Here is a 56,606-nt window from a genome sequence, read left to right on the forward strand (position 1 = left end):
ACCCGCACGCCCTCGGCCGTGATCTTCTTGTAGGGCGTCTCGTCCTTGCCCAGCGGAAACAGCGGCGTGTGCTTGTAGGGCGGAACGGGCTTTGCGGGGTCGGGGAAGGCGGTGGGAGCGTTCATGGGCTGGAATCTCGGGGTTTTGGAGCCCTCGCATGGGCCCCTTTCATAGAAGCGTTCTAAGCTTTTTTGCCGCAAAGGGAAGGCGCTCTGGTGCGGTCGGGGCATCCGGATTCGGCGGCTGGCCGCGGACACCAGGCCCTCATGATGCCAGTGAAGACCCTGGGTGCACCCCTTGCGCTACGCGCGGGACGACGATTGAATGCGCCCGCTAAGGGGCTTTTCATCATGACATTGAACTTGCACGTCCGCGGCGCGATCCTGGTTGCCGCCGCCATCACCGGCCTTGTGACCCTCGTCTCGCCCGCTCGCGCGGACCGCTGCGATGACAGCGCCAAGGAGCTGGCGAACCAGGTCGATCGCCTCAAGGTGAATTTCCGCGCCGCGAATGTCGTCTATCTGACACATCCCGCGGCCAAGGAATTGTCCGTGGCTTGCCGTGGCGACAAATACTCGATCGAGCTCTATGCCAAGGGCGATCGCAAGCCGAAACCGGAGTTCTTTGCGCTGGTAGGGTCGATGGCGGCGATCGTCTTCACCGTGACCAAGGACGATACGACGACGGGCGCGACACGCTGCCTGAAGCGGATGGGGCTCTTGCGCGGCGACAAGATCAGCATGCGTTACCGGCGTCTCAACATGGAATGCACCCGCACCAAGACGGATGCGTCCATCGCGATCACGCGCGGCAAGGACGAATAGGCGGTCCCCCGCGCGGTGTGCGTCTGACAGCACACCGCCCACTACAGACTCCGTCATTCCGAGCGAAGCCAAGCAATCCAGAATCCCTCCGCGGAGACAGACTGGATTGCTTCGCTGCGCTCGCAATGACGAGGAGAGGTCCGAGAGCACATCCCACCGCACCAGATCCCTCGCATTTTAACGATTGGCTTGAAGGAAATTTCGCGTCTCGCGGCGCAGGATCAATTGTTTCCATATGTGAGGATTTGTGGATGAGCGTTTCTACCGTTTCGCCGCCGCCGATCGCGATCGTGGTGCCGAGCTACGACACGAACAAGCAGCAGGACGACCAGATCAAGACCAAGGACAACGACCCGACCTATAAGCCGCCGCCGCCCGCGCCGCTGCCGCCGGGTCAGGGTACGCGGATCGATCAGCTCGCCTGATCAGCCGCGTCGAAGATGAAATGCCCGATCCGATCGATCGGGCTTTTCGCGTGTCCGGCCGTATCTTCGCCGGATAGCGGGACCAATATCGTGCGCGGCTACCCTGAGACCTGCGCATGATCGCAAGACTCCTGTTGCAGAGCACGATCACCACCGCCGCCATGGGCGCGCTGCTGTTCGCGTGCGCCGGAACCCTGCACTGGCCGTCGGCTTGGGTGTTCCTCGCGATCTCCGCCCTGCTCGGCCCGCTCTGCGGCTGGTGGCTTTACCGGGTCGACCCCGCACTGCTCGCCGAACGCCTGCGGCCGGTCCTGCAAAAGGACCAGCCCGCTGCCGACAAGGCGTTCATGGCCGTCTTCGTCGTCGCGATGCTGGTCTGGCTGGCGGCGATGGGGCTCGACCGGCGTACGCTAGCCTCCGATATGCCGATGGCGGCGCAGATACTCGGCCTCGCCCTGTTCCTGCTCTCGACACTGTTCATCCTCTGGGTCTTCCGCGAGAACTCGTTCGCGGCGCCCGTGGTGAAACTGCAAGCCGAGCGCGCGCAGCGCGTGATCTCGACGGGGCCTTATGCCCATGTGCGCCATCCCATGTATAGCGGCATGATCCTGTTCTTCGCCGGCGTGCCGCTGCTTTTGGGCTCATGGTGGGGACTTATGATGGTGCCGCTGTTCCTCCTGTTGTTTGCCATCCGCACTCGCATCGAGGAGCGCACGCTGCGCGAGGGCCTGCCGGGCTATGCCGAATATGTGACGCGCGTGCGCTATCGCCTGTTTCCTGGCGTATGGTGAGCGCGCAACACCCCCTCGGCACCTCCGGACCGGCTAACCATCCAATTCGCGGTAGCGGCGGAAGATGCCCTGCTCGTTGAAGGCAATGCGGCGGCGGCTTTCGAGATAGGCCTTGATGTTCGGCCGCGCCGCGACGCGGTCGTGCAGGCCGACGAGGCCTGGGATATCTGTCTCGAACGCCTTCATCCGCTTCGGAAACGCATAGCGCAGCCCCGCGACGATCTGGAACAGCGAGAGATCGACATAGGACAGCTTGCGGCCGGTGACATAGGCGCCGCCATTGTTTTGAAGCAGCTGCTCGAAATAGCCCAGATATTTCGGCACGCGCTCGCCCCAGAAGTCGGCCGTGCGCTTCTTCGCCGGCGGCTTCTGATCTTCGTAATAGAGCGAAGGCCCGAGCGGATGATGGGTATCGTGAATCTCAACCACGAAATCGGTGATCGTGAGCTGGAGCTGATGCACCCAGAGTTGGCCCGCCTCCGATTTCGGGGCGAGGGCGTGGCGGGCGCCGAGATAGAGCAGGATGTTCGCGGTCTGGCCGATGACGAGCTTGCCGGCTTTGAGGAACGGCGGCGCAAAGGGCGGCGTGCCCTTGTGCGCGTCCATCATCTTCATCATCGCAGCTGTGCCGCGTGGGCCGCGCGCCACGTCGACGTAAGCCGCGCCGGCCTCCTCCAGCGCCAGCCGCACATATTCACCGCGGCCCTGGATCTCGGGCCAATAATAGAGCTCGTATTTCATGGAAACTGTCCGTGATTGCGTTGCGGCAAGTCTAGCACGCAACCACGAACTCCATGCCGGTGGCGAGAGTTCCGCGTCTCAATTCGACGCGAAGCAATACAGCAGGCCGTCGCCGCCGGTGCTCTTCAGATCGGCCTGCGAGCAGCCGCCGTCGGGACCGCGCGAGGGATGCGAGCTGTTCCACGATTTCGACGGCTCGTCATCGCGCAGGCCTTGACGATCGGCATGGCCGACGACCGCCGCGCCTTGCGTGCTCGACGTCCAGTTCTTGCAGGTCTTGTCGTCACCCGCGGGAAATGCGCTGCCGTCGGCTTGCGAACCCGTGAGGATGTCGTGCCGGTTCGGCGTGTCGCCGCGGCCGTTGATGACCTCGCCCTTCTCGCTCAGCGCGGTCTGCTTGGTGAGGTTGTTGGCCGCCCCGTGCAGGTCGGCAACGTCCTTGGCGATCACAGCGCCCTTGGCGTTCTGCCACGGTCCCTTGCCGATGCGGTCGCGCGCGTTGACGGCCGGCTTGCCGTCGGCGGCCTGCGTGGAGAGATAAGCGCGCCAGGTCTTGCTGCCGGCGCCGCCGGCCTGGGCCAACTTCTGGCACTGCGCATCGGCCCCCTCCAGGCCGCCGAGATCGGCGCCCTTGCCAGGACCGTTGGAGGTCACGAAGAACGTCATGTCGGCGGACTGCGCCTGCGCCGATGGCGCCGCTAGCAAGGCCGCGGCGAGCGCGAGGCCTGAAATCGTCACGGATCTCTCAATGCGGATCATCCTGTCCTCCCTTTGTGTTGTCGTTGGCCGCCAGATTTCAACCCGACGCAGGCCCGCTTATTCCGATGCCGCGATGCGAGAGGCCCGAAAGAAAAAGGCGCCATGCAAGAAGCACGACGCCTTTGTTATTCATGTCGCCTGCGATCAGTTGGTCTGCTGGATCGCCGACAATTCCCAGGCGCCGCCCGGACGTCGGGCAAAGGTCCAGACTTCGGTGGCCTCGCCCGGCTGCTCGCTGCCGGCGACAATTGCGCCGGTATTGCGGTCGAGCGTCTTGTCGGTGAGCGCGAAGCGCAGCGCCACGGTCGCGTAATCGGTCTCGCCTTCGCGCCAGGATTCCGCGAGGTCGCCCTGCAACAGCTTCACATCGCTGACCTTGTTGACGACATTGCGCGCGCGGTTCTGGCCGAGGTCCTGCTCGAAATAGGAGACCATTTCCGGCGTCGCGAGCGTGTGCAGCTTGGCCACATCCTCGTTCGACCAGGCGGACTGGACGTCGCCGAGCAGACGCTCGAACGCCTCATAGTCGTCCGGCTTGATCTCGAGCGGCGCATTGTTGGCGCCGAAGCCGAAGCCGCCACCAAGGCCACCACGGTTGTTCGCCTGCGGTCCCGGACCGGCACCGGCGTCAGCGTTGGCATAGGCCGCCTGCGGGGTGTGGCGGCGCTGCCACCAGGACATCGCCAGCCGAACCACGAGCACCACGAGCACGATCTGGATGATCAGACCGATGATCGACGATAGGCCGCCGAGCCCGCCGAACAGGCCACCGCCGAACAGCATGCCGAGCAGGCCTGCGCCGAGGAAGCCGGCCGCAAGGCCGCCCATGAAGCCGCCGGCCCGGCCGAACAGGCCGCCGCGCGCGGGTGCGGCGGCAGCCGAATTCATGCCTGCGCCCGGCTGGGTGTAGGTCCGATTGAACTGCGAGGTCGAACCCGGCGCGGTCGTGGTCGATGGCGGGGCCGAATAGGTGCGCGAACCGCGCGAGCCCGACGACATGCCGCCACCGACGCGCGCGTCGGCGGACGAGATCGCCAGCGCAGTCGGCAGCGCAAGCGCCAGCACGACGGCAATCGTCTTGAAGAGACTGCGGGAGCGTTGCGAGAAATTCATGTTGGTTTCCCAGATCCCCGGCATGGGGACGTGCCCCTAAGATGGGCAGCCTTCCGTAAAAAGGAAGCCACTATCGGAACTTATGGCTGCGGCCCTCAGTCGCGGGGATGTGGCAAAAGCCCATGTTTGGCGGCAGCTTGGCTGCGTGTGCGAAGGGGCCCCGGTCGCGGGTTACCGGTGGCTTTGGTGCCGGCAATTCCGCTTTTCCGTCGTCATTGCGTTGAGGCCCTCACCCCGCCTTCGCCATCGTCTCCTTCACGGCCGCCACGAGCTGGCTCAGCGTGAACGGCTTGGGCAGGAAGTCGAACTGCTGGCCTTCGGGCAGGCTCTTCTCGAATGCGTCTTCCGCGTAGCCGGAGACGAAGATGAACTTGATGTCGGGGTTCTTCTCGCGCATCGCCTTGAGCAGCGTCGGGCCGTCCATCTCCGGCATCACGACGTCGGACACGACGAGATCGATTCCGCCGCTCTGCTCCTCCAGCACCTCCAGCGCCTCGACGCCGTTCTCGGCCTCGACCACGGTGTAGCCGCGCGAGCGCAGACCGCGTGCGTTGAGCGCGCGCAGGCCCTCTTCGTCCTCGACCAGGAGGATGGTGCCCTGTCCGGTGAGATCGGTGCGGGGCTTGGCGTCCGCCGTGGACCCGGCTTCCTTCGCGGCACCATTGCCGGCGCCAACGACCGGCGCCGGCTGCTCGACCTGCACCTCCGGCTCGGCATGATGGCGCGGCAGGAAGATCTGGAATGAGGTGCCCTGCCCCGGCTCGGAGTCCACGTAAATGAAGCCACCGGTCTGCTTGACGATGCCGTAGACGGTGGAGAGCCCGAGGCCGGTGCCCTTGCCGACTTCCTTGGTCGAGAAGAACGGCTCGAAGATCTTGTCGCGGATATCGGCGGGGATGCCGGTACCGGTGTCGGCGACCTCGATCCGCACGTAGTCCGCCGCCGGCATGCCCTTGTAGGCCAACCTAGCCGCCTCCTCGGCGGTGACGTTGGCGGTGCGGATGATCAGCTTGCCGCCGTCGGGCATCGCGTCGCGCGCGTTGACCGCGAGATTGACGATGACCTGCTCGAACTGGGAGACGTCGACCTTGACCGGCCAGAGATCGCGGCCGTGGATGGTCTCATGCTTGACCTTCTCGCCGATCAGGCGGCGCAGCAGCATGGCGAGGTCGGAGAGCGCATCGCCGAGGTCGAGCACCTGCGGCCGCAGCGTCTGCCGCCGCGAGAACGCCAGCAACTGCCGCACCAGCGTGGCGGCCCGCGTCGCGTTCTGCTTGATCTGCATGATGTCCTGGAACGACGGATCAGTCGGCTTGTGCGCGTTCAGCAGGAAGTCGTTCGCCATCATGATGGCGGAGAGCACGTTGTTGAAGTCGTGGGCGATGCCGCCGGCGAGCTGGCCGACAGTCTCCATCTTCTGCGACTGGTTGATCTGGTTCTCCAGCGCGCGCCGCTCGGTGGTCTCGAGCATGTGCACGATGGCGGCTTCCGCGTCGTTCTCACCCCCGTCGACCGGCGTGACGAAGAACTGGCCCCAGCGCTCCTTGGTTCCTTCCAGCGCGACCTCGACCGGCGCGATGTCGGCCTGATTCTCGGCGGCCTGGTTGATGGCCGCGATCAGCAAATGACGGTCGCGCGAATTGACCGCGCGGAAGATCGACTTGCTGGCGCTGTCGAGCCCCAGCGCCTGCCCGAGCTTGGCGTAGCGCGCATTGGCGCGCACGACGTTGCCGCCGCGGTCGACGGTGGCGATCGCCATCGGCGTATGGTCGAAGAAGCGCATGAAGCGCACTTCGGCGGCGCGGTCCGGATCGCTGCGCTCGTCGCGGGCGCGGCTGATCACCAGCGTGCGCGACGGGCCTGGCGCACCGTCGGCGCCGAAGGCGAGCTTGTGATAGAGCCGTACCGGCATGGTCTTGCCGGTACGCATGCGCAGGTCGATGTCGAAGACTTCCGTCTTGACCTCGCCCGGGACCGCCACGATCGCAGTCAGAAGCGAAGCGCCGTCGCCGGAGACGATGTCGGTGAGCTTCAGCCCGCCCGAGCCGATCTCGGCAAGGTCGTAGTCGAGCCAGTTCGCCAGCGTCGCGTTGACATAAGCGAGCTCGCCGGCCGGATTGACCGAGAAGAAACCGCAAGGCGCGTGATCGAGATATTCGATCGCGTGCTGGAGTTCCTGGAACACGTCCTCCTGGCGCTCGCGGTCGCGGGTGATGTCGGCGATCGACCACACCGCGTATCTCGTCTCGCGCTTGCCGGTGCCGAGGGGCCGCACCCGCATACGCAGCCAGCGGCCCTGGCTGCCGTCATGGCCGGAGATGCGCACCTCTTCCTGCTGCCGCTTGCCTTCGCGCGCGGCTTTCAACAGGCGGAACACCGCTTCGGAGACGTCGGGGTTGCCGATGAAGACGCGCTCCACGGGACGCACGTCCTGTGGGCCGGCAGCGCCGGTCAGCGTCAGATAGGCCGCATTGGAATAGACCACATGGCCGCGCGGGTCGGTCACGGCGAGGCCGTCGAAGGCGTGATCGGCGATGCGGCCCATCACGGGATCGTCGAGATTGCGATCGACGAAGCGGATGATGCCGGCGGCGAAGGCGAACAGGTTGAACAGGCCGACCATCGCCAGCACGGCGAGGATGCCGAGAATATAGGGCTGCGCCTGCGCGCGCCCGAGCGTCATCAGCCCGACGGCAACGGCGACGAGGCCGGCGGCCACCAGCAGCACCAGGGCAATGCTGCCCGAGCGCGGCGACGGCTCGTGCGCCGCAACGGGCTCGCGTGTGAGGTCGTGGTCGGTCTCAGCAGTCATCTCAAGCTGGCACAGCCTGTCGGCAGAGAATCAACGCGCTACGGGGCGCGCAGGGTCCTCCCTGCCTGAATCGGACCCGCAGGCGCAAGGGCAGCAGGGGCGAAAGGTACGCTGATTCCCAGATTACGGCCATTTCCAGTACTTTTCAGGGGTTTTATTGCCGGCTGGCACCGAATCCGCTCTTCAGACGCATGACGTAGCCGATGACTTCGGCGACCGCATGGTAGTGCTCGGTCGGGATTTCCTCGTCGATCTCGACGGTGGCGTAGAGCGCGCGGGCGAGCGGCACGTTCTCGACGATCGGGATGTCGTGCTCGCGCGCGATCTCCCGGATCTTGAAAGCGAGGTTGTCGACGCCCTTGGCCACGCAGATCGGCGCCGACATGCCGCGCTCGTAGGACAGCGCGATCGAATAGTGGGTCGGGTTGGTGATGATCACGGAGGCCTTGGGAACCGCCGCCATCATGCGCTTCTTGGAGCGCTGCTGACGCAGCTGCCTCAGCTTGCCCTTGATGTGTGGGTCGCCTTCGGACTGCTTGTACTCTTCCTTGATCTCCTGGAGCGACATCTTCTGCCGCTGGAACCAGCTGCGATACTGGAAGAAATAGTCGCCGATGGCGATGATGGCGAGCGCCGCGACCACCGCGCCGAGCAGGTGAATGGTCAGGCTGGTGGAGGCACCGAGCAGGGCGGCCGGATCGAGCCTGACCATCGCCTCCATGCGATGCCGCTCCGGCCACAGGATCACGGTCATGACCGCGCCGAGCACGATCAGCTTGCCGAGACCCTTGAGGAAGTTCGCCGCCGCTTGCTTGCCGAAGATGCGCTTGAGGCCTTCGGCAGGCGACAGCTTGCTGAACTTGGGCTTGAGGGATTCGGCCGACCAGACCAGGCGGTGCTGCAGCACGTTGCCGGCAATTGCCGCGAGTACCAGCATCAGCAGCGGCACGCCCACCGCCGCGAGCACCGCGACTTCGATCTGCTGCATCAGGGCGAGCAGAGCCCTGCCGTCGGTCTTGATCATCCAGGAATTGGCGAGCAGGTTGCGCATCGGCGCCAACAGCCCGCTGCCGACCGATCCCGAGAAGCTCGAGACCACGAGCGTGGCGCCCGCGATCATGAACCAGGTGTTGATCTCCTGGCTCTTGGCGACGTCACCGCGTTCGAGCGCCTCTTCGAGACGTTTTTGCGTCGGGTCTTCTGTTTGACTCTCTGGATCGTTGTCTTCCGCCATCGATCACCCGATCACTTGAGTGGCATCATCTGGTGCATGACACCGATGAAATAGTCGAGATAGGTGCCCATCATCGCCGTGAGCACGACGGCGAGCACCAGGAAGCCGGCGAAGATCGAGAGCGGCACGCCGACGAAATAGACCTGCATCTGCGGCATCAGCCGCGCCAGCACGCCGAGCCCGATATTGAAGACGAGGCCGAACACCAGGAACGGGCCGGAGAGTTGCAAGCCCAGGCGGAACGCGGCGGCGAAGGCGCGCGTCGCCAGCGCGGCGACATCGCCGCTCGACACGGTCTCGCCCGGCGCGAAGATCGTGTAGCTGTCGTTCAGTGCCGCGATCACCAGATGATGACTGTCGGTGGCGAACAGCAGCGTCACCCCCAGTATCGTCAGGAAGTTGCCGACGAGCACGCCCTGCTGTCCCTGCGTCGGATCGACCGACGTGACGAAGCCGAGCCCCATCTGCTGTGCGATCACGGCGCCGGCAACCTGCAGCGCCGACAACGTCACCCGCGCGGTCGCCCCCAGCACGATGCCGATAACGATCTCATGCAGCATCAGGACCAGCAGCGGCGCGATCGAGCCCATGTCGACCTGATAGGCGTTGCGATGCAGCGGCAGGATGATCAGCGTGAGCAGCAGCGCGATCGACAGTTTGATCCGTGTCGGGATATTGGTCTCGCCGAGGCCCGGCAACAGCATCACCATCGCGCCGACCCGGGCAAAGGCGAGCATGAAGGAGGCGGCAAGCGCCGGCAGCAGCGAGACGTCGATGCGCATGACGGGCGCATAGTGCCTCAGCCGCCGATGATTCGCGACGATATCCGCAGCATGTGGGAATGCAGCGCGTCGGCCATGAACGGCAAGGCCAACAGCATTGTGGCAAAGATGGCCAGGATCTTCGGCACGTAGATCAGCGTCTGCTCCTGGATCTGCGTCAGCGCCTGGAACAGCGACACGACGACGCCGACCACGAGGCCGACCACCATCAGGGGCGACGACACGATCACGATGGTCCAGATCGCATCGCGCGCGACGTCGAGGGTTTCCGGTCCGGTCATTTCGCAGTTCCTTTGCCTTATTCCTCGCCTCCCACCGCTCTTGTGAGCGATGCGAAGACCTATCCCCGTCATTGCGAGCGTAGCGAAGCAATCCAGACTGCCGCTTCGGAAAACTCTGGATTGCTTCGCTGCGCTCGCAATGACGATTGGGGCGGGCGCGAGCGCCAAAATCAGATCGGCATCTTCATGATGTCTTCATAGGCCGCGATCACGCGGTCGCGGACCGAGACCAGCGTGGACACGGCGACGTCGGTGTCTGCGACCGCCGTCACCACGTCCATCACATTGGCCTTGCCGGCGGCCATCGCCACCGTCTGCGCATCGGATTTGCGGCCGGACTCCAGGACGCTGCCGACGGTGTCTTTTAGAAGAGAGGCGAAGGACTGCCCGCTCGGCTCGCTGCCCTTGCCGGCACCGCTGTTCTCCAGCACGCGGGCAAGGTTTGCATAGGCGTTGGCGGCAATTGTCGGTGTTGCCATGGTTCAAATGTCCTGTTCAGCTCTTGAGGATGTCGAGGGTGCGCTGGATCATCCGGCGCGTCGCACTGATGATGTTGAGATTGGCTTCGTACGACCGCTGCGCGTCGCGCATGTCGGTCATCTCGACCACCGAGTTCACGTTGGGATATTTGACGTTGCCGGTCGCATCCGCCGCCGGATTGTTCGGCTCGTATTTGGTGCGGAAATTGGACTGGTCGGGCTTGATCCTGCCGAGAGTGACGACCTGCGCGTCGAGTGTGCGGTCGAGCGCGGAGGAGAAGGTCGGCACCTTGCGCCGGTAAGGATCGCCGCCGGCGCTCTGCGAGGTCGAATCCGCATTTGCGATGTTCTCCGAGATCACCCGCATGCGCCCGGCCTGCGCCCGCAGACCGGAGGTCGCGATCGCCATCGAGCGGGCAAATTCGCTGCTGTCATTCGCCATGATGCGCTTCCTCTAGCTCTAGCCTTTGCCGATCGCGGTCTTGAGCAGGTGCAGGCTCTTCGAATAGAGCGAGGTTGCCGCCGCATAATCCATCTGGTTGCTGGCGGCCTTCATCATCTCCTCTTCGAGATTGACGGCGTTGCCCGCGGGGCGGGTCTCAAAACCGGCATTCTTGTTCTGGTCGAATCCGGAGGCCGCGCCTGACGGCGCCATGTGGGAACCGCTGGTGCGGGTAAGCGCCAAGGGGCCCATCGAACCCGTGACGGCGCCAGCCTTGTCCAGCTTCGGCTCGACCAAGTCGCGCGGCCGGAATTTGGGCGTGTCTGAATTGGAGACGTTCTCGGACAGGACGCGCTGGCGCTCCTGGTGCCATTGCATCTTGGTGCGAAGCGCCGATAGCACCGGAAGATCGTTGATGGACATCGTTGCGGCTCCTTCCGCCTCGCAGGACCCGTGGTCCGAAGCTAGGCAGAATTTGCCGCCTGTATGGTTAACAGCTGGTTAAGGAGGTCGCAGGCAGTTGTCCCCCGCCGGGACACGAATGCGCATGCCCCGTGATTCTACGCCTCCGAAAGCGGCATTAACCCAACCGCTTGGCGGCGCGTGCACAGGCCAAGAAGTCGTTTTGGATCGAGCGATTCATGGGTTATTAAGAGTTGGGGACGGCAAAACTTGCCGTGGGACGTTAAGAAATCGCAGTTTGGGGCAACGTAAGCCGGTGGTTGGCGCATCTGACCACGGGCCCGAGACAAGCGCCATTTGTCGGGGACAAGTATGCAAGGCAGCCCTATCACCTTCATCGTCGCGTTCATCGTCGTTCTGGCGTTGATCGGCGTCGCTGCATGGCTGGTTCGCCGATTCGCCACCAGCCGGCTCGGCGCCAACACCCAGCGCGGCCGGATGCCCCGGCTCGCCGTGATCGATGCCGCCGCGGTCGACGGCCGCCGCCGCCTGGTGCTGGTCCGGCGTGACAATGTCGAGCATCTTCTGATGATCGGCGGCCCCACCGACATCGTCGTCGAACCCAACATCGTGCGCGCGGCGCCCGGCCGCGACCAGCTCCCGCAGCGCCCCAACGCGGCCGAGCCGCCGCGTCTTGCGCCGATGCATGATAGCAGCAGCTGGGCCGACGAAGCACCGCGGCCCGAACTGCTCGATCATCCCGAGCCGCACATGCCCGAGCCGCCACCGCGACCCACGCGCCCCTCCTTCGCCGACGAAGTGCGCCGGCCGGCTCCCGCGATGGCCGAACGCCGCAACGAGCCGCCATTGGGCGGCTTCACCTCCGAGCCGATCGCGCCGCGCCCTGAGCGCGAGCTGCGTCCCGAACCTGTTCCGCCGCGCGTTGCGCGCAACGAACCCCCTCTGATGCCGCGTCCGCCGCGCCAGAGCGAGCCGGTGAAGGCGCCTCCGGTGCGCGCCGAGCGCGTCGCCGCGCCACCTCCGCCTGTGCCGCAGGCTCCGCCCGTTCCGCCGCCGGCGCCCGCTCCCGCAGCGCCATCGAGCGCCGAGCAGAATCTCGCCGAGATGGCGCAGCGGCTCGAAGCTGCGCTGCGCCGCCCCGCCGGCGAGGCGCTTGCCCCTCCGGTCGCGCCGGAGCCCCCGACCGCTCCCCCGCGTGTGGCCCGCAGCGAGCCGCCGGCACCGCCGGCCCCTCCCGCAAAGCCGGCCCCGGAAAAGACCAGCTTTGAAAATCTCGAAGACGAGATGGCCTCGTTGCTCGGCCGTCCGAAGCCGTCTTCGTGAGGCTGCCGGCCCTCCCGCGTAGAGTTTTTTTTCTTTCTGTCCTGATCGGCGCGGCTTCGCTCGCGATGCCGGCGCATGCGCAGGACATCAGCATCAATCTCGGCGGCGGAGGCGCTGGCGGTGGCGGCGTCACCGAGCGCGCGATCCAGCTGATCGCGCTGCTCACGGTGCTGTCGATCGCCCCGTCGATCCTGATCATGATGACCTCGTTCACGCGCATCGTGGTCGTGCTGTCGCTGCTGCGCACCGCGATGGGCACCGCGACCGCCCCGCCGAACTCGGTGATCATCGCGCTGGCGATGTTTCTCACCTTCTTCGTGATGGGACCCGTCCTGCAGAAATCCTACGACGAAGGCATCCGTCCGCTGGTCGCCAATCAGCTCGGCGTCGAGGACGCGCTTCAGCGCGCCTCCGTCCCCCTGCGCGGCTTCATGCAGAAGAACGTGCGCGAGAAGGACCTCAAGCTGTTCCTGGATCTCTCCGGCGAGCCGCCGCCCGCCACTCCCGACGACCTCGGATTACGCATCCTCGTCCCCGCCTTCATGATCTCGGAGCTGAAGCGCGCCTTCGAGATCGGTTTTCTGCTGTTCCTTCCGTTCCTGATCATCGATCTCGTCGTCGCCTCCGTGCTGATGTCGATGGGCATGATGATGCTGCCGCCGGCAACCATCTCGCTGCCGTTCAAGCTGATCTTCTTCGTGCTCGTCGACGGCTGGTCGCTGGTGGCAGGGAGCCTGGTGCAGAGTTACGGGGGGTAGCGGGGCCCGGGGAGCGGTCACCGCCCCTATCCTCCGGCCCAAGGCTTGTAGGCGTACACTTGAGCTTACCAGCGCAAAGGGGGAAGCCTGCCACCGTGAGCGCGTTCGGCGGCTCGTGACATACCGGACTATGCTCAGGTTGCGCATTCAATGGGTGGTTGATATGATGATTATCATCCATTGATCCGAAGCGGCTTATGACCAGCAACGTCGAAGACCGTCCGCTCGCTCGAGCCGTGCCGCTTGGTCTTCAGGTCGCCGTTCTTGCTGCGTTGTCTGCGAGTGGCACGTTGGCCACCAACATTCTGTTGCCTTCGCTACCGAGCATCGCCGTCGCGGTAGGCGTCTCCAGCGCTCAGGTAACCTCAGCTATCACCATATTCCTCGCCATGTTCGCGGTCGGACAACTTGTTGTCGGTCCGTTGTCGGATCGTTTCGGCCGGCGCATACCCGTGATGATCGGGTTTGCTGTATTTTTCGCAGGTAGCATATGGTGCGCGTTAGCCAATGATTTGGCGGCACTATTGATTGGTCGCGTTGTGCAGGCCGGTGGCGCATGTGCCACGTCTGTCCTTTCGCGAGCTATCGCAAGAGATCTTTTTCAGGGCGAAAAGCTAGCGCGCGTGCTCACGTTTGTTATGGTTGCGATGGCAGCGGCGCCCGGATTCTCGCCCCTGGTCGGTGGCGCGCTGGATCATTTTTTTGGCTGGCGTTCAGCATTTGTGTTCGTCGGAATCTTCGCCGTCGTCGCCGCTTCAGCATTTCTTGCGGCTTTCGGAGAAACGCACCACGCGCCACGCGCCGAGTTCGATTCCTCGACCATCGTCAAGAACTACTTGTCACTATCGACTGACCGCCGTTTCTTGGTTCCTGCCGCAACCGTTAGCCTCATCTTAGGTGCGCTGTTTGCAATGTTTTCGGCGTTGCCGCGAGTCTTGATAGAAGGCCTCGACTTCACACCCATGCAACTCGGCCTGTTCTTCGCAGGCACTGTCATGGTCGTCTTTAGCGCTGGCATTATCGCTACAAAAATCGTTCCGCACCTTGGTCTCGACCGATCGATTTGCATCGGCCTCGCGCTGGCCTGTGTCGGTGGCGGTATGGTGTTGCTATTCGCGCTTCTCGACGGGCGCTTTTTGCCATTTCTTGTCGGCGCATGCGTATTCCTGCTAGGCATGGGTATGGTCAATCCGCTCTGCAGTGCGCAAGCTCTTTCGCCATTCGGCGATCGCGCCGGTGCTGCCTCGGCCCTGTTGGGTTTCTGGCAGATGTTGGCCGCGGCGCTGGGGGTATCGCTTGCGGCGGTGATCGCAAGGAATCCCATGATCGGGCTTGGTCTCGTGCTAGTGCTTGCCTCGACCTTGGCCTCGGCAATTTATCAGGTCCGGGTAAAGCTCAATTAAGCCCGCGCCCCGGGCGATAGGATTCGGCGCTGCCCGTCACTTCGAGAGCTTGCTCACGAGACCTGTCGCGAGGCCCGGAAGGAGCAGCGATCCTACCGCGTCATCTTGATCTGCCGCACCACCGGGATCGTGGGCAGCGAGCCGGTATGGTCGGATTCGTCCTTGGCCTGGGGAGAGGCCGGCGCGCGCGCGGTGGCGTCGGGGAAGCGCTGCTTCATCTCGCGCAGGAAGCCGTCGAGCGTGTCGACGCTGGCAGCCAGCTTGGCGATATCGGCAAACTCCGCGCTGGAGGCGCCGGTCGGTTTGCTCGCGATGTCGAACGCGAGCCGATCGGCGCTCTCGCTCATCAGCGGCGCATATTTCTCGCGGAAGCGCGACATGCCAATCGAGTCGTCGGCGAGCGCATAACCGACGGCGGCGCGGATGATGTCGCTTTTCTCCACCGCGTTGAGCGGCTTGAAGTCGCGGAAGCGCTCGCCGTAATAAAGCTCGATCTGCTCGGCGGATTCACGCCAGCGCCGCGCCGCCCAGAAGATGTCGGAGCGTAGGCGCAGCACTTCGCGCCCTGTAACGTTGGAGACGATGTCGAGCGCGAGATCGTGGCGGCCGACGTCGCTCTGGGCACGCGCCTCCAGCAGCAGGCGTTGCTGCCTGAGCTCGCCTGAGAGGTCGCTGATACGGCTCGCGCGCAACGCCGTGATCGCCATGTCGGGTCTGCGGTTGGCGAGATAGATCATGGACAGGCGTGCGGCGACTTGTGCACGCGCCGCGCCTTCGAGGCGGTGGTCGACCTGGTATTGCAGGAGCTCGGCGGCCTGATCAAGCAGGTCGATCGAGGCGAGACGGTCGGAGAGGCGTCGGATCAGTTCGTCGCCGCGGCGGCCGATCGGCGTCAGCTCGCGGAACTCGTAGAACATCCCCAGCGCTTCGATCGGCGGCAGCTCGTCGCCCTTGGGCCCCAGGAAGATCTGCGTGAACAGGTCGGAGGCGAGGTCCTGCGCCTGGCGCGAGGCTTCCGCGTTCGGCTGCAGCTTTGTCGCGGTACGCGCCGCGGTGAGCGCGTCCCGGTAGCGCCCGTTCTCGGCAAACATCTGCGACAGCATCTGGAGCGTCTTGACCTCGATCGAGTCGCCGCGCCAGGTCATCGAGAGCGTTTCGAGCTCGCGCAGCGCGTCTTCCTTGCCGATCTCGTCGCGCTTCTGCCGCAGCGCGACCTCGAGCTGCTTGGCCTCGGCCGCAGCCGGCCGGTCGGACGAGCCGACCGCGAACTTGTAGTCGTCGAGCGCGTCCTTGTCGTGTCCGAGCGCCTCGGCGAGCCGGCCGCGCAGCACGGCGAAGCCGGGCGCGGCCTCGGGCGAGACGCCGACCACCTCGAGCTCGCTGCGGCGCTTGGAGGCGCCGGCATAGTCCTTCACCTCGAGCGAAGCGCGCATCGCCTCCATCGTCACGATGCGCTGGATGTCGAGCGGCAGCGAGGCGATGGCGAACTCGACGTTCTTGAACTTCTCGCGCGCGTCCGCCCATTTGCCCTGGCGCGCATAGGCGAGCGCCTTCCAAAGCTGGGAATCGTGGCTGTTGCCGATCACGGGGTTGGCGAGGTCCTTCAGGCCCTGCGCCGGCCGGCCGATCAGGATGCTCGCGATCGCATGCATGATCAGCGCGCCGCTTTCCTCCTTGTTGAGAGGATCGGCCAGCATCAATTCGGTGACTGCCTTGGCCTCGTGATACATCGCGCGCGACATGTAGAATTGCGCAAGGTCGAGCCGCGGCAGCGAACGCATCGCCGGTTCGACGTTGGAGATCGCCGTGATCAGCTCGTTCTGGCGCGCTATGAAATTTTCCGACTGGCCCTTGCGCCAGCCTTCGGGGCTGAAGACCGGCCGCACCGCGGTCGGCGCGCGCTCGGCCGAGATGTCGACCGGCGACAGCGTCAGCCCGCCCTTCTTGCCGAGGATGACCTTGTCGGCCCCGACCTCGACGCCGACCTCGTCGGAATTTGGCCGGATCGCGATGCCATGCGCGGATTCCAGCAGCGCGAGATCAACGAGATCCTGCCGCTTGATGAAGCCGCGCACCGGCCGCTGTGCGGTGATGACATAGAGCGTATCGCCGGCATCGGGATCGGTGAGCTTGTGCAGGAGCCCCGGATTGGCGAAGGGGATCGCGATGTTGGCAAGCGCCGGGTCGGTGATGTTGCGCGAGATCATCAGCGGCAGCGGCGTCGCCTGGATCTTGTCGGCGAGGGTCAAGAGCCAGTTGGTCTGCTTGCCGACCTCCTCGCTCGTCAGCGAATAGACCAGCGGCCGGGTGAGACGGATGCGCACCGCCTGTCCCTTCTCGAGCGGGACGCGGCCGACTTCCCCGATCATCGCACCGCCCCTGGTGCGGATCGCCTCGACGTCGATCGGCTTCGCCGTATCGAACACCAGCCAGACGGTATCGCCACGGCGGAACGCCGCCGCAGGCGTTGCGACCTGAAGCGGAAAGGTCACACGCAGGCCGTCGCTGTCGCGGCGGACATCGACGCTGGCACCACTCGGCTGCGGAGCTGCGGGCGCCTCTGCTGGAGCAGCCTTGAGGGCCTCCGTGGCCGGCTCCTTGACGGGTTCCTTGACGGGTTCCTTGGCAGCTTCCTTCACGACCTCTTGAGGCGCTTCGGCCATGACCGGCTTGGCGGGCGCGACCGCAGTTTCTGCAACTGGCGCGACCGTCTTTGAAACTTCCTTGACCGCTTCTTTGACCGCTTCCTTGGGCGCTTGCGCAGCGTGCGCAGCTTCGACCGCAGGAGCCGGCAGCGATTTCGGCGCTTCAGCGGGCGGCATGGCGGAGGGTGCTTCCGGCTTCACCTCGGGCTTGACGTCGATCCTGGCTTCGCGCGCGATCGTCTCGGACGTCGGCGGCGCGATCTCGCGATGCGCGTCCTTCGGCTTCTCGACCGCCGGCTTTTCAGGTGCAGGCGCCGGTCCATGGGCGGCGGGCTTGGCCTGCGCGATCGCAGCCTCGGCCGAATTGGCCATCTTGCCCTTGTCCGGCTGGAAGGAGATGTCGACGACGTAGTTCTTCTCGTCGCGGAAGGAATGCACGTCGGAATCGCCGATCAGCGCGATCTCGACACTGGTCTGGTCGATGTCGGCCTTCTGCTTGATCGAGGCGACGTTCGGCGGCGCTGCGACGACCGCGTCCGCCAGATCGAAATTGAGGTTGGCGTTGAAGGCGAGCGTGAGCTTCTGCTCGTTGAGCACGGAGGACACCCCGACGCCGTCGGGCATCTCGAACACGAAGCGGACGAAGGTCGGCTGGACCGAGGCGCGCACGCGGATCTGCGGACGCTTCTTGCTCTCCGCCGCGGCGCGCTGGGCGCGTAACGCGCGTTCGGCGACGCGCGCGCGCTCGGCGAGTTCCTTGACGACGTCCATCGGCAGGCTCGGCGGCGGCCCCTTCCAACCCTCCGGCAAGAGGTCGATGAAGGTTCGCTCGCCGGCATTCATGGTGTTGACGGTGACGCGCCGCGCCAGCGACAGCCGGATGGCGCCGCCGTCGGGATCGCGGCGGGCGGAGTTGACGTACTCGGGCGCGCCTTCCGGGACGCGGTCGACGGGCACGTCGACCGCCCGGTCGAAGCGGATGACGAGAATGGAGCCGGCCGTCGTCACCTCGGAGGGGACGTCCTCTCCGAGCTTGATCACGAGACGGGCAAAGCCGCCGCCGGCCGAGAAAGTCGCCTCGCCCCGGATCGCATCGGCCGCCCGGACAGGCGTCGTGAAGCCGATCAGCAGGCTCGCTGCCAGCAACGGCGCCGCGCGGACATGACGCGACAGCCTCCGCGCCAGGGCGCGGGCTCGCGACACAAATCCAGCGGCAGCCTCTCGCGCCATTGGCGGCATTTCTTCCGGTTCGACGGTCCACGCCGGCATTGCTGCCGGCCCCTGCCCCAGACTGTAGATTTTGGCAATTAAGGACTTCTTAAGTATGAGCCCTCAATTCGGCTTTTGCGTCGGCTTGCCGTCGATCTTGGGCAGCTCGCCGGCCGAAGCGGACTGATCGCCGCCGCCATTGGCCCGGCGGGCCATCTCGACCGTCAGCCGCTCGGCGGCCTCCGGGGACATCAATCCCATGATGTCTGACATTTTTCGTGGCGCGATCTGCGAGGCGATCTCGATCAGCACGCCCATCTCGAGCCGGTCAAAGACTCGCGCGGCGTCCTTGGGTTTCATGCCCTCATACATGGTCACGAGGCCCTTCATGCGCTGGGCTTCGGCGGCCTTCTGCTCGGCCTGCGTCGCGGAGATACGGGTTTCTACCGCTTTCATCTCCTCGACCTTGTTTTCGATGCGCTTTTCGGCGGATTTCAACAGGCTCTCGCGGATGTCGATCTCGCGCTGGCGGGCCTCGATCTCCTGGCGACGCGACTGCAGGCGTTCCAGGATCGCGCGCTCCGAGGCGGAGATCTGCGGCTGGGCTTCCTCCTTGACCGCCGCGCCTTCGGACTTGGTGTCCGGTGCGGCCGGCTTCGGCGCCTCCTTCGGCGCGCCATGGGTCGAGCCGGTGATATCGGGATCTTCGCGGCTGGCCGGGAAGTTCAAATTCTCTTGCGCCCAGGACTTCTTGGTCGGGCTCTGCTTGTAGTCGAAGACATAGCCGCCATTGATCACAAGACCCGTGACCTTCAGCGTGGCGAGGCCAGCGACGGCAACCAGCACGATCGGAATGACGCGGATGTTGCGAAAAGACTTCATACCCTGACTTTATGCGGCAAGACCGTTGGATCGTCGGCGTTCGGAGAAGGCTTCGGCCGCAGCCGCCACCGCCTTCGCCGACGAGGGCTTGGCTGCGGGCGCGGCGAGCATTTCCGGGTTCGTCACGGGGCGCGCGGCGATTGCGATCTTGGACAGCCGCCGCACCACGTTGTCGGCTTCGCCGAGTTGCTTGTAGAGCTGCTCGGACATCTGGGTCGCCGACGCAAGCTGGCTGCCGAGGTTCTCGTTGACGTCGCGCACGGCGAGCTTCAGTCCGCCGATCGCGCGCTCGGCGATCTCGGTTGCGGTGATCAGCTCACCGATGACCGCCTTCAGCGAATGCTCGTCCGCCTTCAGCCGCGTCAGTCGCTTGTTGAGCGTGACGCAGTAGACGATGGTTAGCATCAGCAGGATAGCCACCAGCGTCTCGATCGCCATTCCTAGGGAGTGGTTCATGGGGCCTCCATCATCTTGTTCTGCTCGTCGACCTTTTCGAACATCGCAAGTGTCGTACTTGGCTTGCGCAAGGGTTTCGTCACCCGTATCGCGACGCGGTCGCCGACCCGGCCCATGCGTCCTTCGGTGATGGTGACGTCGCCGCAGCGAACGGTGACGTTGGCATCCGCGCGCATGTCCAGCGGCAGCGTGTCGCCGACCTTGAGCCGCATCAGCTGCTTGAGTGGGATGTCGGCTTCGTAGAGCACGGCGTCGACGGAGATCTCGGCCTGGACGATCTCGGTGGCGAAATGACCTTCCCAGATCTGGTCGCGGCCGAACTTTTCGCCCATGAACATCTGGAGCAGGACGCCCCGGATCGGCTCGATGGTCGCGTAAGGCAGCAGGAGCTCGATGTTGCCGCCGCGATCTTCCATGTCGATGCGCAGGCGCACCAGGATCGCGGCGTTGGCAGGACGGCTGATCGCGGCGAAACGCGGGTTGGTCTCGAGCCGGTCGATGGTGAAGGTCACCGGCGAGAGCGGCCTGAACGCCTGTTCGGCATCGGCCATGACGACTTCGACCAGCCGCTTGACCAACTCTGTCTCGATCGTGGTGTAGGGCCGGCCCTCGATGCGCAGCTGGCTCGAGCCGCGGCGGCCGCCGAGCAGCACGTCGATCATCGAGTAGATCAGGCTGGAATCGACCACGGCCATGCCGAAATTGTCCCACTCTTCGGCCTTGAAGACAGTGAGGACGGCGGGCAGCGGGATCGAGTTCATGTAGTCGCCGAAGCGCACCGAGGTGATGCGGTCGAGCGAGACTTCGACGTTGTCGGAGGTGAAATTGCGCAAGGAGGTCGTCAGCAACCGCACCAGGCGGTCGAAGACGATTTCGAGCATCGGCAGACGCTCGTAGGAGACCATCGCCGAATCGATGATGGCGCGAATGCCGGAATGATCGTCGAGCGTGACGTCGCCGACCGCGAAGCCGAGGAGGTTGTCGATCTCCTCCTGCGACAGAACCCGTTCGCCGGAATTCTTGCCGGCGCCGAGATCGCGGCTGCCATCCTCGACCATGGCCGCCCATTGCAGGGCCATGGTCTCCGATAGTTCGTTTTCGGCAGCAGCCTTCGCGGCCTCGGCGGGATCCTCGGAATCGAGCGAGGCCTCCCATTGGGCGGCAATTGCATCCTGGTCTGGTTGGTCGGTGCCTGCCATGATCCCTAGCCCGTCATGCTCACTGGATCACGACTTCCTTGAACAGCACCGCGCTGACCTGGACCGGAGCGACCGCCGCGTTGACGCGCTTGGTCAGCTCTTCCTTGAGGCGGAAGATGCCGGCGGAACCGTTGAGGTCGGAGGAGCGCAGCTCGCGCGCATAGGTCTGGAAGATGTCGGTGATGCGCGGCATCGTCGGCTTGATCGCCTCGACCTGCTTCTCTTCCTTCAGCTCTAGCACGATCTTGAGCTTCAGATATTGCACGCGCTCGCCCGGCGCGCCGGCGAGGTTGACCATGATGTCTGGAACCTCGACGAAAGACGGCGGCTTCGGCGGAGGCGCCGCCTCGGCGTGATGCTCGTCGTCGCCGTGGCGGAAAAAGAAGAACCAGGTTGCGGCGCCGCCGCCGAGAACGGCGAGCAGGCCTACCGCCATGATCATCAGCTTGAACTTGTTCTTGGGCGGAGCAGCTTGCGCGCCCTCAGCGGCTGCGCCGCCTTCCGCTTCATTCTCTGCCATGATCGCCGCGCTCGCTCATCTCTCAAAGGGGTCGAAAGAGCGAAGCTCCTGGCAGACAGTGACGCGATACAAATGCCCCAGCGCAGTGCTCCTCTTACGCCCAAACGCTACGGTAATAATGGTTAACGGAACCTTTCGATTGGGCCTTCGCTAGGAAAAATCTGCCGGGCAAACATGGCTAACAGACCGTTTCTGCCGCCTCCCCGCGCCCTCGAAAAATAGACAAGTCTCTGAAATTACAATCTTTTTCGGTTTGGCACGAGTTTCGCTGAGAAAGGATCGAGACCCTGGGTTTGGGAGAACCCGAGGTCTCGTTCACGGGATCGGCCAATGCGCTTGGGAGAGCGAGCTGGCGGATCTCACTCAGGGGAGATTTCCGATGCAGAACGCGCTTCTGATCGGCTTGTCACGACAGATGACGTTGGAACGGCAGATGGATGTCATCGCCAACAACGTCGCCAACGCCAACACCAACGGCTTCAAGGCCGACCATTCGTTGTTCGAGGAGTACCTCAACTCGAACGCGCGTGAGGACAATTTCGTCGGCTCCGACCGCCGGGTCTCCTATGTGCAGGACCGCGGCACCTTCCGCGACGTCGGCCAGGGGCCGATGGAGCCGACCAAGAATCCGCTCGACATGGCGATCAGCGGCAACGCCTATTTCGCCGTGCAGGCCAATGGCGCCGAGCGCTACACCCGCGACGGCAAATTCTCGCTCAACAGCACCGGCCAGCTCGTCACCTCCGACGGCAACCTCGTGCTGGGCACCGGCGGCCCGATCACCTTCCAGCCGACCGATCACGACATCAACGTCGCGCCGGACGGCACCGTCACGGTGCTCGAGGGCACGGCCAAGAACGACTCGATCCGCGGCAAGATCCGCATGGCCTCGTTCGACGATCCGGCCAAGCTGACGAAGCTCGGCGCCAACCTTTACAACATCGGCTCCGCGGTCTCGCAGGCCGACACCAAGTCGACCGTGCAGCAGGGCTATGTCGAGAAGTCGAACGTGAACTCGGTCGGTGAGATGAGCCGCATGGTCGAAGTCATGCGCAGCTACACCGCCATCGCCAACCTGCTCCAGCAGCAGAGTGACATGCACAAATCGGCGATCGAGAAGCTCGCCGACGTTCCGGCCTGATTGAGGGAGAACTGACATGCAGGCGCTTCACACCGCAGCAACCGGAATGGCGGCACAGGAACTCAACGTTCAGGTGATCTCCAACAACATCGCGAACCTGCGCACCACCGGCTTCAAGAAGCAGACCGCGGCGTTCCAGGATCTGATCTACGAACACGTCCGCCGGGTCGGCGCCCAGTCATCCGACCAGGGCACGATTCTGCCGGTCGGCGTCGATATTGGCGGCGGCGTCAAGACCGTCGGCACCCCGCGCAGCATGACCCAGGGCACGCTGTCGCAGACCGGCAACGACCTCGACATGGCCATCACGGGCGAAGGCTTCTTCAAGATCCTGATGCCCGACGGCAGCTACCAGTACACCCGCGACGGCACCTTCCAGATGGACAATCAGGGGCGCATCGTCACCGCGCAGGGTAACCCGGTGCAACCGACGATCACGATCCCGAACAACGCCTCGGGCCTCACCATCAACGTGCAGGGCCAGGTCTCGGTGACGCTGCCGGGTTCGTCGACCTCGGCCGTCCAGGGCCAGATCGGCCTGACCCGATTCATCAACAAGGCGGGCCTCCAGCCGGTCGGAAACAATCAGTTCACCGAGACGCCCTCCTCCGGCCCGCCGCAGGACGGTACCGCGAGCTCCGAAGGTTTCGGCAATATCACCCAGAGCAGCCTCGAGCAGGCCAATGTCGACGTCGTCTCGGAAATGAGCGACCTGATCGCCGCCCAGCGCGCCTACGAGATGAACGCCAAGGTGATCAGCGCCGCCGACCAGATGATGCAGTCGACCACGGCGTTGTTCCGCTGAGGTGATGACGATGATCCGGACCACCCTCGCCACCATCTCCGCTCTCCTCGTGCTGGCGCTGCCCGCACGGGCCGCCGACGATTTCATCGCGACGCCGACGCTGCGCGCGAGCATCACCGTGACCTCGGACGTGGTGCGGGTCGGCGATCTCATCGACAATGCCGGCTCGGCCGCGCTGATCCCGCTCTACCGCTCGCCCGATCTCGGCACCACCGGTGCGCTGCCAGTCGCCCAGGTGCTGGCGGTGTTGCGCGCAAAACAGGTGATCGGCGTGATGACCGGCGACATCAAGGAGGTCCAGGTCACCCGTCTCGCCCGCACGCTCGTGAACAAGGACCTCGAAACCGCGGTCGCCTCGGCGCTCGAGCACCGCTTCGGACTTGGCGACGCCGCCAACATCACCGTCACGTTCGACCGCGGCATTGCCGACATGCGGTTGGATGCCTCCAACACCGGCGTGCTGCAGCCAGTCGCAACCCGCTACGACGCCCGCAGCGGCCGTTTCGACATCGCCTTCGAGATCAACAACGACAACAATCCGGCACCGACCAAGCTGCGTTTCACCGGTACCGCGATCGAAACGGTGGAAGTGGCCGTGCTGACGCGCGACATCGATCGTGTCGATCTCCTGAAGGCCTCCGACGTCGCCATGGAACGCCGGCCGAAGGCCGAGGTCACGGGTGAGGCCGCCTCGCGAGATCGCACGCTCGGCATGCAGCTCCGCCGGCCGATGCGGGCGGGGACGCCGATCCGCGTCGCCGACATCGTCAAGCCCGACTTCGTGCAGCGCGACCAGAACGTCACCGTCATCTACCAGGTCCCCGGAATCTACCTCACCACGCGCGGCAAGGCGATCGAGAGCGGCGCCGAGGGCGACACCATCAGCGTGCTCAACCTGCAGACCAAGCGCACGCTGAGCGGCGTCGTCACCGGCCGCGGCCAGGTGACGGTCCAGGGCGCCAGCCAAGCCGCGCCGATGCCGGCTGCGGTCGAACAGACCTCGTCGCTCAAGCGTGACGAGGCGCCCGCCCCGGTCGATACCGCAGCCCTCGTCCGGAACCTGGTCCAGACCCCGGCATCCCCGAACCAGATCGCGCAAGCCCAGATCCCGCAAGTTCGCGTCTCGCAAGCTCCAGCCAAGTCAGAGTAAGTCATGTCCAGGTTCAGTTCGGCTTTTCGTCCCCGTCGCATCGCGATCTCTGCCCTGCTGCTGGCGACTTGCGCGCTGGCGAGCGGCTGCTCATCGATCGACCGTTTGTCGCAGATCGGCGAGCAGCCGAAATTGTCGGCGATCGACAATCCGACGACGCAGCCCGGTTACAAGCCGGTGCAGATGCCGATGCCGAAGCCGGAAGTCGCCTCCTACAATCCGAACTCGCTGTGGCGGAACGGCAGTCGCGCCTTCTTCAAGGACCAGCGCGCCCATCAGGTCGGCGATCTCCTTACGGTGGCCGTGAACATCACCGACAAGGCCAACATCGAAAACGACACCCAGCGCAGCCGCACCAACAAGGAAGATTCCGGGATCACCGACTTTATCGGAGCCAAGACATTGGGCGCCCAAGCGCAGAAGGTGTTGCCCGGCCGCATCCTCACCGCCGACTCGACCGCGTCTAGCGAGGGCAAAGGAAGCGTGGACCGCAAGGAAGCGTTGCAGACCAACGTCGCGGCCGTCGTCACCCAGGTCCTGCCCAACGGCAACCTCGTGGTCGAAGGCAAGCAGGAAATCCGCGTCAACTACGAAATCCGCGAGCTCATCGTCGCCGGCATCGTCCGTCCCGAAGACATCCAGAGCGACAACACCATCGATTCCACCAAGATCGCGCAGGCCCGCATCGCCTACGGCGGCCGCGGCCAGATCATGGACGTGCAGCAACCGCGCTACGGCCAGCAAGTCATGGACGTGCTGCTGCCCTTCTAAGCTTCTCCCGAGCTCCCACATCGTGTTCGCGAACCTAGGCGCGGACGACGATGTACGACGCGGCCCTCGCTAGCTCCCCTGGCGAGGGCCGCATGTATTTTGGCGATGGTGCCGCTGCGTACAGCCGGCCAGATGCGCGATCGTAGCGGCACCGCTGCCCCAACCTCCGTCATTGCGAGCGCAGCGAAGCAGTCCAGGCTGCCACCGCGGAGGGACTCTGGATTGCTTCGCTGCGCTCGCAAGGACGCGGAGAGATCACGTAAACTCCGCCTCCACCGTACCCAGTCCGTCCAGTTCCACCCGCACCTTGTCGCCGGCTTTCAGCCACAGCGTCTTCACCAGGCTCCCTGTGAGAACGAGCTGGCCCGCGTGCAGACCCTTGCCCTCGGCGGCGAGATGGTTGGCGAGCCAGGCGAGTGCGTTGTGCGGATGGCCGAGCACGTCGGCGCCGGTGCCGTGGCTCACCTCTTCGCCGTTGACGATGGCGCGGCCTTTGACCGCCTTCAGGTCCGGCACCGACGAGCGCGGCACGACCTCGCCCAGCACGCAGCCGGCGGCGAAGAAATCGTCGGCGATCAGCGTCGGCGCGCCCATTGTTTCCCACTTCACATAGCGGTCGTCGACGATCTCGATCGCGGGATGATAGGCCTCGACGGCTTCGCCGACCCATTCGGCCGTGAATGGCGCCTCGCCGGCGGCGAGATTGCGCTTCAGCCGCACCGCGATCTCGCATTCAACGCCGACGCGGACAAAATCGGCAGCCGCGAGCCGCACGCCGCTGTCGTGCACGCCCTTCTGGAACACGCCGCCGCCGCAGGGGTGTGGAATGCCGATGTAATCCTGCATCACCTGGCTGGTGCAGCCGATCTTGTAGCCGACGAGCGGGCCGGCATGCGGCAGCAGCAGATCGTGCAGCGCGCGCTGGACCTGATAGCCCTCGGCTTCATCGGCGGGAGGAACTTCGAGCGCCGCGAGCGGCGCATGGTTGCGGCGTGCCAGCGCGATCGCCTTTGCGGCTGCGAGAATTCTGTCCATCGGCGCCCGCTCCTACACACCACAATCGAGGGCGGCACTTCAGCATCCCCGCCGGGGCGTGACAAGCGCAGGGGGCCGCGCGGCAGCACGTCATTGCCGGCCCAAGCTGGATGAGATGCGGACGCTGGCCGGCCACATCACGGCAAGCCTCACGGGCGGCGCCGGCGTTTAAGGAAATATTGAGCTGGTCCGGGCTTTATGAGGATGCGTACCCTGCAGCGTCGCACCAGGCCTGATTGCAGCAACGCGTGAAGCTGCTGGATCAGTGCCTCAGCATTCGAGTCGATGTCCTTGATGCGACTCGCAAAACCTCCCGCACCTGAAGTGAAGGCTGTTTCTCATCCGAACTCACGTGAGCTCGGAGGAGTTGAGTCTAGCCCATTGATCGCGATTCACTTTTCGTGATTGCGCTCGCGCGTCGAACGCGCGGTTGCAAGCGACAGGCAAAATGCTGATCACGGCGCGAAAAGGCGCACCTTGCGTTCAAAAACAAAGAGCCGCATCGCTGCGGCTCGGACTCTATTCGTCGCGATAGACCTTCTCGCGTTTCTCGTGGCGCTCCTGCGCCTCCACCGAGAGCGTCGCGATGGGACGGGCCTCGAGCCGCTTCAACGAGATCGGCTCGCCGGTGTCCTCGCAATAGCCGTAGGTGTTGTCCTCGATACGCTGGAGCGCGGCGTCGATCTTGGCGATCAACTTGCGCTGGCGGTCGCGGGCACGGAGTTCGATGGCGCGGTCGGTTTCGGACGATGCCCGATCGGCGAGATCGGGGTGGTTCACGTTCTCCTCCTGCAGGGCTTGCAGGGTGAGCTTGGACTCTTTGAGGATCTCATCCTTCCAGGCGAGGAGCTTCAAGCGGAAGTACTCCTTCTGCCTGTCGTTCATGAAAGGCTCTTTTTCGGTCGGTCGGTAGTTTTTCAACTTTTCCAAGGGCGGCCTATCTGTCTAAGCAACGACTCGTACGCGGAACGGGGTCCGCTGAGCGGGGCGTTATATAGCGGCCTCCTGTGACAGACAATGTTTCCCTGATAGCCCGACCGGCGCCCCCAAGCCCTTGCACAGGAAAGGTTTATCCTGAAGGGCCCGGGAGCGGCCGTAGGCCTAGTAGCCGACCGTGAAACGTTGCCTCGCATGGGCCGGTCGCTCGATCTCGTCGGCGAGCGCGATGGCGTAATCCGCGAAGGTGATCCAGCTTTTGCCGTTCGCATCTGCGAGAAGCTGATCGGTGCCAAGCCGGAACTTGCCGGTGCGCTCCCCCTCGATGAACAGGGCCGACGGCGAGATGAAAGTCCAGTTCAGTGCCTTTTCCTGCCGCAGCAGGTCGAGAAAGGCCGAACCCGCCTCCGCCTCAGCCTTGTACTGAGGCGGAAAACCGGGAGTTGTCACCAGTTTGACGCCCGGAGCGACCTCCAGGCTACCGGCTCCGCCGACGACGAGGTAACGACCAACCTTCGAGTCCTTGGCCGCGCCGATCAGCTTGAGCGCGTCGCTGGCCAGGAAGTGTACGGAACTCACGGCGACGTCGTGCCCGGCCCACAACTTGGCAAGGCCTGACTGGTCGAGCACGTCCCCCTTGGTGGGCGTGACGTTCGGCAAGGCCGCGATCTTCTCGGGGTTGCGGGCGATGGCCGTAACCGTGTGGCCGCGATGGGACAGTTCTTTGGTGATCTCCGACCCGGCCCGGCCCGAGGCGCCGGCAACTGCGATTTTCATGGAAGGTTCCTTCGCTTCTGTAGTAACCAATGGTGACTAGATATCGCAAAGAGCGCTGGTGTTAAGAGAGCACTTTGTGCTTACCTGATTACGCAGGAGTAACCGGCGGCGGCCGGCAAATGAGCGGAATGGATCGTGAGGACCCGACGATGAAGCCAGACGTCTATGCAGCGAACTGCCCCACGCGACAGATCCTCGACCGCGTGGGTGACAAATGGGCGGTGCTGATCCTGCTGCTGCTGCGCGAGGAACCGATGCGCTTCAATCAGTTGCGCCGCACGATCGAAGGCATTTCGCAGAAGATGCTGAGCCAGGTTCTCAAGTCGCTCGAACGCGACGGATTGATCAAGCGTCACGCCATCGCAACCGTGCCGGTGACCGTGGAATACTCGATCACGCAGCTCGGCGTGACGCTCGCCGCAGCCGTCGATCCGCTGCGCGATTGGGCCGAACAGAATCTGAAAGACGTGCTCGCCGCCCAGCGCCGCTACGACGCGCACCTGAAGGATGAAGCGGCGTAGGACCCTATGCCTGCCCGGCCTTGGCGAGCTCGACCTCGACTCGCAGCTCGATCTCCGACAGCACCGAATCCAGGCCGGAGTCGCCGGAGGACGATTTCAGGTTTGCCGCAGCGTCACGCAGCCGCATCACGGTCGAGGCGTCGAGCTTGCCCGAGAGAAGTCCCATTTTGAGATCGTCGAGCACATCGAGCGCGGTCTTTCCGCGCACGACCGAGCGCTTGCGACGCTCGATCGGATCCTCTTCGATGCCTTGCAGCGCCAGCAGCCCGTCGATGTTGGCGGCCGCCTTCGGTGCGGCGGCGCCTCGCGTCTCCGGCGCCGACGAGGTGTCGGGTAGCACGAAGCCGCCGGAGCTCGTCCGCCTAGCCTGGCTGGCCGGCGTTCCAAGCATGGTGCCGTTCGGTCCGTAGATGCGCATCGGAAGCAATCCGGGTGATCGATGCGCCACATTCGCCGTTTTATGGTTAACGGCCCGTAAACAGCCCGGCAAAATCTGCCGACGGGCGGCAGTTTCGCTCCTCAGGGACAACACCGGCTGAGGTCGCTCGAAACAGATTTATTCAACCTATTCAGCGACCTACCCCCGCTGCCCCGAGTTGGCACAGCGCTCGCAAGGACAGCGTCGGACCAGCTCGTCATGGGAGTGTCGTGATGGTCCTTTGATTTGAGGAGCCTCGGGGAGCAGAGGATGCCAAGCGTTCGTTGGGTGAGACTTGTGGGGGTGGCCTGCGCCGCGCTGTCAGCGCTGGTGCTCTCGGTCAATTCTGCAAGCGCGACATCGCGCATCAAGGATCTCGCCAACATCGAAGGCGTGCGGCAGAACCAGCTCATCGGCTACGGCCTCGTCGTCGGTCTCAACGGCACCGGCGACACCCTCAACAACATCCCCTTCACCAAGCAGTCTCTGCAAGCGATGCTCGAGCGCATGGGCGTCAACATCCGGGGCGCCACCATCCGCACCGGCAACGTCGCCGCCGTGATGGTGACAGGCAATCTGCCGGCCTTCGCCACCCAGGGCACGCGCATGGACGTCACCGTCTCCGCGCTCGGCGACGCCAAGAATCTCCAGGGCGGCACCCTGCTCGTCACCCCACTCCTCGGCGCCGACGGCAACGTCTATTCGGTCGCACAGGGCTCACTCGCGATCTCCGGCTTCCAGGCCGAGGGCGAGGCGGCGAAAATCGTGCGTGGCGTGCCGACGGTCGGACGCATTGTCAACGGTGCCATCATCGAGCGGGAGATCGAGTTCGCGCTCAATCGCCTGCCGAACGTTCGGCTTGCGCTGCGCAATGCCGACTTCACCACGGCCAAGCGGATCGCCGCCGCGATCAACGACTATCTCGGCGTCAAGACCGCCGAGCCGATCGACCCATCGACCGTGCAGCTTGCGATCCCGCCGGAGTTCAAGGGCAACGTCGTCGCGTTTCTCACCGAGATCGAGCAGCTCCAGGTCGATCCGGATCTCGCCGCCAAGATCATCATCGACGAACGCAGCGGCATCATCGTGATGGGCCGCGACGTCCGCGTCGCCACCGTTGCGGTCGCACAGGGCAACCTCACCGTCACGATCTCCGAGAGCCCGCAGGTCAGCCAGCCCAACCCGCTGTCGCGGGGGCGGACCGTGGTCGCGCCGCGCAGCAGCGTCAGCGTCACCGAGGACGGCAAGAAGTTCGCCGTGGTCAAGGACGGCGTCTCGCTTCAGCAGCTCGTCGACGGCCTCAACGGTCTCGGCATCGGCCCGCGCGATCTCATCAGCATCCTGCAGGCGATCAAGGCCGCCGGTGCGATCGAAGCCGACATCGAGGTGATGTGATGCAGACCGGCATGGTCAACACCGCACGGGTCGCCAGCTCCGCCTTCTCGGTGGAGAGCCGCAACGGCCGGCCGGACTTCGATCTCGCCGCGGCACTGCAAAAGGTCCCGCCGAAGCAGCAGGCCAAGGCGCAGAAGATCGCCACCGACTTCGAGGCGATGTTCCTCAACAGCATGTTCTCGCAGATGACCTCGGGCCTGAAGGGCGAAGGCCCGTTCGGCGACACCCCTGGCACCGGCGTGTGGCGCTCGATGCTGACGGAGCAATATTCCAAGAATTTCGCCAACGCCGGCGGCGTCGGCATCGCCACCGACGTCTATCGCACCCTGATCATGCAGCAGGCAAAAACGATCCGCACGGCATAAGGTCAAACGAGATGAACCACTTCAACGCCTCGCGTCAGCCGGTGCAAGCGCAGCGCCCGAACACCGCACCCGGCAACGCCGAGGCGCGCAAGATCGCCGAGCAGTTGATGGATGCGATGAGTGCGCTGCTCGGCCTGATCGAGCGCGAGACCGAGCTCGTGCGCGCCGGCCAGGTCCGCGAGGCGATGACCCTCGAAAGCAAGAAGCAGGAGCTGTCGCGAAACTATGTCGGCGCCGTCACCCAGTTGAAGGCGAACCAGACCCAGCTCGCCAAATCCGCGCCCGAGCTGCTCTCGACGCTGCATCGGCACCACGATGCATTCCGCGCGATGCTCCAGGTCAATCTCACCGTGCTCGCAACCGCTCACGCCGTCTCGGAGAGCGTCGTGCGCGGCGTCAACGCCGAGATCCAGAAGCGCAACGTGCCGAACACCTACACGGCCGCGGGACGCCGCGCCGCGCCGGGCCCACGCCACATCACGCCGCTCGCGGTCAGCCGCTCGCTCTGAGCGCGCGCAACAACAAGCGACAATTTTACGAAAAACCGCGCGGCAACATCGTCGCGCGGTTAGGCACGTTTCCTTACCGGGTGTTCAATCCTGGTGTTCCATGGTTGCGTATTGAGAGGGGTTGGGATTTGACTCACGTGAGGCAACCAGGAGGCTGCCATGAGTACAGATTTCAGCATCAGGCCGGTGGGGATACCGGTCGCCGTGCAGATCGTAACGACGTCCAATGCGGCGGCGAACGAAGCCGTGCAAACCGATCTGCCCGTGAGCCAGACAGTGGCCGCTGGCGAGGCGAGCGCGCCTGCACGCAATGATTTGCGAAGCAGCGAGAACGTCTCACGCCAGGTCGTGTTCGACCAGGCGGCGGCGTCGTTCGTCTTCCAGGTCGTCAACGACAGGACCGACGCGGTGGTCAACCAGTTCCCCGACGAAGCAATGCTGCGCCGGCGGGCCTATTTTCATGCGCAGGATTTGAAATCCGAGCCCTCGCGTCCGGCCAGCACGGACCGCAGCGCCTGACCATCAGGCGTCGAGCCTCGCAACGGCAACATCGAGATCGCTCGAACCGGTCGCGGGACCGGTGACGACGTTCCTGATCTGCGTCTTGCCGGTATCCGTCAGCGTGAATTTGCTGTTGCCGAAGCGGAACGAGCCGTGCTCGATCACGGACGGCCGGACAGACCAGCCGCGATATTGCGGTTGATCTCGATCAGCGGACGGAAGTGATCGAACTGCGGGCTCATCTGCAGCGCGGCGGTCTGGCTCAGCACGAACACGCTGATGTTGGCGATCTTCTGCCGGACGTCGATCGGCTGCGGATTGTTCTCGCGCATGGCCTCGCTCAGGAAAATCGTCCAGAGCTTGCGATTGAACATCAGGGCCTGCGTGGTCTGCTCGCTGAACGGCTCGGCGCTGTTGATCGCATCCTGAAGCTTGTTCGCGGCCTTGAGCAGGGTCTGCGCTTCGATGTCGCGAGGAGATGCGGTGGTCGTTGCAACACGCGCGTAGGCCGAGGCAGCGGAATTCGACATCAATCACACCCTGGAGGTTACCTAGCGCGTTGAACGCGCTTAAGGATTTCTTTCCTGACCCTAGGCAGCACCGCTTAAGATTTGCTTACATGTGTGCTTGGAAGCACTCCGGATTATTACGGGTCTCGGAGTTCTTCGTCATCGTGAAGCTAGACGCGCATGTGCACGCTGTAAACACGTCGCGCGTGGTGCGCGTCGATCTCAGCTAATCCTGCCTTAGCGATCTCAGTAAAATGAACGGCGGAGCGTTAGCCCCGCCGCGAAATCGATGAGCGACCTGCGCCGCGAAATTAGCGGAGCAGCTGCAGCACGCTCTGTTGCGACTGGTTGGCCAGCGACAGCGCGGACACCGCGATCGACTGGCGGGTCGACAGCGCCTGGCTGTTCGCCGCTTCCTCGTTGGTATCGGCCAGCGTCAGGTTGGCCGAGCCGGTCTGCAGAACGTTGATCAGGTTCTTGGAGAAGTCCTGACGCACCTGCACGATCGACAGATTCGAACCGAGCGAAGAACCCTCGGAGCGCAACGTGCTCGAGGCGGCATTCAGGCTGGCCAGCACCTTGTTGGTGGCACCGTTGTCGATGAAGTCCGTGCCCGGAACGAGATTGCTGAGACCCAGGCCGGCCGCGTTGAACACCACGCCGTTGATGCCGAGCGTCGAGCTGCCGTTCTCGTTGAAGACCAGCTTCAGCGTGTCGCCGTTGAGCAGGTTGACGCCGTTGAAGGACGAGTCCTGCGAGGTCGTGTCGATCTGCGCCAGGATGTTGTTGAACTGACTGACCAGGCCGGAGCGCGCGGTCTGCGCGACGGGATCCTGAATCGGGGGCTGCGCGGTGGTAAAGGCCAGCACGCCGGTGAGCGTACCGCCGACCGTGCCGCCGGCAGTACTCGAGCCGAGGGTCGAGGATGCGTACTCGTTGACGGTGGTGACCGTCAGCACGCCATTGGCGTCGATGGTCGCCGTCAGGTGGTTGGCTTGAAGCTGCACATTGAGCTGGTCGAGCGTCTTGACGGTGCCGTTGGTGCCGTCGCCGAAGGTGACGTTGACGGCCGTGCCGCCGTTGAAGGAGGTGAAGGTCAGCGTCTTGCCGCTGACCCCGCCGACACCGGAGTTACGTGCTGCGGCGAAAGCGGTCGCCGTCCCCGTATTGCCGCTGAGACCGAATGCGTTGAGCGCGTTGCCGGTGCCGGTGATCGACAGGTCGGCGTTGATGCCGGTAGAGAGCGCAAGCTGACCGCTGCTGTTGACCGACGAGGGGATCTGGCCCGCGGTGGTCGACAGCGTCGCCGCGCCGTTGAAGATGCTGGCGGTCTTGACGCCGGTGGCGAGGTCGATCGAGTTGAGCAGATCGGTGAGCGTCGCGCTCTGGAGGTAGACGGTCGAATTGCCGTTGCCGTCGGTGACGATATTGTTGTTGACGCCGCCGGAGGTCACGCTCAACGCCGACTGGGGCGACTGGGCGTTTTTGAAAGTGATGGTGTGGCCGTCGATGTTCAGCGTCGAGCCGTCCTGAACGAGCGAGCCGAGCGAGCCCGCGGTGGTCGATCGGTCCGCGCTCACGCTCGCATTGCCTGCGCCGGTCGCCGCGGTCAGACCGAGCTTGTTGAGGAAATCGGCCTTGCCCGTCAAGCTCAGATCGGCGCCGGTCGAACTCTTCAGCGTGACTTGGCCGCCCGTGACGGACGATGCCACCTGCAGCGTGCCGATCGGGCCGGTCGAGCCGCTGACCGTAATGGTTGCCGCGCCTGCACTGATTGCCGCGGTCTTGACGCCGCTGGCGAGGTCGATCGCGCTGAGGACGTCGTTGACAGTCGCGCCGGGCGCAGCCGGCGTTCCCTCGTAGACGATCGAATTGCCGTTACCGTCGGTGGCGATGTGCCCACTGGGGTTGAGGCCCCAGCCGGTCGGCTGCGTCGTCGGCGCGATACCGGTGCGGAAGGTGATGGTCTTGCCGTTGACCGTGATCGTGTCGCCGTCAGCGGGCGGCGCGCCGAAGGTGGTGGATGTCGTGGTGCCGACCAGCGTGGTGGTACCGGACAGTGCAGTCGTGCCGTCGGCCGCGGTCGCGGCGAACCCGACATTCGTGCCCGCGTTCGAGCCCAGCGAGGCGCCGAGCGCGGCGGTTCCCGTGACCGGGGTCACGCCACCGGCTGCGCCGGTATAGAGCACGTTGCTCTTGGCGGTCGCGCTCGCATAGGAGGTCGTGCCGCGCAGGTCGGCGGGCGTCGCACCGGGAATCGTGGTGGAGACGTTCGATTTCGTGGAATAGCCGACCGTGGTCTGCAACGCCTGGTTGGCGATCGACTTGGCGCTGTCGATCAGCTTCTGCAGCGAGGTGATGCCGGTGTTCGCGGCCTGGAGCACCTGCACACCGTTGTTGATGCCATCCAGCAGGTTGCCGATGTCGCTCGCCCGGTTGTCCAACCCCTGGGCCGTGAAGAAGTTGGTGGGATTGTCGAGCGCTGTGTTGACCTTCTTACCGGTCGACAGCCGCTCCTGCGTCGTGGCCAGCAAGTCGGCCGTCGACTGCAGCGACAACAGGTTCTGGCGAACGGACGCCGAGAGAACGATGTTGGACATTGGCGAGTCTTCCTCTTGAACCGGGTACGAATCGGCCGCGCGGTCTTGAAAGCGGGCTTTTGTCCAGTCTTAGAGGCTGTCCTTTAAAGTATGGTTAACGCCGGTTTAAGGGATAGGGTTAATGGGCGGTGAACGTCCCTGCCCCCTCCAGACGCAAAAAAGCGGCGGGGCAAATGACCCCGCCGCTCTTATTTTATTTAATGATACCAGTTACTTATCGGAGCAATTGGAGCACACTCTGCTGCGAAGTGTTGGCCAGCGACAGCGCGGAGACCGCGATCGACTGGCGGGTCGACAGCGCCTGGCTGTTGGCCGCCTCGACGTTGGTATCGGACAGCGTGAGGTTCGAAGAACCGGTCTGCAGCACGTTGATCAGGTTCTTGTTGAAGTCCTGACGCACCTGCACCACCGAGAGGTTCGAACCGAGCGCTGAGGCTTCCGAGCGCAGCGTGCTCGACGCGGCGTTCAGGTTGGTCAGCACGCGATTGGACGCGGCGTTGTCGATGAAGTCGACACCGACGGTCAGGGCAGCGAGGCCCAGACCCTTGGAGTTGTAGGTCACGCCGGTGATGTTGAGGCTCGACTTGCCGGTCTCGTCGAACACCAGCTTGAGTTGATCGCCGTTCAGCAAATTGACGCCGTTGAACGAGGAGTCCTGCGAGGTCGTGTCGATCTGGTTCAGGATGTTGTTGTACTGAGACACCAGGTTCGCACGGGCCGTCTGTGCAACCGCATCCTGGACGGGGCTGGAAGCCGTCGAGAAGGTCAGCGCCGAAGTCAGCGTGCCGCCGATGCCACCGCCTGCGACGGTCGAACCGATCGTCGAGGACGCGTAGTCGTTGGACGCCGTGATGGTCAGCCGGCCGTTGGCGTCGATCGTTGCAGCCAGATTGTTGGCCAGAAGCGCCGTGTTGAGCTGATCGAGCGTCTTGACCGTGCCGTTGGTGCCGTCGCCGAAGGTGACATTGACCGCCGTGCCGCCGTTGAACGCGGAGAAGGTCAAGGTCTTGCCGGCAATGCCGCCGACCCCGGAGGTGCGCGCCGCGGTGAATGCCGACGCACTGCCGGTGTTGCCGGCCAGCCCGAATACATTCAGTGCATTGCCGCTGCCCGTGATCGTCAGATCGGCATTGATGCCGGTCGAGAGCTTGAGCTGACCGGACGTATTGATCGTCGAGTTCGACTGGCCTGTGGCGGTCGCAAGCGTCGCGGTGCCGTTGGCGTTGATCGTCGCGGTCTGCACGCCGGTGGCAAGGTCAATCGCCTTGAGCACGTCGGCAACCGTGCCGGCCTGCAGGTAGACGGTCGAGTTGCCGTTGCCGTCGGTGAGGATGTTACCGCTGGCACCGAAGCCGCTCGGAACGCTCGGAGCACCGGTCGAGCCCGGGATCGGCGCGTTCTTGAAGGTGATGGTATGACCATCGACGTTCAGCGACGAACCGTCCGTAAGGGTTGCACCCAGCGAGGCGGCGCTCGTGGTCCGTGCGACGTTGACGGTGGCGTTGCCCGCACCGGTAGACGTCGTCAGGCCGAGAGCCTTGAGCAGGTCAGCCTTGCCGGTGACGCTGAGATCCGCACCCGTCGAGCTCTTCAGCGTGACGGCGCCACCTGCAGCGGTCGAGACGGCAGCACCTGGCTGGCTGTTGCTCACGGCGATCGTCGCAGCACCCGCGGTGATGGATACGGTCTTGACGCCGCTTGCCAGATCGATCGCGGACAAGAGATCGTTGACGGTCGCGGTGGCGAGATAGACGGTGGTGTTGCCGCTGCCGTCGGTGACGAGGTTGCCGCTGACGCCGGAACCGCTCGGAACGGCGGTCGACGCCGGAGCCGCGCCGCTGCGGAACGTGATGGTCTTGCCGTTCACGGTCACCGTGTCGCCATCGGCAGGCTGGGCGTTGCCGGCCAGGCCGGTCGCGGTCGTGCCGTTGGTGGCGATCAGGGTGATGGCGCCGGTCAGGGCCGTGGTGCCATCACCGGCCGTCGCGCCCGTGCTTGCAAAGGAGCCGATGGTGGCGCCGAGGGTCGTGGTGCCGGTTGCGGCCGTGGTACCGCCGGCCGTGCCGTTATAGAGCACGTTGCTGCTCGCAGTCGCGCTGGCAAAGGAGGTCGTGCCGCGCAGGTCCGCCGCCGTCGCACCAGCGATCGTGGTGGAGACGTTGGACTTGGTGGAGTAGCCGACGGTGGTCTGCAGCGCCTGGTTGGCGATCGACTTCGCAGAGTCGATCAGCTTCTGCAACGAGGTCAGGCCGGTGTTGGCAGCCTGCAGCACCTGCACGCCGTTGGCGATGCCGTCGAGCAGATTGTTGATGTCGCTGGCGCGGTTGTCGAGCGACTGTGCAGTGAAGAAGTTGGTGGGATTGTCCAGGGCCGAGTTGACGCTCTTGCCGGTCGACAGACGGTTCTGTGTGGTGGCGAGAAGATCAGCGGTGGACTGGAGAGACAGCAGGTTCTGACGAACCGACGCAGAGAGAACAATACCGGACATGACTCTTACCCTTCTGGTTTACGCGTCTTCGTTCGATCGCTTCAGATCGAGTGACGGGGACAGCGTGCCCCGACATGGCTAACAAAGGGTGAAACGACGCGCGTCCGCATTAAGCGCGGGTTCGCCATAAGCGCGCGGAAGGCGTGGTCCCGGCCGGCAATCAGGTTGAAATCATTGGCATTTATCCACGCTTACTCTCCATTAACCATAACCGCTGGTTACTTTTCAGAGCGTCGCAAGGCTACTCGAATGACAGCTGACGCGCAAAAAAAGCGGCGGGGCCGAAGCCCCGCCGCCAGATCTTGCTTGCGATGTCGTCCGCTAGTTAGCGGAGCAGCTGCAGCACGCTCTGCTGCGACTGGTTGGCCAGCGACAGCGCGGAGACCGCGATCGACTGGCGGGTCGACAGCGCCTGGCTGTTGGCCGCCTCGACGTTGGTGTCGGCCAGGGTCAGGTTGGACGAACCGGTCTGCAGCACGTTGATCAGGTTCTTGTTGAAGTCCTGACGCACCTGCACGATCGTGAGGTTCGAACCAAGGCTCGACGCTTCCGAACGCAGCGTGCTCGACGCCGAGTTCAGGTTGGTCAGCACCTTGTTGGTGGCAGCGTTGTCGATGAAGTCGACACCGCTGGTCAGCGAGGCGAGGCCGAGACCCTTGGAGTTGTAGGTCACGCCGGTGATGCTCAGGTTCGACTTGCCGGTCTCGTCAAACACCAGCTTGAGCTGGTCGCCGTTCAAGAGGTTGACGCCGTTGAACGAGGAGTCCTGCGAGGTCGAGTCGATCTGCGCAAGGATGTTGTTGTACTGGCCGACCAGGTTCGAACGCGAGGTCTGGGCAACCGTGTCCTGGACGGGGCTGGAAGCCGTCGAGAACGTCAGGGACGAGGTCAGCGTGCCGCCGATCGCACCACCCGCGGCGCTCGAACCGATGGTCGAGGATGCGTAGTCGTTGGTGGTCGAGACCGTCAGTAGGCCGTTGGCGTCGATCGTCGCCGTCAGGTTGTTGGCCTGAAGCTTCGTGTTGAGCTGATCGAGCGTCTTGACCGTGCCGTTGGTACCGTCGCCGAAGGTGACGTTGACCGCCGTGCCGCCGTTGAAGGAGGAGAAGGTCAAGGTCTTGCCGGTGAGGCCGCCGACGCCGGAGGTGCGCGCGGCGGTGAAGGCGCTCGAGGTCCCGGTGTTGCCGGCAAAGCCAAGCGCGTTCAGCGCGTTGCCGGTGCCGGTGATCGACAGGTCGGCATTGACGCCGGTCGAGATCTTGAGCTGACCCGAGGCATTGATCGACGAGTTGGTCTGGCCGGCCGCAGTCGCAACCGTCGCGGTGCCGTTGGCATTGACCGTCGCGGTCTGCACGCCACTGGCAAGGTCGATCGCCTTGAGCACGTCGTTGATCGTGCCGGCCTGCAGATAGACCGTTGAGTTGCCATTGCCGTCGGTGAGGACGTTACCGCTCGTACCATAACCGCTCGGAACGCTCGGAGCACCGGTCGAGCCCGGGATCGGCGCGTTCTTGAAGGTAATGACGTGACCGTCGACATTCAGCGTCGAACCGTCCGCGATCGTCGCCCCCAGCGAGCCCGAGCTCGTGGTCCGGTTGACGTTGACGGTGGCGTTGCCGCCACCCACGGCCGTCGTCAGGCCGAGAGCTTTGAGCAGGTCAGCCTTGCCGGTGACGCTGAGATCCGCACCCGTCGAGCTCTTCAGCGTGACGGCGCCACCTGCGGCGGTCGAGACGGCAGCACCTGGCTGGCTGTTGCTCACGGCGATCGTCGCAGCACCCGCGGTGATGGATACGGTCTTGACGCCGCTTGCCAGATCGATCGCGGACAAGAGATCGTTGACGGTCGCGGTGGCGAGATAGACGGTGGTGTTGCCGCTGCCGTCGGTGACGAGGTTGCCGCTGACGCCCGAACCGCTCGGAACGGCGGTCGACGCCGGAGCCGCGCCGCTGCGGAACGTGATGGTCTTGCCGTTCACGGTCACCGTGTCGCCATCGGCAGGCTGGGCGTTGCCGGCCAGGCCGGTCGCGGTCGTGCCGTTGGTGGCGATCAGGGTGATGGCGCCGGTCAGGGCCGTGGTGCCGTCACCGGCCGTCGCGCCAGTGCTTGCAAAGGAGCCGATGGTGGCGCCGAGCGTCGTGGTGCCGGTCGCCGCCGTGGTACCGCCGGCCGCGCCGCTAAACACGACGTTGCTGCTTGCGGTCGCGCTGGCGAAGCTCGTGGTGCCGCGCAAATCGGCCGCCGTCGCACCCGCGATCGTGGCGGAGACGTTGGACTTGGTGGAGTAGCCGACGGTGGTCTGCAGCGCCTGGTTGGCGATCGACTTCGCAGAGTCGATCAGCTTCTGCAGCGAGGTGATGCCGGTGTTGGCGGCCTGCAGCACCTGCACGCCGTTGGCGATGCCGTCGAGCAGATTGTTGATGTCGCTGGCGCGGTTGTCGAGCGACTGTGCCGTGAAGAAGTTGGTGGGATTGTCCAGGGCCGAGTTGACGCTCTTGCCGGTCGACAGACGGTTCTGCGTGGTGGCGAGAAGATCAGCGGTGGACTGGAGGGAGAGCAGGTTCTGACGAACCGAGGAGGAGAGAACGATACCGGACATTGGGTGTTACCTTTCTGGTAAACGACGCTTACTGTTACGCGTCTGCATGGATCGAGTGACCCAGCGACCGGCGGACCGTGGGGCGGAGTCCTCTAACGAAACATGAAATGAAATCGGAGCTTTTGCTGAGTCGGCGCGCGATTCGGCCCATTTGCACACTGGCAACGCCACGCCGCCGGGCGATTTCAGCCTTGATATGATTGAGCTTTTCCACGGCATCGGCCGGGATTTACAACTCGTTAACTAGTCTTGATGGAGTATTGCGCTCTGATCCGCCGCAACACACGCTCGGTTACGAAAGCGTTGATGGAGAACAGGCATGGCCCTCAAGGTCGAGCTCAGACCGCACGAACGCATCATCGTCGGTAACTGCGTGATAACCAACACCGACCAGCGCGCCCGCCTTCTGATCGACGGCGACAACGTGCCGATCCTGCGCGAGCGCGACATCCTCACACCGGAGACCGCCGACTCGCCCGCCAAGCTCGTCTATCTGGCGGTCCAGCTCATGTACATCTCGCCGGATCCGCAGACCCAGCACGGCACCTATTTCAACCTGGTGCGCGACATCGTCACGGCGGTGCCGAGTTCCTGGCCGATCATCGAGGGCATCAACAACAACATCCTCAACGGCGACCTCTATCGCGCACTGAAGGATGCCCGCAAGCTGATCGCCTATGAGGAGAAGCTGCGCGGCCAGTTCGAGGCCACCCATCCCAAGGCCGAAGCGGACAAGGACGACGTCAGCACCGCCGCCTGATCCCACGCGTTCGCGCGGCCACGCTGCGCGAACGACCGGCCTGAAACGACAACGGCCCCGGATCGCCTCCGGGGCCGTTGTCGTTTCAGATATGCATCTGAGCTACTGTGCCGCGAGCGGCGGCGCCTCGACTTCGATCACTCCCCCGCTCCGGCGTCCGCCGAATTCCAGCACGGCCGCGACAAGCGCGTCGATGTCGGACTCGTCGGTACGGTGATTGACGATCGCGGCGCGGATCGCAAACCTGCCGTCCAGCGTCGTGCTCGAGGGCGCCGCGATACCGGACTCCTGGATGTCGGCGACGATCTCGCGATTGACCTCGTCGGCAGCGCGGTAACGGAAGCAGACGATGTTGAGATTGACCGGCGCCAGCAATTCCAGCCGCGGCTCAGCGAGAATGCGCGTCTCCAGATATTTCGCCAGCGCACAGCTTCGCGCGATCACCGCACCAAGCCGATCGGTGCCGAACGTCTTCAGCGTGAACCACGTCTTCAGCGCACGGAAGCCGCGCGACAGATCGGGACCGAGATCGCAGGGCCAGATCGCGCCGGCCGCAAGTCCCCTCGCCTCGCGGCGCAGATAGGCCGCGGGCTGCGCAAAGGCCTGCCGATGCTGCTCGCCGTCGCGCACCAGCAGGAAGCCGGCGTCATAAGGCACCTGTCCCCATTTGTGGAAGTCCAGCGCAATGGAATCAGCAAGCTCGATGCCGCCCAGCAGCGGCGCAAGTTCGGGCGACAAAATCGCGAGCGCACCGAAGGCGCCGTCGACGTGAAACCAGATTCCTTCCTCGCGGCACAGTTGCGCGATCGCCTCGAGATCGTCGACCGCGCCGATATCGACCGTACCGGCGGATGCGACGACCAGGAACGGTTTGAATCCGACCTCGCGATCGATCGCGATCTGCGCACGTAACGCGCCAACGTCCATGCGATGATCGGCATCGACGCCGATCTTGCGCAGCGCGTCGGTGCCGAGCCCGGCGATGTCCATCGCCCTCGAGACGCAGCCATGCGCGGCCTGCGACGTATAGGCGGTGAGAAGCGCACCGTCATTGCCGATGCCGTACTGCCGCGCCAGCGTGCCGAGCGCGCTCGTACGTGCCACCAGTACTGCCATCAGATTCGCCATCGACGTGCCCGTGACGAAGATGCCGCTCGCGCTTTCCGGGAAGGCGAACAGGCGGCGCATCCAGTCGACGACCTGGCGCTCGACCTCGATCGGCATATGGTCGCGGCCGCCGAGATTGGCGTTGAGGCCTGCCGCGAGCATTTCCGCGACCATGCCGACCGCGGTGCCGCCGCCGTGCACCCAGCCCATGAAACCGGGATGGACGTTCCCGGTCGCATAGGGCGCGACATGTTCGGAGAAGTCGCGATAGACGTCGGCGAGATCACTCGCCTCGCGTGGCACGTCGGCCTTGAATGCCGCACGGACGCCGTCGGGGATCGGCTGCCACACCGGATGCGCGCGTACGTTGGCGATGCCGTCGATCGTCTCGTCCAGCATGCGATGGGCGAGCGCGCGAAACTCGCTCCAGTCCTGCGGATCGAGCGAGGTGTGCGTGACGGAGCTTTGCGTGTTGCGGATGATCTCGTTCATGCTGCACTCTCCTCGCCCGCTCGCGCATGCCGCGACAACATCGCCGTGAATGCCGCAAAGATCTTGCGCATCTGCGGCGGCTTGTACGGAAACACGGCCGGCGGATCCATGTTGTGCACGACGGCGGTGTTGTCGGCTTCAAAGACCAGCAGCTCGCCGTTCTGGTTCTCGGCGCAATCGACGATGAAGTAGTCGAGGCCGACGCGCCTGCTCATCTCGTCGAGCGCGATTTTGTGGCGCGCCGCGAACGCATGATCGAAGTCGAGCATGAAGACGGCTTCCTCGGCCCGCTTCTCCTCGCTGAACGCCATGAAGGCGTTGAGATACCAGATGTCCCAGCGATCGGCGATCGCCATGTGACAGGCATAGGGTTTGCCGTCGACCATGGCGAGACGATATTTGCGGTAGAGTCCGTCGGAACTCGCATAGTCGACGAAGCGCGCAACGAAGAAGTCCTGCTCTTGCCGCTCGGCAAGATAAGCCGCGAGCGCCACCGCGTCGTCAAGCTTGGCAAGCCCGACGCCGGCATGCGTGCCGCGCGGCCGCACGATCATCGGAAAGCGCAGTTCGCCCGTGATCTCCTCGCAAACGATCTTGCCTTGCGAAAGCTCCGACAATTGCGCGCGCGTCGTGGGGGCGGTCACGGGAATATCGATACCGGGCACGCCCGCCAGCAGACGATACAGCTTGTCGCGGTCGAGATTGCCGATGAGATCGGGACGGTTGAGCAGCGGCCTCGGCCAGTGTGGCGCGGCCTTCTCGATCAGCGCGAGCGCCTCCCGGCACTCCTCGGAATCGGACGCGATCACGATGGCGACGTCGTGCTCGGGCAGAGTCTCCGGCAGGCCGATGCCCTTGACCACGTAGAGCGTCAACAGCTCGATGTCGGAGTCTTCAAGCAGGAAGTCGATCGGCGTGTTGCCACCCATGTCGATATCGGCGGCGAGCGCGAGCACGCGCAACCGGGGTTTTGCAGCAGCGCAAGGCGTACGAAACAATTGGTGGAAGGAGAGCACCTCGGTCTGGATCACCAGCCCGGCCTCCTTCTCGCCGAGAAGCTGGGCAATCAGCGAGAGATCGAGGCCTTCGCCGGCCTCCGCCGTCCCCTCCTCGATCCGCGCCAGCAGCCGCTCGCGCAACGGATGCAGGTCACCGCCCTCAAAGGCGCGGCGCGTCAACTGCGCAAAGCCGATGCGGTCGGCATGGTTCGGCGCGGTCACACCGCTCGGCGGGGAAACTGGAAGCTGCATCTCACACCTCGAACGCGGGCTTTATCGGCACGGCCGCGACCGCGCCACGATCAAGCAGCAGCTCGATCTTCACCAGCACATGTGCGATGCGATCGAGAACCTGCTGCACATTGCGTTGCGTCTGCATTGCATCCGGCGACCACGCCTCGGTCACCAATCGTGCGCCGACGCAGAGGCGCAACACGGCCTGCGGCGCGCTGTCCTGCCGCTCCAGTCGGACCGGCTGGCCGACGAGACAGCGCTGGGCGGCCACTTGCCGGTCCGCCGCGCTGCCGCTGATCTCCTCGGCCATGTCGCACGCCAGCGCCCGATGCACGGCGCTGGTCTCGGCGATCGAGACCGGCTTGCCGCCGCGCAGCAGCGTGAACGGAAAGATCGTGGCTTGTGCGAATTCCTCGTCGTCCGCGCCTGACTTCTCGATCCCGGTGGGAACGGCGCGAAGCGACGGCGACAACGCGATCATGCTGTCGATGCCGGCTGCAAGCTCGGCCAGCATCCGGGCGCGGAAAGCCCCGGGCACGGCGTAGTAGCTGCCGATCTCGGCCAGCGCCGCCTCCCAGCGCAGCCATTGACCGAAATTCGGCCGGCGCTCGAAGCGCGAGCGTAGCGTCGTCCACGCCACCGGCCAGTCGCAGCGGCCGGCATAATCGAAGATGCCAGGCGCGATCGCGCCCATCCGGTCGATCGACCGCGACAGGCCTTTCGGCAGCAGCAGCGCACCGCTGAAGGCGGGTCCGCCGAAGAATTTCGAACCGGTGATCAGCACCATGTAACCGCGGTCGAGATAGGCGCGCAGCCGCCGGCGGCCGAGCCGCGCCTGACAAGCATCGACGACGAATTGAACCTTGCGCGGCCAGCGCCGCGCGATCTCATCGAGACAGGCCTCGCTTGGAGCGCGCCAACCGAGTTTTGACGAATCCATGATCTGCAACAAAACGCGGCGGCCTTGCGCGAGGCTGGTCTCGACAGCGCGCAGCACGGCGGCATCGGCATCGGTGCGCATCGCAATGCCGGCCGCCATGTCGATCAGCGGCACAGCAATGCTGTCGCCGGCGAGCCCCGTCACCGCGCCGTCCTTGCGCACGGCCATGCCGCCTGCGGTCATCGTGCTGAAATGGTGGCCGCGTGCAGTATGCGGCGTTCCGCTTCCGGTCTGGTCGGCGCCGACCACGATCGTCACCGGCGCCGCGCCGAGCACTGCGCGCGCCACGAACAGGGCGTGAAGCTGGGAGTCCGTGCCGGACGGCGAGAACACGACGTCGATGCGCGACGAGAGCGCAAGGTGGCCGCGCAGCTCCTCGCGCATGTCCTCGCAGCGGGCGTCGAAGGCGATTTCGACCTCGTCGAACAGGCACTTGTGCATCAGCTCTTCGCGCGCCAGCGCGGCACGGTCGTAGGCCATCTGCGAGATCGTCGACGCGGTCGCGGAGGCGAAATTCCAGAGCTCCGGCTCCGGCGAAGCCGCGCAGCCATAGGCGTTGACACGGTCGTTCGGATCGAGCGCCAGCCGCGGGTCTCCGCCGGAGGCGAGCAGCGTATCCAGCGGTGTGAAGAGATCGCGCAGGCGATAGCGCGAGCCGCCGTCGGACGCGCGCTCGCTGGCTGACAGACGGGATGCGCCGGCGCTCATCCCGAAAGGCTCACGCCGCATCGGCCGCCGCCGCGGGCGCCGGTGCGAATTGCGAGGTGATGTCACCGTGGAACACCGACGGTCCGACGTGATCGAGCGAGCTCTGGATGTCGGCCCAGATCTCGCCGCCGATGTCGGTCCAGCGCTTGCAGAAGGCGAAGTCCTCGGACAGATAGGTGCCGGTCGCCGCATCGATCATGCATTCGAACAAGGCAAACCGGTTCTGGCTCGCCGCCAGCGTATCGTGCGAATGCTCGCGGAAGAATTGCAAGGCCGCGTAGTCCGGATGGCGGCACATCGCCTCGAGCACGGAGCGCCGGATCATCAGGAAGCCGGTGCCGGCGTAGCGCACACGGGTGAATCCGTTCACCACCACGATGCGGTCGGGGTCCTCGATCTCGAGCACGTAGTCGAGCGATGCGGCCGGCACGTCGGCGCGGCCGGACTGGATCGCCCGCGCGGCCTTGTCCCAGTTGATCCGCTTGATCGGATAGCAGCCGGCGACGACGTCCGCGCCGCACTCGATCAGCCGGAACACCTGCTCCGGCTTGAAGCCGATGTCGGCATCGATGAACAGGAAATGCGTCGCTTCGGGATCGTCCAGGAACATCGCGGCCAAATTGGCCCGCGCGCGCGTGATCAGCGCATCGCCGTCGCGCAGCAGCACCTTGAGCTCGAGATTGGCCATGCCGTGCACGGCGCGCTGGAGCGCGAAGATCGAGCTCGCATAGATGCTCGTCACCTGCCCGCCGAAACATGGCGTGGCCACCACCAGTTTCATCTTCTCCGACATCGTCAGCTCCGCCCCGCTGCAATCCTCACCAAGAGGTAAAGAGGCATGGTTAACGGCGCCTTAACACCCGCTTACAGGAACTTGACGAGCGAGAGCTGCGCGAGGTTCGAGGTCACCTGGTAGGACGCCTGGAGTGCATTCTGGAGCGACAGGATCTCGCTCGCAACTTGGTCCGGCGGCGCCGATTCCGCCTGGTCGATGATAGTCTGGAGCTGCGCCTTGGCCTGGGTCTGGCGCGTACCCGCGTCCTTCATGGTGTTCTGGGCCATCGCGATGTCGGTCTGGATGTCCTCGATGCGCTGCTGGCCGGGCTGCTTGGTCAGGGCCTGCGTCACCCGCAGGCTCAGTGCGGCGACCTGCCCGCCCGAATACTGCCCGGTCGGCGAGGTCGAGAACGTCCCGAACACGGCGACTGCCTGCAGCTCCTTGCGGATCGCTTCCTCGTTCGCCTGCGCGCCATACTGCACCGTGACGGAATCGTCGACCCGGGCCATCGCGGTGGAGCGCGGCGAGCCGGGGCCGTCATTGCCCAGGTACCATTGCACGGTGGTGGCCGAGCCGTTCACCAGCGTCGTCGCCGAGCCGAGGGGCGAAGAGCCGACGCGCAGCGGAGCCTTTGCCGCCGTGACCGGAGAGGTCGTGAAGCCGAGCGCCGCGAACGCCGTGCTGTTCGAGCTCGTGATGTTGAGGCTCCCGGGATCGTCCGTGTTGATCGTGATCACGCCGCCATGGATGGTCGACGGCTTCGTGGTGCCGGTGATCTGATCGATCTTGCCAAGCAGAGTTGTGATGTTGTCGGTGATGTTGATCTGGTTTGGGCCGCTGGCGCCCGAGGCGACAAAAGTCAGCGTCTGACCGTTCACCGTGATCGTATCGGGATTAACGGCAGGCGGACCCGCCGACCCCGCCTGGAACGCCGCTGAGAGGACTTCCGGGCCGCCCGTGGTCGCAGTGCCGCTCAGCACAGTTGAACCGGTGATCTGAGGCGTCGACGCCACGCTGCCGCGCGTCACGCTGCTGAGACCGAGCGCCGTGGCCGCCGCGCCGCCGGTGACCGCCACGTCCGTGCCGGTGCCGGTCGCGATCTGGATATTGCCGCCGGCGCTCAGAGTCACGTTGGCGGCGGGGATGCCGGCGGCAGTCGCGATTGCATTCAAGATATCAGACACCTTCGCGGCGCTGCCCGAAGCCAATCCGATCGTGGTATTGCCGCTAGCCGTCGTGACAGTGGTGACGTTAGGGTCGAAGGTAATGGTATGGGCGCCGCTCGCGCCGGTGATGGTCAGGGTGGTACCGGTCGGAGCGTTGGCGAGCGCGTTGAGAATGGTCCCGTTGAGATGGGGTGTCGCCGAAGAATCGAGCGACGTGGTCGTAGACGCAATCGCCAATGCGCTGTCCTGCAACGCGACCGAGCCCGTCCCGGTCGTCGAGGTATAGGAGCGCAGATTGCCGGTGGCCGCCACATTCGCGGTGGCTGATCCCGCCGTATTGAAGAAATTGTCGCCGGCGGTGACGGCGGAGGCCGCCACCAGCGAGGTGCCGGCGAGCTTCTTGATCGCGGTGTTCAGCGCGGTGTTGAGGTTCGTCGCCGTGTTGTTCGGGTTGACCGGGACGCTTGCATCGATGGCAAAGCTGCCGACAGGCGTCGGCGTCGCGGTGGACGCCGTCAGGTCAATCTGCTCGGTCGAGCCATCGGGCAGCGTGAACTGCACGCTGAGCTTGTCGCCATTTTTCGGATTGACGCCGTTGAGGTCGACCGAGAACGACACCGGCGAGCCGCTCGGGCCGGTGACCGTCGCGCCGGTCAGCGTCGAGGAGACTGCAGCGATCTTCAGGCCGAATGGCGATACGGCCGCGTCCTCCGACACCATGACAGAGCTCGGCGTCGGCTGTGGCGTCGCCAGCACCAGCCGGCCCATGCCGTTGGCGCCGAGGTCGGCGGCCTGGCGCTCCGCCATGACGGTCTTGAAGCCCGCCTGCGTCGTGGTGCCGTTGATGATGTCGCCGGCATTCGCGACCGACGGCGTGTTGAAGGCGGTGCCGGAGAACAGATAGCGGTTGCCGGACTGCGTGTTGAGAACGCCGACCATCGAGCCGAATTGCGCGGCTGCGGTGTTCTGCGCAACCGTCTGGCCGTTGACGTTGAGATCCTGCGCGGTGTTGGCCGAGCCCGTCTGCACCGTGTTGCGGATCGTGGTCAGCGACTGCAACGCGGTATTGGCGAGGTTGATGCTGACGTTGACGTTGGTCATCGTGTCGGTATAGGCGGCGATGTTGGAGAGCTGCGCGCGCCCGGCGATCGCAAAGCCCTCGTTGGTGCCCATGCCGGAATAGTTCTGCGACAGCTTGCCGGTCGAGAGCTGCGTCGACAGGTCGGTGAGCTGCTGGTTGATGTTGCGGATCTGCGAGCCGAGAACCGACGAGGAGTAGTTGATGCTGCTGATCGACATGTTTCAGAGCCCTGTTACTTGTTACACTTGAGCCTGGAGCAGCGTATTCATCATGCTCTGCACCACCGACATGACATGAGCGTTGGCGGCATAGGCATTCTGGAGCTGGATCAGGTTCGACATCTCCGAGTCCAGGTTGACGCTGGCGGTCGAGTTGAACTTGGCCTGCAGCGTCGAGACCACGACGCTCTGGCCCTGCTGGAGCTGGGTCGCCTGGGTCGCGGCATTGCCCTGAACGCTCAGGAACTGCTGGAGGTAGTTCGAGACGCTGCCGGTGAAGGGCTGGCTCGCCGAGCCCAGACCGGATTGCGGCGAATAGGAGAACACCGCCGAGGTGAGCTGCGAATAGAGATAGTCCGAGCGCGCGGTGTCGCCGGTGGGCGTCACCGGCGAGGTGTTGTAGATCGACAGCCTGGTCGGATCGGTCGCGAGCTGCGTGTTCACGGCGATGCGCCCGGCAAGGCCAGTCATCTGCGAACCCGATGCCGTGATCGCGCCGGTGTAGAGCGCCTGGCCGCCATCGGTGAACAGCGGCAGTTGCGGATTGCCCGAGGTCAGCGACGAGATCGTCTTGGTGATCGAGGCCGAATTGACCTTGGCGAGGCCGCTGTTGTCGTCCGTCACCCGCAATGTGGTGGCCGTCGCCGGCGACGGGGCGGCGGCGAACGACAGATGCGAGCCGGAAAGTGCGGTGTTGAGCGCCGAGGCGATCGCGCTCATGCCGCCGGAGAAGTTCACCCCGATCTGCATCGGATTGGCGTTGGTGGAGTTCTGCAGCGGCAGCGCCGCCGGATCAGTCACGTTGACCAGCGTGACCTGTCGCTTCGTGTTGGTGGTCGTTTCGGTGTAGCTGAAGTTGACGCTGTTGCCCGGCGCCGCCCCGGCAAGGTCGAGATCGAAGCCGGCCGGCGGGCCGGTGACCGTGCTGCCGGCCGTGGTCTTGTCCGACAACGCGCTCGACATCGTTGCGGCGAACTGGTCGATCTGGTTCTGCGCCTGCACCAGCGTCTGGTCGCGCAGCTTCAGATCGGCCGCGATCTGGCCCGAAGACACCACGTTGTTGGCGATGACGTCGACCGAGGATCCGTTCGGGAGCTTGATGTTGAACGCCCCGACGCCGGATTTGGCCGGATCGATATTGTAGAGCGAAGTCGCCGACAGCGCACCGGCGGACGCAAAGGTGAATTGCGAGGCCAGCCCGGCGCCGACCAGCTGGATGCCGGTGGTGGTGTAGATGTTGGCCTGATTGGACCCGTCGACGGTGACGTGGACGTCGACATATTTCGACAGCGTGTTGATGGCCTGGTCGCGCTGGTCCATCAGCGTCGCAGCCGAGGGGTCGTGTTCCGACAGGCCCTGGAGCCGGGAGTTGATGTCGGCGACTTGCTGCATCGCCGCGTTGGCCTGCTGCGCCGAGGTGCTGAGATCCTGCTCGACGTTGGAGCGCAGCGACTGGATGCCCTTGGTGGTGAGGTTGAGCTGCTGCGCCAGCGTCTGCGCGGCGCCGAGCGCAACCGTTTGCGCCGACGACGAGCCCGCGTTGGTCGACAGCGCCTGCAGCGCCGTGGTGAAACTGTTCAGCGCGGTTTCGAGCGTACCGCTGTTGCCGGGCGTGCCATAGACATTCTGAAGCTGCTTCAGAATGTTGGCCATCTGGTCGGCGTAGCCGCCGCCGCCGGTCTCGGTGCGCAGCTGCTTCTGCACATAGGTGTCGAGCTCGCGGCTGACGCCGGTCGTCGTCACCGTCGAGCCGAAGTCGCCGGTGGTGACCTCGATCTGGTTCGGCGTCTGGACGACGTAACCCGGCGTCTGCGAGTTGGCGACGTTCGAGGAAACGATCGAGAGCGCAGCCTGATTGGCACGCAGACCGCTCATCGCACTGGCGAGGGCTGAACTCAAACCCATGTTGACTTGCCGCCTTTGGTTACGTCACGCCCCAATCAGCGCAACACGTTCAAGAGGTCCTGCACCATCGTATTCGCCGTCGTGATCACCTTGGTGTTGGCCGAATAGGCCTGCTGGGTCACGATCAGCTTGGTGAATTCGTCGGCGATGTCGGTGTTCGAGCCTTCCAGCGACGAGCCGCTGATCGAACCGGAAGCGCCATCGATCGCGGCGCCTGACTGTTCGGTCGCTGAGTAAGCGCCGCCATCCTGCGCCTTCAGGTAGTTGGTGCCGTTGAAGTGCGACAACGAGACCTGTGCGAGGTCGAGGTTCTGGCCGTTGGAGAAAGTCCCGACCACGAGGCCGTTGTTGTTGACGGCGACCGAGCGAAGCTGACCGGCGGCATAGCCGTTCTGGGTGATGGTGTTGATGGTGACCGCGCCGCTGGTGCTGGCATATTGCGTCAGTCCGCCCGAGGAGATGTTGAAAGAGACCGAGCCCAGCGATTGACCGCTGACGCTGACGTTGTTGATGGTGATACCCGAGCCGCTCGGCGAGGTCAGCGAGCCGTCGGCGGCAAAGGTGAAGGCCTGGCCGGTATTGACCCAGCCGACGGTCGTGCCGGTCGCATTCGGGTCGGTCTGGTAGAACATGTTCCAGCTATCGGCATGGCCCGCGCCCAGCGAGGCGCTGTCGGTCTTGGCCCAGCGCAATTGCAGGTTCACCGGCGTGCCGGCCGCGTTGTAGGCGGTCACCGCGCCACCGCTGATCGATTCCTTGGTGAAGGTGGCGATGTCATTGCCGATCACACCGCCGGTACCGGCAACGCCACCACCGTCACGATTCTTGGTAATGGTCGAGGTGAAGCCGAGCGCGGCGAAGGCTGCGCTGTTGGAGCTCGCCACCGACAGGTTGGAAGCTGTGCCGGTGTTCAGCGTGATCACGCCGCCACTGCTGACCGACGACCCCGTTGCACCGGAGAGCGCGTCGATTTTGCCGAGCAGCATCGTGATGTTGTCGGTGACGTTGATTTGGTTCGGGCCTGACGCGCCGGCGGCCATGAAGGTCAGCGGCTGACCATTGACCGTGATGACGTCGCCGGCGGAGAAGCCCGATGTGATCACCTCGGCGCCGCCGGCCGCCGCCGCGCCGCTCAGCACCGTGGCGCCCGAGATTGCTGGGGAGGACAGCACGTTGCCGCCGCGCGTTACGCTGCTGATCCCGAGCGCCGTGGCCGCCTGGCCGCTACCAACCGGTACGTCGGTGCTGGTGCCGCTGGAGATCACGATGTTGCCGCTGGGGTTGAGCGATGCGGTAACGCCGGCGCCGCCGGCCAACTGGATGGCGGAGATGATGCTGGCCACCGTGGCCGTCGTGCCCGCGCCGAGACCGATCGTGGTGTTGCTGCCGGCCGTCACGACAGTGGTGCCGCCGTTGAACGTGATCGTGTTGCCGTTGACGGTCAGCACCTGGCCGCTGAGCGCGGTGAGGGTGGTGGAGGCGAGATGCGTACCCAGGGCGTTGTCGAGCGAAGTTGTGGTCGATGCGACCGCCGCAGAGTTGTTCTGGAGCGCCGCTGTGCCGGTCGCCGTGGTCGACGAGTATGGTGAGCGAATATTACCGGTCGCGGCAGCGCCGGACGTTGTGGCGTTTGCATACGGCGGAGGCGGCGTGCCGACCGGCAGCGGGTTGGCCGCGAAGTCCGAAGGGTTCAGTCCGCCGGCCGCCAGCAACGTCTTGGTCGCCGCCGTCGTGCTCGCCACGGTGTTCGGCTGGGTCGGCAGGTTGGCCGCGTACTGGATCGATGTGGTCGCCTGCGCCGGGATGAAGTTGTTCTGGAATTTCAGGACTGTCGCAACGTTGCCTTGCGGGTTGCCGGTCTTCGGGTCGACCGTGACGCCCATCAGGTAATAGCCGGCGCCGTTGACCAGATTGCCGTTGGCATTGAGCTGGAAGTCGCCACGCCGCGTGTAATAGGTGACGCCGCTGAACACCGGCGCGTTGTCGACCACGCCCGTCGCCTTCTGAATCGAGAAGAAGCCGTCACCGGTGATCGCCATGTTGGTGGCGACGCTGGAGCCCGAGATCGTACCCTGCGTGGTGATGGTGGCCTTGGCGTTGGCGGTCACGCCGCCCGCGACCTGCTTGCTCGGGACCGATGAATCGGGAATGAGATCGACGAAGCTGGTGCCGATGCCCTTGTAAGCGGTGGTGGATGAGTTCGCGATGTTGCCGGAAATGTTCTGCAGCGCGTAGGACTGCGCCTGCAGGCCACCCACCGAGGTGTTCATTGCATCGAAGATACCCATAACTTTGTCTCCAGATCCGATCTCGGCGGCCGGTCGACCATGGCCGCAGTCGGAGGAGACTGTCGCAAGGGCTATGCCAATGCGGGTACTTTCACGAAATCAATGACTTAATGAAAAAGCCCCGGTCGGACGACCGGGGCACAATTGCCGGGACCGGCAACAATTGCCGGACGAAACCTAGGTTGCGGACGCCGCCGCGGGATGGAAGACCAGCCCGAAACCGTCGATGCAGTAGCGCAATCCGGTCGGCTTCGGACCGTCGTCGAAGACGTGGCCGAGATGGCCGCCGCAGCGCCGGCAATGCACCTCGGTGCGGAGCATGCCGTAGGTCCGGTCCTCGGTCTTGCCGACATTGCCCTCGATCGGCTGGTAGAAGCTCGGCCAGCCCGTGCCGCTCTCGAATTTGGTGTCGGAGGCGAACAGCGGCAGGTCGCAGCCGGCGCAGGCGAAGATGCCCTTGCGGTGCTCCTTGAGCAGCGGGCTGGAGCCCGGCCGCTCGGTGCCCTCCTTGCGCAGGATCTCATATTGCTGCGGGGTGAGGTGGGCACGCCATTCGGCGTCCGTTTTCTCGATCTCGAATTTTTGCGCGGCTTTCTCTCCAGCCTCCGCGGGCGATGCTCTGAGCCAGCGGAAGGCCGCAAGGCCGAACAGGCCGGCGACGGTCGTCAACAGGATGCGGCGGTCAAACATCTCATTCTCCATGCGGGAGCGTCTACGCCCTGAGATACGGGCTCTCACGGCAGACGTTACACTTCCGGGCGGGATTTTTCTCGGGTCTCTTGCGGGACGCTGTCGTCGCGCGAGACCGGTTCCGGGGCTGGTTCCGAGGCTGGTTCCGAGGCTGGTTCAATGGCTTCTGCCGCAGTTTTCGGCGGCTGGGTAAGCCGCGGCCTGACGCCAGAGGGAGGCCGGCGCGGACCGGTGCCGGCGGCCCGGTTGGCTTCGGCGAGGCGTGTCTCGCGTTCTCTGTCCTTGACCCTGGCACGTTCACGATAGCGGGCAAGCGAGCCTGCGGCAGCGGAACTCGCCCTACCCCAGATTCCGACCAGTTGGCCGGCAACCCGCCCCGTCGTTCCCCCCGCCCAGACCAGCTCGAACGGTGAGAACAGCTTCCAGCGCTCGTCGCCCCACAGGATGCTGCGCGCGATCATCTGCCCGGCCATGGCCGAGGTGTTCATGCCCTGGCGGCCGAACCCGCTGGCCACCCACAGGCCTTTGCGCAACTGGCCGATCTGCGGCATGCCATGCACGGTCTGGCCGGTGGCGCCGCCGAAGGTCTCGGTGATTTCGACATTGCCGAGTTGGGGGAAGATGGACCGGATCCGCCGCTTGACGGCGCCCGCAAAGCGTTGTGGTCGCGCCGCCCAGGTGGTCTCCGGGCTCTCCCACATCAGGCGGTCGCCATCGACGATCCGGAAATGATCGACGCCGTCGGAATCCATCACCGATCCCTTGAAGGCGATGATCTCGTGCACGCGCTCGCCGAGCGGCGCGGTGATGCCGGCATAGCGCCAGACCGGCAGCAGCGTCTCCGACAGGCGCCGCAACGGCGCACCGAGATGGATGTTGCCGGCGAGCACGATATGGGTGGCGCGCAGCCGCGCCGAGGGCGTGACGATGCGCTTGCGGATGCCGGAATGATCGATGCTGACGACCGGCGTATCCTCGAAGATGCGCGCCCCCGCCCGCCGCGCCAGCGCCGCGAGGCCGTGCACATATTTGCGCCCGTCGACCTGGAACGCCTTCGGATAATACACGCCATGGAAGTAGTGATCGGTCTTGAGCACCTCGCGGACGCGATCGACCTGCCAGCCCTCGGCCTCGGTGTCGAAATCCTCGTTCAGCATTTGCAAGCGGCTGATCAGCCGGTCGCCGGCATCGACGTTGGAGACCTCGAGCACGCCGGCGGTCGGGCCGATCCCCGGCATGTTCTCTTCCGTGGCGTTGGCCCGGACGAACTCGGCGCCCGCTTTCGACAGCGTCCACAATTCCCGCGCGTCCTCGAATCCGATCCGCTCGATCAGCTCGGCTAGCGGCAGCGCGAAGCCCGGCATCACGGTGCCGAGTTGATTGCCGGAAGCGTTCCAGCCGATGTGGCGGCCCTCGAGCACCGCGACGCTGGCCCCCAGCCGGGCCGCCTCGAGCGCAATGGAGAGCCCTGCAAGCCCGGCCCCGATGACGCAAATGTCCGCATCGAGGTCGAACGACAGCCGCGCACGGTCGCGAAAGCCGGCTTCTTCCTGGGACACGCTTGTGAAAGTCTCGCTCATGTCGTTTCTTAAAGGACTGAGCGGCCGCTTGTCACCTTGTCCTCGACCAGCGCCTGTAGATTATCCTGGTCGTGTAACGATTCGAGAATGCCATGCGCCGTTTGCTGCTGCTGCGTCACGCCAAGACCGAGACCGACGCGCCGAGCGGCCGTGACCAGGACCGCCGGCTCGACGACCGCGGCCACAAGGATGCCGCCGAGATCGGCGACTGGATGGCCTCCCATCCCCCCTTTCCCGAGGCCGTGCTGGTATCGCATGCGGTCCGGGCCCGGCAGACCTGGGACATCGCCTGGGAGACCATGAAGGACCGCGTCGCCGCGCCGCAGGTCGAGATCCTGCCGGAACTCTACGCCGCCGATCCCGCCCAGATCCTGGAATCCATTCGCACTGCAACCGTCCCGGCCGACCCGAAGCAGTTGCTGGTGGTCGGCCACAATCCGGGCATGCACGAGATCGCCCTGATGCTGACGGGCGGCGGCGATCCCGCCGCCGCCAAGGCGCTCGCCGACAACCTGCCCACGTCGGGGCTTGCGATCTTCGACTTTGACGTCAAGGATTGGGGTGACGTGGCTTACCGCCGCGGCAAGCTGGTGCTGTTCGTCAGTCCGAGGTTGCTTCGAAGTTAAGGCTGCTTCGATCGGGTTGATCGCGCGACGTGCTGGCAAGACGTCCTGACTGGAAGATTTGGAGCGCAGATGTTCAAGTCCATCCTCGTGCCCATCGACCTCGCCGACACCGACCTCGCCAAGCCGGCGATCGCGACCGCGGCAACGCTGTCGCAGACCTGGAGCGGCGTGGTGCGCCTGCTCAACGTGCTGCCGATGACGCCGGTGATGCTGGCCGAATACGTGCCGGCCGATTTCGACGAACAGCAGCGCCAGACCTCGGAAGAAGCCCTCGCCATCGTCGCACGCGAGTCCGGCATCGAGCCTTCCCGCATCTCCAGCGTGGTGCGCCAGGGCGGCATCTATCACGAGATCCTGGAGGAAGCCGTGCACATGAAGGCCGAGCTGATCGTGATGACCTCGCACCGGCCGGCGATGCGCACCTATTTCCTCGGCTCCAATGCCGGGCACGTGGTGCGTTATGCGAAGTGCTCGGTGCTGGTGGTCAGGCACTGAGGGTTGCGGCGAAACTCAGCAGTGCAAGCTGCCAGGTCGTAGCCCGGGTGAGCGAAGCAATACCCGGGCTAGCTCGTGTCACGATTCCCGGATGTCGCTTCGCTCATCCGGGCGACAAGCCCTTGCATTGCCTGACAGGCAAAACACCCAAGCAGCGGGTCAAGACCTGCCACGAAAAATATTCCACTTTACCGAAATTCGGAAATCACGTATGTGTCGCGGCAACCCGGCCCAAGGAAGAGGGGCGTATCGCGATCGTCACGAACGCGGGCCGGACGGCGGCGGACGCTGGGCCACACCGGCGCGAAGGGCTTCGCAGGGCGGGCAACCGTGAGCGAAGGCGTCGCGCACACGACCGGTGCGGTCTGCGTACGGCAAAACCGTGTCGTCCTGACGCCCCGGGGTCTGTGCGTCAAGTCTTGTGGTGATGTGGCGGCCCGACCGGGCGCGCGCATCAGTCATCCATGAGGCGACGGGGGCAATAGTGCATCGCTCCCCGGGGAGAGCACGGGCATAAGC

At 64.7% G+C, this 56,606-nt stretch carries 52 protein-coding genes (1 of these 52 cut by a window edge); 18 read left to right on the plus strand and 34 right to left on the minus strand.

Annotated elements, in window-relative coordinates:
• Positions 1-125, minus strand: partial view of a fumarate hydratase gene (locus IVB48_RS14040; RefSeq protein WP_247400425.1) — the 5' end (the start) only. 1,531 nt of this gene lie to the left of the window's left edge; the window shows 125 of its 1,656 coding nt (coding positions 1-125); its start codon is at positions 123-125; its stop codon lies beyond the left edge, outside the window.
• A 225-nt stretch (positions 126-350) separates the two neighbouring features.
• Here IVB48_RS14040 and IVB48_RS14045 point away from each other — a divergent pair, with 225 nt between their 5' ends.
• From IVB48_RS14045 to IVB48_RS14055, 3 genes are all read left to right on the plus strand, one after another.
• Positions 351-824: a hypothetical protein gene (locus tag IVB48_RS14045; RefSeq protein WP_247400427.1), complete on the plus strand. Its 474-nt coding sequence runs from the start codon at positions 351-353 to the stop codon at positions 822-824.
• A 251-nt stretch (positions 825-1,075) separates the two neighbouring features.
• Entirely contained in the window at positions 1,076-1,249 is a 174-nt protein-coding gene (locus IVB48_RS14050) for a hypothetical protein (protein WP_197031138.1), read from the plus strand.
• A 116-nt stretch (positions 1,250-1,365) separates the two neighbouring features.
• Entirely contained in the window at positions 1,366-2,040 is a 675-nt protein-coding gene (locus tag IVB48_RS14055) for an isoprenylcysteine carboxylmethyltransferase family protein (protein ID WP_247400429.1), read from the plus strand.
• Positions 2,041-2,073: 33 nt separating this feature from the next.
• On the opposite strand, the gene IVB48_RS14060 is transcribed toward IVB48_RS14055, so the two are convergent.
• The 10 genes from IVB48_RS14060 to flgB all read right to left on the minus strand — a co-directional run bounded on the left by IVB48_RS14060 (position 2,074) and on the right by flgB (position 11,106).
• A complete protein-coding gene (locus tag IVB48_RS14060; protein ID WP_247400431.1) occupies positions 2,074-2,781 on the minus strand; it encodes a glutathione S-transferase in 708 nt (235 codons plus the stop codon).
• Positions 2,782-2,859: 78 nt separating this feature from the next.
• A complete protein-coding gene (locus IVB48_RS14065; RefSeq protein WP_247400433.1) occupies positions 2,860-3,540 on the minus strand; it encodes a lectin in 681 nt (226 codons plus the stop codon).
• A 144-nt stretch (positions 3,541-3,684) separates the two neighbouring features.
• On the minus strand, positions 3,685-4,677 hold the full coding sequence (locus IVB48_RS14070) for a Tim44 domain-containing protein (RefSeq protein WP_247400435.1): 993 nt from the start codon (positions 4,675-4,677) through the stop codon (positions 3,685-3,687).
• Positions 4,678-4,882: 205 nt separating this feature from the next.
• Entirely contained in the window at positions 4,883-7,465 is a 2,583-nt protein-coding gene (locus IVB48_RS14075) for a PAS domain-containing protein (protein WP_247400437.1), read from the minus strand.
• A gap of 154 nt (positions 7,466-7,619) precedes the next feature.
• Positions 7,620-8,699 carry a flagellar biosynthesis protein FlhB gene (gene flhB, locus IVB48_RS14080; RefSeq protein ID WP_018456412.1) on the minus strand — a complete coding sequence of 360 codons (1,080 nt, stop codon included), beginning with the start codon at positions 8,697-8,699 and terminating at the stop codon, positions 7,620-7,622.
• 11 nt (positions 8,700-8,710) lie between these two features.
• Entirely contained in the window at positions 8,711-9,481 is a 771-nt protein-coding gene (fliR, locus tag IVB48_RS14085; protein ID WP_007602155.1) for a flagellar biosynthetic protein FliR, read from the minus strand.
• A 17-nt stretch (positions 9,482-9,498) separates the two neighbouring features.
• Positions 9,499-9,762, minus strand: coding sequence for a flagellar biosynthesis protein FliQ (gene fliQ / locus IVB48_RS14090; protein WP_007612284.1), 264 nt, complete (start codon positions 9,760-9,762; stop codon positions 9,499-9,501).
• 170 nt (positions 9,763-9,932) lie between these two features.
• Positions 9,933-10,241, minus strand: coding sequence for a flagellar hook-basal body complex protein FliE (gene fliE / locus IVB48_RS14095; RefSeq protein ID WP_007612285.1), 309 nt, complete (start codon positions 10,239-10,241; stop codon positions 9,933-9,935).
• Between the two features lie 16 nt (positions 10,242-10,257).
• Positions 10,258-10,683, minus strand: coding sequence for a flagellar basal body rod protein FlgC (gene flgC, locus IVB48_RS14100; RefSeq protein ID WP_247400439.1), 426 nt, complete (start codon positions 10,681-10,683; stop codon positions 10,258-10,260).
• Between the two features lie 18 nt (positions 10,684-10,701).
• Positions 10,702-11,106, minus strand: a complete 405-nt coding sequence (gene flgB / locus IVB48_RS14105; RefSeq protein ID WP_027518914.1) for a flagellar basal body rod protein FlgB — start codon at positions 11,104-11,106, stop codon at positions 10,702-10,704.
• Between the two features lie 351 nt (positions 11,107-11,457).
• Here flgB and IVB48_RS14110 point away from each other — a divergent pair, with 351 nt between their 5' ends.
• From IVB48_RS14110 to IVB48_RS14120, 3 genes are all read left to right on the plus strand, one after another.
• A complete protein-coding gene (locus IVB48_RS14110) occupies positions 11,458-12,429 on the plus strand; it encodes a flagellar biosynthetic protein FliO (RefSeq protein WP_247287334.1) in 972 nt (323 codons plus the stop codon).
• Positions 12,426-13,187: a flagellar type III secretion system pore protein FliP gene (fliP, locus tag IVB48_RS14115; protein ID WP_027567605.1), complete on the plus strand. Its 762-nt coding sequence runs from the start codon at positions 12,426-12,428 to the stop codon at positions 13,185-13,187. Before IVB48_RS14110 ends, fliP begins: the two co-directional genes overlap by 4 nt.
• A 197-nt stretch (positions 13,188-13,384) precedes the next feature.
• Positions 13,385-14,590, plus strand: a complete 1,206-nt coding sequence (locus IVB48_RS14120) for a multidrug effflux MFS transporter (RefSeq protein ID WP_247400441.1) — start codon at positions 13,385-13,387, stop codon at positions 14,588-14,590.
• 92 nt (positions 14,591-14,682) lie between these two features.
• Here the strand turns inward: IVB48_RS14120 and IVB48_RS14125 are convergent, their stop codons facing one another.
• The 5 genes from IVB48_RS14125 to fliL all read right to left on the minus strand — a co-directional run bounded on the left by IVB48_RS14125 (position 14,683) and on the right by fliL (position 21,501).
• Complete coding sequence (locus IVB48_RS14125; protein ID WP_247400443.1) at positions 14,683-18,504, minus strand: tetratricopeptide repeat protein; 3,822 nt, start codon at positions 18,502-18,504, stop codon at positions 14,683-14,685.
• 63 nt (positions 18,505-18,567) lie between these two features.
• Entirely contained in the window at positions 18,568-19,326 is a 759-nt protein-coding gene (locus tag IVB48_RS14130) for a flagellar protein FlbB (RefSeq protein WP_027567602.1), read from the minus strand.
• A gap of 9 nt (positions 19,327-19,335) precedes the next feature.
• Positions 19,336-19,782, minus strand: a complete 447-nt coding sequence (locus tag IVB48_RS14135; protein ID WP_027567601.1) for a DUF6468 domain-containing protein — start codon at positions 19,780-19,782, stop codon at positions 19,336-19,338.
• On the minus strand, positions 19,779-20,981 hold the full coding sequence (gene fliM, locus IVB48_RS14140; RefSeq protein ID WP_027567600.1) for a flagellar motor switch protein FliM: 1,203 nt from the start codon (positions 20,979-20,981) through the stop codon (positions 19,779-19,781). Before fliM ends, IVB48_RS14135 begins: the two co-directional genes overlap by 4 nt.
• Before the next feature lie 19 nt (positions 20,982-21,000).
• Complete coding sequence (gene fliL, locus IVB48_RS14145; protein ID WP_247287339.1) at positions 21,001-21,501, minus strand: flagellar basal body-associated protein FliL; 501 nt, start codon at positions 21,499-21,501, stop codon at positions 21,001-21,003.
• Between the two features lie 379 nt (positions 21,502-21,880).
• Between fliL and flgF the strand changes: the two genes are divergently transcribed.
• From flgF to flgH, 4 genes are read left to right on the plus strand one after another with little or no spacing between them, the layout of a single operon-like run.
• On the plus strand, positions 21,881-22,642 hold the full coding sequence (flgF, locus tag IVB48_RS14150) for a flagellar basal-body rod protein FlgF (RefSeq protein WP_247400445.1): 762 nt from the start codon (positions 21,881-21,883) through the stop codon (positions 22,640-22,642).
• 16 nt (positions 22,643-22,658) lie between these two features.
• Positions 22,659-23,447 (plus strand): flagellar basal-body rod protein FlgG, encoded by a 789-nt coding sequence (gene flgG / locus IVB48_RS14155; RefSeq protein ID WP_007602131.1) that lies wholly within the window; start codon positions 22,659-22,661, stop codon positions 23,445-23,447.
• 10 nt (positions 23,448-23,457) lie between these two features.
• A complete protein-coding gene (flgA, locus tag IVB48_RS14160; protein WP_247400447.1) occupies positions 23,458-24,597 on the plus strand; it encodes a flagellar basal body P-ring formation chaperone FlgA in 1,140 nt (379 codons plus the stop codon).
• Between the two features lie 3 nt (positions 24,598-24,600).
• Positions 24,601-25,368 carry a flagellar basal body L-ring protein FlgH gene (gene flgH / locus IVB48_RS14165; protein ID WP_027567596.1) on the plus strand — a complete coding sequence of 256 codons (768 nt, stop codon included), beginning with the start codon at positions 24,601-24,603 and terminating at the stop codon, positions 25,366-25,368.
• A gap of 255 nt (positions 25,369-25,623) precedes the next feature.
• Here the strand turns inward: flgH and IVB48_RS14170 are convergent, their stop codons facing one another.
• The 3 genes from IVB48_RS14170 to IVB48_RS14180 all read right to left on the minus strand — a co-directional run bounded on the left by IVB48_RS14170 (position 25,624) and on the right by IVB48_RS14180 (position 28,116).
• Positions 25,624-26,403: a fumarylacetoacetate hydrolase family protein gene (locus IVB48_RS14170; protein ID WP_247400448.1), complete on the minus strand. Its 780-nt coding sequence runs from the start codon at positions 26,401-26,403 to the stop codon at positions 25,624-25,626.
• A 519-nt stretch (positions 26,404-26,922) separates the two neighbouring features.
• Positions 26,923-27,288, minus strand: a complete 366-nt coding sequence (dksA, locus tag IVB48_RS14175) for an RNA polymerase-binding protein DksA (protein ID WP_008554760.1) — start codon at positions 27,286-27,288, stop codon at positions 26,923-26,925.
• 216 nt (positions 27,289-27,504) lie between these two features.
• Positions 27,505-28,116: an NAD(P)-dependent oxidoreductase gene (locus tag IVB48_RS14180; protein WP_247400449.1), complete on the minus strand. Its 612-nt coding sequence runs from the start codon at positions 28,114-28,116 to the stop codon at positions 27,505-27,507.
• Between the two features lie 149 nt (positions 28,117-28,265).
• Between IVB48_RS14180 and IVB48_RS14185 the strand changes: the two genes are divergently transcribed.
• Complete coding sequence (locus IVB48_RS14185; protein ID WP_247287345.1) at positions 28,266-28,637, plus strand: helix-turn-helix domain-containing protein; 372 nt, start codon at positions 28,266-28,268, stop codon at positions 28,635-28,637.
• 4 nt (positions 28,638-28,641) lie between these two features.
• Here the strand turns inward: IVB48_RS14185 and IVB48_RS14190 are convergent, their stop codons facing one another.
• Positions 28,642-29,055: a flagellar assembly protein FliX gene (locus IVB48_RS14190; RefSeq protein ID WP_247287347.1), complete on the minus strand. Its 414-nt coding sequence runs from the start codon at positions 29,053-29,055 to the stop codon at positions 28,642-28,644.
• Between the two features lie 270 nt (positions 29,056-29,325).
• Here IVB48_RS14190 and IVB48_RS14195 point away from each other — a divergent pair, with 270 nt between their 5' ends.
• The 4 genes from IVB48_RS14195 (at position 29,326) to IVB48_RS14210 (ending at position 31,843) form a co-directional block, all read left to right on the plus strand.
• The gene (locus tag IVB48_RS14195) at positions 29,326-30,450 is read left to right on the plus strand and encodes a flagellar basal body P-ring protein FlgI (RefSeq protein ID WP_007602120.1); all 1,125 of its coding nucleotides are present in this window, start codon (positions 29,326-29,328) and stop codon (positions 30,448-30,450) included.
• Positions 30,450-30,815 (plus strand): flagellar assembly peptidoglycan hydrolase FlgJ, encoded by a 366-nt coding sequence (gene flgJ, locus IVB48_RS14200; protein WP_027567592.1) that lies wholly within the window; start codon positions 30,450-30,452, stop codon positions 30,813-30,815. Before IVB48_RS14195 ends, flgJ begins: the two co-directional genes overlap by 1 nt.
• 11 nt (positions 30,816-30,826) lie before the next feature.
• On the plus strand, positions 30,827-31,324 hold the full coding sequence (locus IVB48_RS14205; RefSeq protein ID WP_247400450.1) for a hypothetical protein: 498 nt from the start codon (positions 30,827-30,829) through the stop codon (positions 31,322-31,324).
• 159 nt (positions 31,325-31,483) lie between these two features.
• Positions 31,484-31,843 (plus strand): hypothetical protein, encoded by a 360-nt coding sequence (locus tag IVB48_RS14210; protein ID WP_027567591.1) that lies wholly within the window; start codon positions 31,484-31,486, stop codon positions 31,841-31,843.
• Positions 31,844-31,846: 3 nt separating this feature from the next.
• Here the strand turns inward: IVB48_RS14210 and IVB48_RS14215 are convergent, their stop codons facing one another.
• The 5 genes from IVB48_RS14215 to IVB48_RS14235 form a co-directional block, all read right to left on the minus strand.
• Positions 31,847-31,990: a hypothetical protein gene (locus IVB48_RS14215; RefSeq protein ID WP_247400451.1), complete on the minus strand. Its 144-nt coding sequence runs from the start codon at positions 31,988-31,990 to the stop codon at positions 31,847-31,849.
• Positions 31,987-32,355, minus strand: a complete 369-nt coding sequence (gene flaF, locus IVB48_RS14220; protein ID WP_007612319.1) for a flagellar biosynthesis regulator FlaF — start codon at positions 32,353-32,355, stop codon at positions 31,987-31,989. Before flaF ends, IVB48_RS14215 begins: the two co-directional genes overlap by 4 nt.
• Positions 32,356-32,645: 290 nt before the next feature.
• Positions 32,646-34,934, minus strand: coding sequence for a DUF1522 domain-containing protein (locus tag IVB48_RS14225; RefSeq protein ID WP_247328448.1), 2,289 nt, complete (start codon positions 34,932-34,934; stop codon positions 32,646-32,648).
• A gap of 214 nt (positions 34,935-35,148) precedes the next feature.
• Positions 35,149-37,422: a DUF1522 domain-containing protein gene (locus IVB48_RS14230; protein ID WP_247400452.1), complete on the minus strand. Its 2,274-nt coding sequence runs from the start codon at positions 37,420-37,422 to the stop codon at positions 35,149-35,151.
• Positions 37,423-37,747: 325 nt separating this feature from the next.
• Positions 37,748-40,021, minus strand: coding sequence for a DUF1522 domain-containing protein (locus IVB48_RS14235; RefSeq protein ID WP_247400453.1), 2,274 nt, complete (start codon positions 40,019-40,021; stop codon positions 37,748-37,750).
• A 319-nt stretch (positions 40,022-40,340) separates the two neighbouring features.
• On the opposite strand from IVB48_RS14235, the gene flbT reads away from it, so the two are divergent.
• Positions 40,341-40,781, plus strand: a complete 441-nt coding sequence (gene flbT / locus IVB48_RS14240; RefSeq protein WP_027566886.1) for a flagellar biosynthesis repressor FlbT — start codon at positions 40,341-40,343, stop codon at positions 40,779-40,781.
• Between the two features lie 102 nt (positions 40,782-40,883).
• Here flbT and IVB48_RS14245 read toward each other — a convergent pair whose 3' ends face one another.
• The 9 genes from IVB48_RS14245 to IVB48_RS14285 all read right to left on the minus strand — a co-directional run bounded on the left by IVB48_RS14245 (position 40,884) and on the right by IVB48_RS14285 (position 54,966).
• On the minus strand, positions 40,884-42,380 hold the full coding sequence (locus IVB48_RS14245; RefSeq protein ID WP_247400454.1) for an aspartate aminotransferase family protein: 1,497 nt from the start codon (positions 42,378-42,380) through the stop codon (positions 40,884-40,886).
• Entirely contained in the window at positions 42,377-43,630 is a 1,254-nt protein-coding gene (locus IVB48_RS14250) for a hypothetical protein (protein WP_247400455.1), read from the minus strand. The genes IVB48_RS14245 and IVB48_RS14250 overlap by 4 nt, the downstream gene beginning before the upstream one ends.
• Before the next feature lies 1 nt (position 43,631).
• On the minus strand, positions 43,632-45,281 hold the full coding sequence (locus IVB48_RS14255; protein ID WP_247400457.1) for a hypothetical protein: 1,650 nt from the start codon (positions 45,279-45,281) through the stop codon (positions 43,632-43,634).
• Positions 45,271-46,053 (minus strand): hypothetical protein, encoded by a 783-nt coding sequence (locus IVB48_RS14260; RefSeq protein WP_027566882.1) that lies wholly within the window; start codon positions 46,051-46,053, stop codon positions 45,271-45,273. The genes IVB48_RS14255 and IVB48_RS14260 overlap by 11 nt, the downstream gene beginning before the upstream one ends.
• Before the next feature lie 71 nt (positions 46,054-46,124).
• A complete protein-coding gene (locus IVB48_RS14265) occupies positions 46,125-48,503 on the minus strand; it encodes a flagellar hook associated protein (RefSeq protein ID WP_247400459.1) in 2,379 nt (792 codons plus the stop codon).
• Between the two features lie 21 nt (positions 48,504-48,524).
• On the minus strand, positions 48,525-50,408 hold the full coding sequence (flgK, locus tag IVB48_RS14270) for a flagellar hook-associated protein FlgK (RefSeq protein WP_247400461.1): 1,884 nt from the start codon (positions 50,406-50,408) through the stop codon (positions 48,525-48,527).
• Positions 50,409-50,443: 35 nt separating this feature from the next.
• Entirely contained in the window at positions 50,444-52,696 is a 2,253-nt protein-coding gene (locus IVB48_RS14275; RefSeq protein WP_027566879.1) for a flagellar hook-basal body complex protein, read from the minus strand.
• Between the two features lie 177 nt (positions 52,697-52,873).
• Entirely contained in the window at positions 52,874-53,386 is a 513-nt protein-coding gene (msrB, locus tag IVB48_RS14280; RefSeq protein ID WP_247400463.1) for a peptide-methionine (R)-S-oxide reductase MsrB, read from the minus strand.
• A 56-nt stretch (positions 53,387-53,442) separates the two neighbouring features.
• Entirely contained in the window at positions 53,443-54,966 is a 1,524-nt protein-coding gene (locus tag IVB48_RS14285) for an FAD-binding oxidoreductase (RefSeq protein WP_247400465.1), read from the minus strand.
• A 92-nt stretch (positions 54,967-55,058) separates the two neighbouring features.
• On the opposite strand from IVB48_RS14285, the gene IVB48_RS14290 reads away from it, so the two are divergent.
• Positions 55,059-55,592 carry a histidine phosphatase family protein gene (locus tag IVB48_RS14290; protein ID WP_247287367.1) on the plus strand — a complete coding sequence of 178 codons (534 nt, stop codon included), beginning with the start codon at positions 55,059-55,061 and terminating at the stop codon, positions 55,590-55,592.
• 69 nt (positions 55,593-55,661) lie between these two features.
• The gene (locus tag IVB48_RS14295; protein ID WP_007602088.1) at positions 55,662-56,087 is read left to right on the plus strand and encodes a universal stress protein; all 426 of its coding nucleotides are present in this window, start codon (positions 55,662-55,664) and stop codon (positions 56,085-56,087) included.
• Positions 56,088-56,606 lie beyond the last annotated feature (519 nt).

Source organism: Bradyrhizobium sp. 76 (assembly GCF_023073025.1).
Lineage (GTDB): Bacteria > Pseudomonadota > Alphaproteobacteria > Rhizobiales > Xanthobacteraceae > Bradyrhizobium.

Excerpts from the sequence above, each read along its gene's own strand:
- IVB48_RS14045 (WP_247400427.1), top strand. The coding sequence starts at position 351 with ATGACATTGAACTTGCACGTCCGCGGCGCGATCCTGGTTGCCGCCGCC.
- IVB48_RS14050 (WP_197031138.1), top strand. The coding sequence starts at position 1,076 with ATGAGCGTTTCTACCGTTTCGCCGCCGCCGATCGCGATCGTGGTGCCG.
- IVB48_RS14055 (WP_247400429.1), top strand. The coding sequence starts at position 1,366 with ATGATCGCAAGACTCCTGTTGCAGAGCACGATCACCACCGCCGCCATG.
- IVB48_RS14060 (WP_247400431.1), bottom strand. The coding sequence starts at position 2,781 with ATGAAATACGAGCTCTATTATTGGCCCGAGATCCAGGGCCGCGGTGAA.
- IVB48_RS14065 (WP_247400433.1), bottom strand. The coding sequence starts at position 3,540 with ATGATCCGCATTGAGAGATCCGTGACGATTTCAGGCCTCGCGCTCGCC.
- IVB48_RS14070 (WP_247400435.1), bottom strand. The coding sequence starts at position 4,677 with ATGCCGGGGATCTGGGAAACCAACATGAATTTCTCGCAACGCTCCCGC.
- IVB48_RS14075 (WP_247400437.1), bottom strand. The coding sequence starts at position 7,465 with ATGACTGCTGAGACCGACCACGACCTCACACGCGAGCCCGTTGCGGCG.
- flhB (WP_018456412.1), bottom strand. The coding sequence starts at position 8,699 with ATGGCGGAAGACAACGATCCAGAGAGTCAAACAGAAGACCCGACGCAA.
- fliR (WP_007602155.1), bottom strand. The coding sequence starts at position 9,481 with ATGCGCATCGACGTCTCGCTGCTGCCGGCGCTTGCCGCCTCCTTCATG.
- fliQ (WP_007612284.1), bottom strand. The coding sequence starts at position 9,762 with ATGACCGGACCGGAAACCCTCGACGTCGCGCGCGATGCGATCTGGACC.
- fliE (WP_007612285.1), bottom strand. The coding sequence starts at position 10,241 with ATGGCAACACCGACAATTGCCGCCAACGCCTATGCAAACCTTGCCCGC.
- flgC (WP_247400439.1), bottom strand. The coding sequence starts at position 10,683 with ATGGCGAATGACAGCAGCGAATTTGCCCGCTCGATGGCGATCGCGACC.
- flgB (WP_027518914.1), bottom strand. The coding sequence starts at position 11,106 with ATGTCCATCAACGATCTTCCGGTGCTATCGGCGCTTCGCACCAAGATG.
- IVB48_RS14110 (WP_247287334.1), top strand. The coding sequence starts at position 11,458 with ATGCAAGGCAGCCCTATCACCTTCATCGTCGCGTTCATCGTCGTTCTG.
- IVB48_RS14120 (WP_247400441.1), top strand. The coding sequence starts at position 13,385 with ATGACCAGCAACGTCGAAGACCGTCCGCTCGCTCGAGCCGTGCCGCTT.
- IVB48_RS14125 (WP_247400443.1), bottom strand. The coding sequence starts at position 18,504 with ATGCCGGCGTGGACCGTCGAACCGGAAGAAATGCCGCCAATGGCGCGA.
- IVB48_RS14130 (WP_027567602.1), bottom strand. The coding sequence starts at position 19,326 with ATGAAGTCTTTTCGCAACATCCGCGTCATTCCGATCGTGCTGGTTGCC.
- IVB48_RS14135 (WP_027567601.1), bottom strand. The coding sequence starts at position 19,782 with ATGAACCACTCCCTAGGAATGGCGATCGAGACGCTGGTGGCTATCCTG.
- fliM (WP_027567600.1), bottom strand. The coding sequence starts at position 20,981 with ATGGCAGGCACCGACCAACCAGACCAGGATGCAATTGCCGCCCAATGG.
- fliL (WP_247287339.1), bottom strand. The coding sequence starts at position 21,501 with ATGGCAGAGAATGAAGCGGAAGGCGGCGCAGCCGCTGAGGGCGCGCAA.
- flgF (WP_247400445.1), top strand. The coding sequence starts at position 21,881 with ATGCAGAACGCGCTTCTGATCGGCTTGTCACGACAGATGACGTTGGAA.
- flgG (WP_007602131.1), top strand. The coding sequence starts at position 22,659 with ATGCAGGCGCTTCACACCGCAGCAACCGGAATGGCGGCACAGGAACTC.
- flgA (WP_247400447.1), top strand. The coding sequence starts at position 23,458 with ATGATCCGGACCACCCTCGCCACCATCTCCGCTCTCCTCGTGCTGGCG.
- flgH (WP_027567596.1), top strand. The coding sequence starts at position 24,601 with ATGTCCAGGTTCAGTTCGGCTTTTCGTCCCCGTCGCATCGCGATCTCT.
- IVB48_RS14170 (WP_247400448.1), bottom strand. The coding sequence starts at position 26,403 with ATGGACAGAATTCTCGCAGCCGCAAAGGCGATCGCGCTGGCACGCCGC.
- dksA (WP_008554760.1), bottom strand. The coding sequence starts at position 27,288 with ATGAACGACAGGCAGAAGGAGTACTTCCGCTTGAAGCTCCTCGCCTGG.
- IVB48_RS14180 (WP_247400449.1), bottom strand. The coding sequence starts at position 28,116 with ATGAAAATCGCAGTTGCCGGCGCCTCGGGCCGGGCCGGGTCGGAGATC.
- IVB48_RS14185 (WP_247287345.1), top strand. The coding sequence starts at position 28,266 with ATGAAGCCAGACGTCTATGCAGCGAACTGCCCCACGCGACAGATCCTC.
- IVB48_RS14190 (WP_247287347.1), bottom strand. The coding sequence starts at position 29,055 with ATGCGCATCTACGGACCGAACGGCACCATGCTTGGAACGCCGGCCAGC.
- IVB48_RS14195 (WP_007602120.1), top strand. The coding sequence starts at position 29,326 with ATGCCAAGCGTTCGTTGGGTGAGACTTGTGGGGGTGGCCTGCGCCGCG.
- flgJ (WP_027567592.1), top strand. The coding sequence starts at position 30,450 with ATGCAGACCGGCATGGTCAACACCGCACGGGTCGCCAGCTCCGCCTTC.
- IVB48_RS14205 (WP_247400450.1), top strand. The coding sequence starts at position 30,827 with ATGAACCACTTCAACGCCTCGCGTCAGCCGGTGCAAGCGCAGCGCCCG.
- IVB48_RS14210 (WP_027567591.1), top strand. The coding sequence starts at position 31,484 with ATGAGTACAGATTTCAGCATCAGGCCGGTGGGGATACCGGTCGCCGTG.
- flaF (WP_007612319.1), bottom strand. The coding sequence starts at position 32,355 with ATGTCGAATTCCGCTGCCTCGGCCTACGCGCGTGTTGCAACGACCACC.
- IVB48_RS14225 (WP_247328448.1), bottom strand. The coding sequence starts at position 34,934 with ATGTCCAACATCGTTCTCTCGGCGTCCGTTCGCCAGAACCTGTTGTCG.
- IVB48_RS14230 (WP_247400452.1), bottom strand. The coding sequence starts at position 37,422 with ATGTCCGGTATTGTTCTCTCTGCGTCGGTTCGTCAGAACCTGCTGTCT.
- IVB48_RS14235 (WP_247400453.1), bottom strand. The coding sequence starts at position 40,021 with ATGTCCGGTATCGTTCTCTCCTCCTCGGTTCGTCAGAACCTGCTCTCC.
- flbT (WP_027566886.1), top strand. The coding sequence starts at position 40,341 with ATGGCCCTCAAGGTCGAGCTCAGACCGCACGAACGCATCATCGTCGGT.
- IVB48_RS14245 (WP_247400454.1), bottom strand. The coding sequence starts at position 42,380 with ATGAACGAGATCATCCGCAACACGCAAAGCTCCGTCACGCACACCTCG.
- IVB48_RS14250 (WP_247400455.1), bottom strand. The coding sequence starts at position 43,630 with ATGCAGCTTCCAGTTTCCCCGCCGAGCGGTGTGACCGCGCCGAACCAT.
- IVB48_RS14255 (WP_247400457.1), bottom strand. The coding sequence starts at position 45,281 with ATGCGGCGTGAGCCTTTCGGGATGAGCGCCGGCGCATCCCGTCTGTCA.
- IVB48_RS14260 (WP_027566882.1), bottom strand. The coding sequence starts at position 46,053 with ATGTCGGAGAAGATGAAACTGGTGGTGGCCACGCCATGTTTCGGCGGG.
- IVB48_RS14265 (WP_247400459.1), bottom strand. The coding sequence starts at position 48,503 with ATGTCGATCAGCAGCATCAACTACTCCTCGTCGGTTCTCGGCTCGCAG.
- flgK (WP_247400461.1), bottom strand. The coding sequence starts at position 50,408 with ATGGGTTTGAGTTCAGCCCTCGCCAGTGCGATGAGCGGTCTGCGTGCC.
- IVB48_RS14275 (WP_027566879.1), bottom strand. The coding sequence starts at position 52,696 with ATGGGTATCTTCGATGCAATGAACACCTCGGTGGGTGGCCTGCAGGCG.
- msrB (WP_247400463.1), bottom strand. The coding sequence starts at position 53,386 with ATGTTTGACCGCCGCATCCTGTTGACGACCGTCGCCGGCCTGTTCGGC.
- IVB48_RS14285 (WP_247400465.1), bottom strand. The coding sequence starts at position 54,966 with ATGAGCGAGACTTTCACAAGCGTGTCCCAGGAAGAAGCCGGCTTTCGC.
- IVB48_RS14290 (WP_247287367.1), top strand. The coding sequence starts at position 55,059 with ATGCGCCGTTTGCTGCTGCTGCGTCACGCCAAGACCGAGACCGACGCG.
- IVB48_RS14295 (WP_007602088.1), top strand. The coding sequence starts at position 55,662 with ATGTTCAAGTCCATCCTCGTGCCCATCGACCTCGCCGACACCGACCTC.